Source organism: Novosphingobium sp. G106, assembly GCF_019075875.1.
Classification (GTDB): Bacteria; Pseudomonadota; Alphaproteobacteria; order Sphingomonadales; family Sphingomonadaceae; genus Novosphingobium.
On record NZ_JAHOOZ010000001.1, the window covers coordinates 3,075,101 to 3,132,771 of the forward strand.

At 60.3% G+C, this 57,671-nt stretch carries 50 protein-coding genes and 3 pseudogenes (2 of these 53 running past the window's edge); 21 read left to right on the forward strand and 32 right to left on the reverse strand.

Going from position 1 to position 57,671, the window contains the following annotated elements:
• From KRR38_RS14605 to KRR38_RS14640, 8 genes and pseudogenes are all read left to right on the forward strand, one after another.
• Positions 1–569, forward strand: the 3' portion of a protein-coding gene (locus KRR38_RS14605; RefSeq protein ID WP_217402674.1) for a 3-hydroxyacyl-CoA dehydrogenase NAD-binding domain-containing protein. 301 nt of this gene lie to the left of the window's left edge; only the last 569 of its 870 coding nucleotides appear in the window; its start codon lies beyond the left edge, outside the window; it ends in the stop codon at positions 567–569.
• 274 nt (positions 570–843) lie between these two features.
• Positions 844–1,632, forward strand: coding sequence for an enoyl-CoA hydratase/isomerase family protein (locus tag KRR38_RS14610; protein ID WP_217402676.1), 789 nt, complete (start codon positions 844–846; stop codon positions 1,630–1,632).
• A 451-nt stretch (positions 1,633–2,083) separates the two neighbouring features.
• Positions 2,084–2,854, forward strand: a complete 771-nt coding sequence (locus KRR38_RS14615) for an SDR family oxidoreductase (protein ID WP_217402678.1) — start codon at positions 2,084–2,086, stop codon at positions 2,852–2,854.
• A 137-nt stretch (positions 2,855–2,991) separates the two neighbouring features.
• Positions 2,992–4,519, forward strand: a pseudogene (locus tag KRR38_RS14620) (acyl-CoA carboxylase subunit beta).
• Positions 4,520–4,703: 184 nt separating this feature from the next.
• Complete coding sequence (locus KRR38_RS14625; RefSeq protein WP_217402680.1) at positions 4,704–5,534, forward strand: hypothetical protein; 831 nt, start codon at positions 4,704–4,706, stop codon at positions 5,532–5,534.
• Between the two features lie 507 nt (positions 5,535–6,041).
• A complete protein-coding gene (locus KRR38_RS14630; RefSeq protein ID WP_217402682.1) occupies positions 6,042–7,652 on the forward strand; it encodes a class I adenylate-forming enzyme family protein in 1,611 nt (536 codons plus the stop codon).
• A complete protein-coding gene (locus tag KRR38_RS14635) occupies positions 7,649–8,137 on the forward strand; it encodes a nuclear transport factor 2 family protein (protein ID WP_217402683.1) in 489 nt (162 codons plus the stop codon). Before KRR38_RS14630 ends, KRR38_RS14635 begins: the two co-directional genes overlap by 4 nt.
• A 588-nt stretch (positions 8,138–8,725) precedes the next feature.
• Positions 8,726–9,433, forward strand: coding sequence for a TetR/AcrR family transcriptional regulator (locus KRR38_RS14640; protein ID WP_217402694.1), 708 nt, complete (start codon positions 8,726–8,728; stop codon positions 9,431–9,433).
• A gap of 255 nt (positions 9,434–9,688) precedes the next feature.
• Here the strand turns inward: KRR38_RS14640 and KRR38_RS37030 are convergent, their stop codons facing one another.
• The 5 genes and pseudogenes from KRR38_RS37030 to KRR38_RS14660 form a co-directional block, all read right to left on the reverse strand.
• Complete coding sequence (locus KRR38_RS37030) at positions 9,689–9,817, reverse strand: hypothetical protein (RefSeq protein WP_256449460.1); 129 nt, start codon at positions 9,815–9,817, stop codon at positions 9,689–9,691.
• 6 nt (positions 9,818–9,823) lie between these two features.
• Positions 9,824–10,981, reverse strand: coding sequence for a serine hydrolase (locus tag KRR38_RS14645; protein WP_217402695.1), 1,158 nt, complete (start codon positions 10,979–10,981; stop codon positions 9,824–9,826).
• A gap of 456 nt (positions 10,982–11,437) precedes the next feature.
• The gene (locus KRR38_RS14650; protein WP_375293420.1) at positions 11,438–12,232 is read right to left on the reverse strand and encodes an enoyl-CoA hydratase/isomerase family protein; all 795 of its coding nucleotides are present in this window, start codon (positions 12,230–12,232) and stop codon (positions 11,438–11,440) included.
• Entirely contained in the window at positions 12,223–13,293 is a 1,071-nt protein-coding gene (locus KRR38_RS14655) for a phosphotransferase family protein (protein WP_217402699.1), read from the reverse strand. The genes KRR38_RS14650 and KRR38_RS14655 overlap by 10 nt, the downstream gene beginning before the upstream one ends.
• Positions 13,290–14,478 (reverse strand): annotated as a pseudogene (locus KRR38_RS14660) (acyl-CoA dehydrogenase family protein). The gene KRR38_RS14655 and the pseudogene KRR38_RS14660 overlap by 4 nt, the downstream one beginning before the upstream one ends.
• A gap of 267 nt (positions 14,479–14,745) precedes the next feature.
• Here KRR38_RS14660 and KRR38_RS14665 point away from each other — a divergent pair.
• From KRR38_RS14665 to KRR38_RS14690, 6 genes are all read left to right on the forward strand, one after another.
• Positions 14,746–15,387 carry a TetR/AcrR family transcriptional regulator gene (locus KRR38_RS14665; RefSeq protein ID WP_217402701.1) on the forward strand — a complete coding sequence of 214 codons (642 nt, stop codon included), beginning with the start codon at positions 14,746–14,748 and terminating at the stop codon, positions 15,385–15,387.
• 426 nt (positions 15,388–15,813) lie between these two features.
• Positions 15,814–16,617 carry a hypothetical protein gene (locus tag KRR38_RS14670; RefSeq protein ID WP_217402703.1) on the forward strand — a complete coding sequence of 268 codons (804 nt, stop codon included), beginning with the start codon at positions 15,814–15,816 and terminating at the stop codon, positions 16,615–16,617.
• A 92-nt stretch (positions 16,618–16,709) separates the two neighbouring features.
• The gene (locus tag KRR38_RS14675; protein WP_217402705.1) at positions 16,710–17,681 is read left to right on the forward strand and encodes a zinc-binding dehydrogenase; all 972 of its coding nucleotides are present in this window, start codon (positions 16,710–16,712) and stop codon (positions 17,679–17,681) included.
• Positions 17,678–18,796, forward strand: coding sequence for a sulfotransferase (locus KRR38_RS14680; RefSeq protein ID WP_217402707.1), 1,119 nt, complete (start codon positions 17,678–17,680; stop codon positions 18,794–18,796). The genes KRR38_RS14675 and KRR38_RS14680 overlap by 4 nt, the downstream gene beginning before the upstream one ends.
• The gene (locus KRR38_RS14685) at positions 18,766–19,287 is read left to right on the forward strand and encodes a VOC family protein (protein WP_217402709.1); all 522 of its coding nucleotides are present in this window, start codon (positions 18,766–18,768) and stop codon (positions 19,285–19,287) included. The genes KRR38_RS14680 and KRR38_RS14685 overlap by 31 nt, the downstream gene beginning before the upstream one ends.
• Before the next feature lie 24 nt (positions 19,288–19,311).
• Positions 19,312–20,502: a DUF1214 domain-containing protein gene (locus KRR38_RS14690; protein ID WP_217402710.1), complete on the forward strand. Its 1,191-nt coding sequence runs from the start codon at positions 19,312–19,314 to the stop codon at positions 20,500–20,502.
• 191 nt (positions 20,503–20,693) lie between these two features.
• On the opposite strand, the gene KRR38_RS37370 is transcribed toward KRR38_RS14690, so the two are convergent.
• On the reverse strand, positions 20,694–22,277 hold the full coding sequence (locus KRR38_RS37370) for a GMC family oxidoreductase (RefSeq protein WP_217402711.1): 1,584 nt from the start codon (positions 22,275–22,277) through the stop codon (positions 20,694–20,696).
• A 13-nt stretch (positions 22,278–22,290) separates the two neighbouring features.
• Complete coding sequence (locus KRR38_RS14700) at positions 22,291–23,496, reverse strand: cytochrome P450 (RefSeq protein ID WP_254514808.1); 1,206 nt, start codon at positions 23,494–23,496, stop codon at positions 22,291–22,293.
• Positions 23,497–23,695: 199 nt separating this feature from the next.
• Here KRR38_RS14700 and KRR38_RS14705 point away from each other — a divergent pair, with 199 nt between their 5' ends.
• Positions 23,696–24,517 carry an enoyl-CoA hydratase/isomerase family protein gene (locus KRR38_RS14705; protein WP_217402713.1) on the forward strand — a complete coding sequence of 274 codons (822 nt, stop codon included), beginning with the start codon at positions 23,696–23,698 and terminating at the stop codon, positions 24,515–24,517.
• A 210-nt stretch (positions 24,518–24,727) separates the two neighbouring features.
• Positions 24,728–26,482 (forward strand): amidohydrolase family protein, encoded by a 1,755-nt coding sequence (locus tag KRR38_RS14710; protein ID WP_254514809.1) that lies wholly within the window; start codon positions 24,728–24,730, stop codon positions 26,480–26,482.
• A 72-nt stretch (positions 26,483–26,554) separates the two neighbouring features.
• Here KRR38_RS14710 and KRR38_RS14715 read toward each other — a convergent pair whose 3' ends face one another.
• The 12 genes from KRR38_RS14715 to KRR38_RS14770 all read right to left on the reverse strand — a co-directional run bounded on the left by KRR38_RS14715 (position 26,555) and on the right by KRR38_RS14770 (position 38,476).
• Positions 26,555–28,162 carry a class I adenylate-forming enzyme family protein gene (locus KRR38_RS14715; protein WP_217402714.1) on the reverse strand — a complete coding sequence of 536 codons (1,608 nt, stop codon included), beginning with the start codon at positions 28,160–28,162 and terminating at the stop codon, positions 26,555–26,557.
• A gap of 2 nt (positions 28,163–28,164) precedes the next feature.
• Complete coding sequence (locus KRR38_RS14720; protein ID WP_217402715.1) at positions 28,165–28,998, reverse strand: acyl-CoA dehydrogenase; 834 nt, start codon at positions 28,996–28,998, stop codon at positions 28,165–28,167.
• A complete protein-coding gene (locus KRR38_RS14725; protein WP_217402717.1) occupies positions 28,980–29,273 on the reverse strand; it encodes an acyl-CoA dehydrogenase family protein in 294 nt (97 codons plus the stop codon). Before KRR38_RS14725 ends, KRR38_RS14720 begins: the two co-directional genes overlap by 19 nt.
• A gap of 6 nt (positions 29,274–29,279) precedes the next feature.
• Positions 29,280–30,467, reverse strand: a complete 1,188-nt coding sequence (locus tag KRR38_RS14730) for an acyl-CoA dehydrogenase family protein (protein WP_217402724.1) — start codon at positions 30,465–30,467, stop codon at positions 29,280–29,282.
• A gap of 51 nt (positions 30,468–30,518) precedes the next feature.
• The gene (locus KRR38_RS14735) at positions 30,519–31,340 is read right to left on the reverse strand and encodes a hypothetical protein (protein ID WP_217402726.1); all 822 of its coding nucleotides are present in this window, start codon (positions 31,338–31,340) and stop codon (positions 30,519–30,521) included.
• Between the two features lie 138 nt (positions 31,341–31,478).
• Positions 31,479–32,492, reverse strand: coding sequence for an alcohol dehydrogenase catalytic domain-containing protein (locus tag KRR38_RS14740; RefSeq protein WP_217402728.1), 1,014 nt, complete (start codon positions 32,490–32,492; stop codon positions 31,479–31,481).
• A 2-nt stretch (positions 32,493–32,494) separates the two neighbouring features.
• Positions 32,495–33,505, reverse strand: a complete 1,011-nt coding sequence (locus KRR38_RS14745; protein ID WP_217402730.1) for an iron-containing alcohol dehydrogenase — start codon at positions 33,503–33,505, stop codon at positions 32,495–32,497.
• A 57-nt stretch (positions 33,506–33,562) separates the two neighbouring features.
• The gene (locus KRR38_RS14750) at positions 33,563–34,366 is read right to left on the reverse strand and encodes an SDR family NAD(P)-dependent oxidoreductase (RefSeq protein WP_217402732.1); all 804 of its coding nucleotides are present in this window, start codon (positions 34,364–34,366) and stop codon (positions 33,563–33,565) included.
• 1 nt (position 34,367) lies between these two features.
• On the reverse strand, positions 34,368–35,342 hold the full coding sequence (locus tag KRR38_RS14755) for a transketolase family protein (protein ID WP_217402734.1): 975 nt from the start codon (positions 35,340–35,342) through the stop codon (positions 34,368–34,370).
• A complete protein-coding gene (locus KRR38_RS14760; RefSeq protein ID WP_254514810.1) occupies positions 35,339–36,190 on the reverse strand; it encodes a transketolase in 852 nt (283 codons plus the stop codon). The genes KRR38_RS14755 and KRR38_RS14760 overlap by 4 nt, the downstream gene beginning before the upstream one ends.
• 110 nt (positions 36,191–36,300) lie before the next feature.
• Positions 36,301–37,446, reverse strand: coding sequence for an epoxide hydrolase family protein (locus KRR38_RS14765; RefSeq protein WP_217402736.1), 1,146 nt, complete (start codon positions 37,444–37,446; stop codon positions 36,301–36,303).
• 196 nt (positions 37,447–37,642) lie between these two features.
• Positions 37,643–38,476: an aldo/keto reductase gene (locus tag KRR38_RS14770; protein WP_217402738.1), complete on the reverse strand. Its 834-nt coding sequence runs from the start codon at positions 38,474–38,476 to the stop codon at positions 37,643–37,645.
• A gap of 131 nt (positions 38,477–38,607) precedes the next feature.
• On the opposite strand from KRR38_RS14770, the gene KRR38_RS14775 reads away from it, so the two are divergent.
• Genes KRR38_RS14775 through KRR38_RS14785 form a run of 4 tightly spaced genes read left to right on the forward strand, consistent with a single transcriptional unit; the run spans position 38,608 to position 41,360 of the window.
• The gene (locus KRR38_RS14775) at positions 38,608–39,465 is read left to right on the forward strand and encodes a transketolase (protein ID WP_217402740.1); all 858 of its coding nucleotides are present in this window, start codon (positions 38,608–38,610) and stop codon (positions 39,463–39,465) included.
• 8 nt (positions 39,466–39,473) lie between these two features.
• Positions 39,474–40,439 (forward strand): transketolase family protein, encoded by a 966-nt coding sequence (locus tag KRR38_RS14780; protein ID WP_217402742.1) that lies wholly within the window; start codon positions 39,474–39,476, stop codon positions 40,437–40,439.
• An 11-nt stretch (positions 40,440–40,450) separates the two neighbouring features.
• Positions 40,451–40,588: a hypothetical protein gene (locus KRR38_RS36150; RefSeq protein ID WP_254514811.1), complete on the forward strand. Its 138-nt coding sequence runs from the start codon at positions 40,451–40,453 to the stop codon at positions 40,586–40,588.
• Positions 40,589–40,592: 4 nt separating this feature from the next.
• A complete protein-coding gene (locus KRR38_RS14785; RefSeq protein ID WP_254514812.1) occupies positions 40,593–41,360 on the forward strand; it encodes a crotonase/enoyl-CoA hydratase family protein in 768 nt (255 codons plus the stop codon).
• Between the two features lie 264 nt (positions 41,361–41,624).
• On the opposite strand, the gene KRR38_RS14790 is transcribed toward KRR38_RS14785, so the two are convergent.
• The 10 genes and pseudogenes from KRR38_RS14790 to KRR38_RS14835 all read right to left on the reverse strand — a co-directional run bounded on the left by KRR38_RS14790 (position 41,625) and on the right by KRR38_RS14835 (position 52,690).
• Positions 41,625–42,119, reverse strand: a complete 495-nt coding sequence (locus KRR38_RS14790) for a VOC family protein (RefSeq protein WP_217402744.1) — start codon at positions 42,117–42,119, stop codon at positions 41,625–41,627.
• Between the two features lie 107 nt (positions 42,120–42,226).
• The gene (locus KRR38_RS14795; protein WP_217402747.1) at positions 42,227–43,225 is read right to left on the reverse strand and encodes an aldehyde reductase; all 999 of its coding nucleotides are present in this window, start codon (positions 43,223–43,225) and stop codon (positions 42,227–42,229) included.
• Positions 43,226–43,237: 12 nt separating this feature from the next.
• Positions 43,238–43,828, reverse strand: coding sequence for a helix-turn-helix transcriptional regulator (locus tag KRR38_RS14800; RefSeq protein WP_217402751.1), 591 nt, complete (start codon positions 43,826–43,828; stop codon positions 43,238–43,240).
• Between the two features lie 713 nt (positions 43,829–44,541).
• On the reverse strand, positions 44,542–45,981 hold the full coding sequence (locus tag KRR38_RS14805) for an acyl-CoA reductase (RefSeq protein WP_217402752.1): 1,440 nt from the start codon (positions 45,979–45,981) through the stop codon (positions 44,542–44,544).
• Entirely contained in the window at positions 45,978–47,390 is a 1,413-nt protein-coding gene (locus tag KRR38_RS14810; RefSeq protein ID WP_217402754.1) for a hypothetical protein, read from the reverse strand. The genes KRR38_RS14805 and KRR38_RS14810 overlap by 4 nt, the downstream gene beginning before the upstream one ends.
• Before the next feature lie 99 nt (positions 47,391–47,489).
• The gene (locus KRR38_RS14815; RefSeq protein WP_217402760.1) at positions 47,490–48,296 is read right to left on the reverse strand and encodes a sugar phosphate isomerase/epimerase; all 807 of its coding nucleotides are present in this window, start codon (positions 48,294–48,296) and stop codon (positions 47,490–47,492) included.
• Positions 48,293–49,081: an SDR family NAD(P)-dependent oxidoreductase gene (locus tag KRR38_RS14820; RefSeq protein WP_217402761.1), complete on the reverse strand. Its 789-nt coding sequence runs from the start codon at positions 49,079–49,081 to the stop codon at positions 48,293–48,295. Before KRR38_RS14820 ends, KRR38_RS14815 begins: the two co-directional genes overlap by 4 nt.
• 96 nt (positions 49,082–49,177) lie before the next feature.
• Positions 49,178–50,356, reverse strand: coding sequence for an acyl-CoA dehydrogenase family protein (locus KRR38_RS37375; RefSeq protein WP_217402762.1), 1,179 nt, complete (start codon positions 50,354–50,356; stop codon positions 49,178–49,180).
• Positions 50,353–51,477 (reverse strand): acyl-CoA dehydrogenase family protein, encoded by a 1,125-nt coding sequence (locus KRR38_RS14830; protein WP_217402763.1) that lies wholly within the window; start codon positions 51,475–51,477, stop codon positions 50,353–50,355. Before KRR38_RS14830 ends, KRR38_RS37375 begins: the two co-directional genes overlap by 4 nt.
• A gap of 138 nt (positions 51,478–51,615) precedes the next feature.
• Positions 51,616–52,690, reverse strand: a pseudogene (locus KRR38_RS14835) (NAD(P)-dependent alcohol dehydrogenase).
• Between the two features lie 274 nt (positions 52,691–52,964).
• On the opposite strand from KRR38_RS14835, the gene KRR38_RS14840 reads away from it, so the two are divergent.
• The gene (locus tag KRR38_RS14840; protein ID WP_309141056.1) at positions 52,965–54,704 is read left to right on the forward strand and encodes an amidohydrolase family protein; all 1,740 of its coding nucleotides are present in this window, start codon (positions 52,965–52,967) and stop codon (positions 54,702–54,704) included.
• 25 nt (positions 54,705–54,729) lie between these two features.
• On the opposite strand, the gene KRR38_RS14845 is transcribed toward KRR38_RS14840, so the two are convergent.
• From KRR38_RS14845 to KRR38_RS14855, 3 genes are all read right to left on the reverse strand, one after another.
• A complete protein-coding gene (locus tag KRR38_RS14845; protein WP_217402766.1) occupies positions 54,730–55,839 on the reverse strand; it encodes a helix-turn-helix transcriptional regulator in 1,110 nt (369 codons plus the stop codon).
• Positions 55,840–56,450: 611 nt separating this feature from the next.
• Positions 56,451–57,239: an SDR family NAD(P)-dependent oxidoreductase gene (locus KRR38_RS14850; protein ID WP_217402768.1), complete on the reverse strand. Its 789-nt coding sequence runs from the start codon at positions 57,237–57,239 to the stop codon at positions 56,451–56,453.
• 1 nt (position 57,240) lies between these two features.
• Positions 57,241–57,671: the 3' portion of a TauD/TfdA family dioxygenase gene (locus KRR38_RS14855; protein ID WP_217402771.1), read on the reverse strand. The gene runs 424 nt beyond the window's last position; only the last 431 of its 855 coding nucleotides appear in the window; its start codon lies off the right edge, out of view — the gene reads right to left on this strand; the stop codon is at positions 57,241–57,243.

Sequence of the window (57,671 nt, forward strand, 5' to 3'; positions counted from 1 at the left end):
AGGCGGTTAAGGTCCTCAAGCCCGACGCGATCCTCGCCTCGAACACCAGCTCGATCCCGATAACCCGCATGGCCGCGCGCGTGCCCGATCCCTCGCGCTTCATCGGCATGCACTTCTTCAATCCGGTGCCGGTCATGGGCCTGATCGAGATCATTCCCGGCCTGCCCACTTCGGCCGAGACCACCGCCAAGGCACGTGCCTTCGCCGACAGCCTCAAGAAGGAAGTCGTGCTGGCCGGCGACGAGCCCGGCTTCGTCGTCAACCGCATCCTGTGCCCGATGTTGAACGAGGCAATCTTCGTGCTCGGCGCCGGCATGGGCTCGATCGAGGACATCGACACCGGTTGCCGCATCGGCCTCAACCACCCGATGGGCCCGCTGACCCTGGCCGACTTCATCGGGCTCGACACGCTCTTCGAGATCATCAAGGTGCTCCACAAGACCACCGGCGATTCCAAGTACCGCCCGGCCCCGCTTCTGGTAAAATACGTCGAAGCCGGCTGGATCGGCCGCAAGGTCGGCCGCGGGTTCTACGACTACACCGGCGAAAAGCCCGTCCCCACGCGCTGAAGCGATTGGCCTCCAATCCGTCCAGCGAAGACAACGAGATCGATGCCACGGCAGAGAGCAAGCTGCCCGGTGCGGCTGACATTCGGCACCTCGCCCTGGCGCCCTTTTAGCGGGTCGCGCCGCGCGAGTGACAAGTGCCGGTGCACGCCGATTTACGTCCCCGGACCCCCGCTTGTGACAGCGCGCTTTTTTTGAAGAAGAAATAAAAACGCTTGCTCTCGCTGGGCTTTCGTCTGAAAAGTGGGCTGCAATGGGATGCGCGAAAGGGAGCCGCATGTACGAAAATTATGAGAGCCTGAAATTTGAAAGGCGCGGAAAAGTCCTTACCATCACGATGGACAATCCGCCGATGAATTCGGCCAGTGTAAGTCTTCATACCGAACTCTCTTACGTTTTCTATGACGTAGCTCGCGATCCAGAGTGCTCGGTAGTTGTGTTGACTGGTGAAGGTCGTGCGTTTTCGGCCGGCGGCGACATCAACTTGATGCTGGAACGGGCAGAAGATCCGCACTGGCAGTCTAAATATTTTCGCCGCGGCAATTTTATCATCCACAGCATGCTGGGTCTAGAGAAGCCGATTATTGCACGCATCAATGGTCACGCCATGGGTTTGGGCGCAACGGTCGCCCTGCTCTGCGACCTCACGGTCGCGTCGGAGAAGGCCAAGATCGCCGATCCTCATGTCGCCATGGGGCTTTCGGCGGGAGACGGCGGCGCCTTCATCTGGCCGCAAATGGTCGGTTTCGCCCGGGCCAAATGGTTTTTGCTCACCGGTGAACATCTGACCGCGAGCGAAGCCGTAGAAATCGGCCTTATCAACAAGTGCGTTCCGCCCGAGCAGCTTGACGAGGTGGTTTATGCGCTTGCCGACAAGCTCGCCAATGGACCGACCCACGCACTGAACGCAACGAAGCGCAGCGTAAACATGCTGCTGCGTCGCCAGGTCGAAGGGGTGATCGAAGCGCACCTTGGGCTCGAGATGCTCACAGTATTCACGGAAGATCACAAGGAAGCCGCCCGCGCCTTTCTGGCAAAGGAGACGCCCGTATTCAAAGGTTGCTAGTCAATTGTCCGGAACCTCGCGAAGTATGGATCCGATCTGTAATTACAAGCGGCCCTGCCTATGCCGCTCCGCTGTTGCATATCTGATCCATTCGCTTGGCAATGGAAGGGTTCTCTTTGGTCAAGGAATCGTGAACCCGACTTGGCGGCAACCAAGAGAAAGCGCCGGACGGCGCTTTGGCGCTCTGTGCAGCATCGCGCGAAACAGTGCGTATCACATGAGGCGCTGAAGCATGGTCCCGCGGCCCGCACAATAGGCCTGCTTGGTGTCGCGCCGGCCCATTCGGCGTCATTTAAGATCTGTTCTGAAGGGCGCGCTTCGTACTGCAATTGAGCCTGGCGCCCCGCCGACAGACGCGTTGCGGCACAGGTCTTTTGCGGGGTTGGAGACGCGGGCGATCGGCGATGAATTGGCGGCGACAAAGTAAGCCCACCACACAGGAGAATGGCAAATGTCAGGGGCGCGCACAATTTTGATTACGGGCGCCGCGGCAGGAATAAATGCCGCAACGGCGGACCACTTGCGCGGTTTGGGCCACCGAGTAATCGGTGTCGATCTTCGCGATGCAGATATAATCGCAGACCTCGCGACGCCAGATGGTCGCGCAGCCATGGTCGAGCAAGCCAAAGCACTGGCGCCGGGCGGGCTTGACGGCATCGTCGCCGGGGCGGGCGTTTCACGGCCGGATCAACCCGGACTCGCCGTACAGGTCAATTATTTCGGCGCGGTCGCCACCTTGGAAGGGCTCCATCCGCTGCTGTCTATATCCAGATCGCCCCGCGCCGTTGCTGTCGTTTCGACCGCCAGCCTGCTTCCCGCTTCGGCCGGAACGGTTTCCGCATGCCTGGCCGGGGATGAACATCGCGCGATCGCGGCGGCACAGGCCCATCCTGCAACCGCTTATGCGGCAAGCAAGAAGGCTCTGGCGCAGTGGCTGCGCCGCAATGCCGTGACACCTCGGTGGGCCGGTAGCGGAGTCGCGTTAAACGGGGTCGCACCCGGCGGTGTCCATACGGCGATGATGGCGGAGATTGATCGCGATCCGAAGTTTCAGGCAATGATGACCAACACCACTCCAAAGGCGGTCGCCAGCTATGCCCAGCCCCAGGACTTGGGTGAAGTGATCGGTTGGCTTGTCACCTCAAAAACAAGTTATCTTTTGGGTCAAATAATATTCGTCGATGGCGGGAGCGACGCAATATTGCGCCCTGATACTTTCTAGATCGATCCAAGGGCTGGAACATCGGCAGGAGAACCCTGCACGTCAACCCGACGAGTTCGCCAAGCGATACGGCGAACGCGATCGCGTTCCGGCTCGGATGGATCTGGCGCATTTCCCACCCGGACAGGAGATTAGTATTGTCTGCAAATATCGCCGAAATGGAGCGACGACGAGCCGCGGCCCAGTTGGGAGGCGGCCAGCGACGCATTGACGCCCAGTATGCCAAGGGAAGGCTGACCGCTCGAGACAGGCTGCAAATCCTGCTCGACGAGGGAAGCTTCGAAGAGATCGACGCATATGTCGAGCATAATTGCGTCGACTTCGCCATGGCGGGGCAATCCATCCCTGGCGACGGTGCAGTCACCGGCTCGGGCACGATCAACGGTCGGCTCGTCTATGTTTTCAGCCAGGACTTTACCGTATTTGGGGGGTTCACTGTCCGAGCGCCAAGCGCAAAAGATCTGCAAGGTCATGGACATGGCAATGAAGGTCGGCGTTCCCTTTATCGGCCTCAACGACTCGGGCGGCGCGCGCATCCAGGAAGGGGTGTCCTCTCTCGCCGGCTATGGCGAAATATTCCGGCGTAACGTCAAGGCATCGGGTGTCATCCCTCAAATCTCTTTGATCATGGGACCTTGCGCCGGGGGTGCCGTTTACTCGCCGGCAATGACCGACTTCATCTTCATGGTGAAGGACTCCTCCTACATGTTCGTCACGGGCCCGGACGTCGTGAAGACTGTCACGGGCGAGCAGGTAAGCCAGGAAGAGCTCGGTGGCGCGATCACGCATTCGACCAAGACGTCGGTCGCCGACCTGGCGTTTGAAAATGACATCGAAGCCTTGCTTGGGGTTCGCGATTTCGTAGACTTCCTGCCCCAGTCGAGACGCGATGAGGGGCCTGTTCGTCCATCAGCCGACCCGTGGGATCGCGTCGAGGACAGCCTAGACACGGTCGTACCCAGCTCACCGACCCAGCCTTACGATATGCACGAAGTGATCGGCAAGGTCGTAGACGAGGGCGAGTTTTTCGAGATTCAGCCCGCTCACGCCGGCAACATTCTTTGCGGTTTCGGGCGTATCGAGGGGCGAACTGTCGGTGTGATCGCCAACCAACCTATGGTGCTGGCAGGCGTACTCGATATCAATGCCTCGAAAAAGGCGGCGCGCTTCGTCAGCTTCTGCGATGCCTTCAACATTCCGATCGTGAGTTTCGTGGACGTCCCTGGCTTTCTTCCTGGTACGGGCCAGGAGCATAACGGGATCATTAAGCACGGAGCGAAGCTCGCTTTCGCCTATGCCGAGGCAACGGTACCAAAAATCACGGTAATCACCCGCAAAGCCTATGGCGGTGCTTACATAGTCATGGCCTCCAAGCACCTGGGCGGCGATCTCAACTACGCCTGGCCCACCGCCGAGATCGCGGTCATGGGTGCCAAAGGCGCGGTCGAGATCATTTTCCGAGGTGAGGACAGCGAAGGGATCGCTGAGAGGACTAAGGAATATGAAGATCGTTTTGCCAATCCCTTCGTCGCCGCTTCCAAGGGGTTCATCGACGAAGTCATTTACCCCCATTCGACGCGGCGTCGCATCGCGCTGGGCCTGCGCAAGCTACGCAACAAGCAACTCGACAACCCTCTCAAGAAACACGGGAATATCCCGCTTTGACGACCAGGCTTTGAGGCGCTGGCATGTTTGAGCCTCGCGACGAAATGGTCGGTAGAATTGGCACTGTCACAGCCGGGATCGTTGACGGCGCTGGTTTTCAAGCGAGTGGACTGCGTCGAAGTTGGCCAAGAATGGGTCTATCCTCCGCATCACGGTCCGAAGCTTGTTTTCAGGAGATGGGAATATGGACGCAGTCCGTACCTTTTCGATCATACAGACCGCTGTAGTCACACACTCGCGCAGTGAAGGGGTAGCGCGGGTCGCGGATCTATTCGCCGCGGTTCCCGTCGATCTGGAGGGAGGTTCCGACGCCGGGAAGGTCAAGGGAACGGTCATCGCCTTTGCCAATGGGACCAACTTTGAGGTACTCGATCCCCTGGAAGAGAACCACACGCGTTACCGTTTTCTCCGCCGCAACGGACCGGGCGCATATATGCTGAGTTGTTCGCTTGAGAACGAGGATTGGAAGGCGGTTGGCGAGAGCTTCGCCGCGCACGGCGTCAGGGCCGTCGTCGAGGGGCCCTTCGGCCAAAAGCATCTATATCGTTGGCACCTGCATCCAAAAGATGCCGGCGGCCTGTTGATCTTGACCAGCGTGATGAAGGATCGGGACGACAACGCCGACTGGGCCGGAGAAAATTGGGCGAATGACATTCCGTTCAACACCCGCTTCGTCGAAGAGATACGTGGCTACGCCGCACGTACCCTCGACCCGGTCGCGGAGAGCGAGACATTCGGCAAGGTCGGCTTCACTATGCGGCCGTTGGCCGGCGGGGGCATGGGCTGGCGCGGGCCGACCGGAAACGTTCTCGAGCTCTGGCCCCAAGATAGCTGGGACGGCCCGGCGGTGGATCAACGGCGCGACTTCGCAGTCGTTTTGAAAGCCAGCAACCGTGAGGGATTGTTGCGCCGCATGAGCCATCTTGGCTTCACCTTCATGGACGGTGTCGCCGGAAGGCGGATACTGTCCAGCATTGACCCGGTACTGGGCGTACGTTTCGCGATCGAGACATGAAGCATGCCACGCATGCACTGTATTTGCTTCACCCCACCGAAGTCATTGTGCAATCGCGCAATTCTGGTCTAGCGAGCACTCTCGTGGCAGGCGACAAAGCGCTCTAGGGCTGCCCGCCTGAATTTGGCCGACACGGACATAACTTGGCTGCAATCCGCAGCGCCACCGGGGCGGGCCCCCTCGCCCGCACAAGCGTCCTGAAGGGCGTCAGCCACGCACCGACGGAAACCGAAAGCCAGCAGTTCCCTCAGCCTGGTCCCGCCCGAAAATCGGCTTCGGATTTTTGAATTTTGAATTGATTATCTCCGGTAACTGTGCGAGCGCGACGGCAGAGGTTGGACCAGGGGGGACCTCGCGCCACAGGAGAGAAGGCGGAACCTCAAGTTCGAACTCGGATGCATTGTCCGTTCACGAGCATTTCTTCCGCTCTGCATCCCGTTTCGGTTGTGCGCCCCTGATCGGAGGCGAAAATCGCGTCAAGCGCACCCGCTGTCGTCGGAGCCATCTATGCCGTCTAAGTCCGCCCCTGCCCTTGAGTTTACGCCCACGACCGTTGGCCTACTTCGCCACGCGCTCGACCATTTCCCTCATAATGACTTCATCGTCGAACCCGATCGGCGCTTGACCTATGCGGACGCCGAACGCCTTTCGCGCGCTTTCGCCAAGCGGCTTCTGCTTCTGGGAGTGACGAAGGGAACGCGCGTTGCGGCCAAGTATGGCAATAGCGTCCAGTGGGTGATCGCCTGGCTGGCAGTGACGCGGATCGGTGGCTTTTTCATGCCGTTGAGCTCAGCGTACAAGACGGGCGAGACGAAGAAATGCCTGCGGATCGGAGACGCGGAATTCTACTTGAGCCCGACTCACATTATCGGTCGCGAACAGCTGTCCGTCGTCGAGGAGTTGCTCACCCGCTCCCTACCGGGCGGAGAGGCTCCGCTTATGATCGCAGACTTGCCCTATCTGCGTAAGGTCGTTTTCACCAGTTACGGCGGCAGCGAGACGGCATGCGCAATTGATCTGGCGGCGCCCGACCCGGCGATCGATGCGCAAGTCTCGGATGCATTTCTGGCGGAAATCGAGAAGGAAGTGACGCCGGCGGACTGGATGCTGGCAATCTTCACGTCGGGAAGCACCAGCGACCCCAAGTGCGTCATCCACACACATGGGGCGCCGATCCGCCACGGCACCGCTATCATCGATATCAATGAATGGACCAGCACTGACCGCATTTTCGCGGGGATGCCGTTCTTTTGGGTCGGCGGAAACTGCTACACGGTGATCCCGGCGATGATGATCGGGGCGACCGTGGTCTGCCTGGAGCGATTTGAGGCCGGAGCGGCATTGGATCTCATGGAACGGGAGCAAGCAACGCGCGTCATCGGTTGGCCAGGCGTGATCAACCCTCTGCTGGAGCATCCCAGCCTGCCCACGCGGTCGATTCCCGGCATGCAGGATCCTGTCTGGAATCCGGCGATCGCCTGGGGGACCGGCCTCGGCATGTCGGAAACTGGTTCCAACCACACCGGAATGTATGTCGCAGAACGTCTCGCAGCGGCCGGCTCGGTGGGGCGCCCAATCCCCTTCCTCGAACACAAGATTGTCGACGACGACACGAAGCAGCCAGTTGCGCCCGGCGAGACGGGCAGCATTCATGTTCGGGGCTACAGCCTCATGGCGGGTTTCTACAAGCGGGAGCGCGAGGACACATTCGAACCCGATGGCTTCTATGACACGCAGGATCGGGGCTATTTCAAAGGAGATTTCCTCTGTTTCGCAGGCCGCGATGTCGGCCTTATCAAGACCGCTGGTAACAATGTGTCGGCGCTGGAGGTCGAGGCTGCCCTCAAGTCGTTTCCCGGGATTGCAAACGCCTATGTGGTCGGACTGGAGGATGCCGCCCTGGGCCAGATCGTCGGTGCCGCTGTGGTGCCGAGCGAATCGCAGGGCGTGGATGTCGAAGCGCTTCTCGCATCCCTCCGCAGCCAGCTCTCCAATTACAAGGTACCCAAGGTCGTTCGAGTGCTCGATGCCCAAGACGTTCCCGTTCTGAGTAACGGCAAGATGGACTTCCGCGCTCTTGTCAGTGCGATCGCCAAGGAAAGGACGTCCGCGGGATGACGACCGACGAATTCATGGCGATCGAGCAAATCCGGGCTACGATTACTCGCTATGCCTGGTCGGTCGATGCCGCGGACTATGTCGCCATGGCGCGCTGCTTCACCGTGGGTGGAAAGCTCCAAGTGACCAGCGAAATGACCCTTCATGGACGTCAAGACATTTCGGATACGCTTGGAGGCCGCGCTCTGGCACGCGGTCACGGCAATTCCGGAACAAGATTCCAGCGGCACAACGTCAGCAACATTCAAATCGAACTGGACGGTGACCGTGCGGCGGCACGCTGCTATTTTACGGTTTTTACTGAAATCGGACTGGATCACCTTGGCCGCTACGAAGATCGGTTCGTCAAACATGGAACAGAATGGCTTATGGAGGATCGGGTTTGCCGTCTGGACGCCGTCAGCGCGCGCTCGCGCTTTGCACCTGCCTTAATGGGCGAGGCGCCCTTCATACAAGAGACCGGAGAGGCTCAAGCGCCGCCCTAATCAGAAAATGCGCCTGCGTGGAACTGGCGCGGCCTACCGCCCTGCGCCGATCATCTCCGCCGCGCGATCCGCGATGGCTGGGATCGCAGCACGGGTGGTTCCGGTCTCACTTTCGGCACTCGAAATTCGTCGTTCCCACGCCACAGTGCGACATCTCGCACGTTGAGTTCCCGATCCAGGAGGCGGCCGCGCAGCTTCCCGTAAAGCCTCCGGTGAGATCTGTGTCGAACATTGCGTCAGTACGACCTGTGGAGTGATCGTCGGAAAGCTCGATCGCTGAACGATCGACGGATCAGCCCGCATCAACTATGGCGAAGGCCTTCACAGGTATCAGAGCCAGCTGAGCGGCGCTCGGAGAGGGTTAAGCCAAACACCCCTGATCGAGAAGACAAATCAACGGACTTCCAACCGATGGCTAGCGCTTTTGTGCCGCCTAACTGAGTACTGACTGGAGTCTTGTAGGTTGAGCACTCGATGACGAAGAATGATATTTTGCGTGCTTCCATACTTGTAAATTCCGACCGTTGACAAGGATGGCCCGAGGCGGCCATCAAGTCGGCAGCCGCGTTCGGCATGAGGGTTCTAGGCGTGAATAAGGCGATCAAAGTGGGCGAAAAAGGCGCTAGATCTAGTGACTTGAAGAAGTCCGAGATAACCCGTCAACGGTTACTGGACGCGGCGGCGCGGGTCTTCGCAACGCGGGGGTACGCACATACCCGCCTCAGCGATGTGGCCCGGGAAGCCAATTCCCACGCCGGCGGCATCTACTACTATTTCGCGTCTCGGGAAGAGCTGGTTTCGGAGGTGCTCGACATCTCCACCATCAAAGCTATCGCTGCGCTCGAAGCTGCACTGGATTCGCTGCCCCCGGATGCAGGCGTGCGTGAGCGACTGCTGACGGCCGCGACTACGCTGCTCGAAGGCATCATGGCTAATGATCTGTTCAACCTGGCCCATAATCGAATTTATTCGCAAGTTCCTGATGATGTGAGAGCCCGACACAGCCCCCTTCTCCGCCAATATTTCAACATCTGGAGGCAAATTATTATATCAGGCCAGAAGAGTGGCGAAATCTTTGACGATGTCGATCCAAACATCTTGCGATTGACGATAATCGGAAGCATTCAGTGGACCAGCGAGTGGGTTAATAGTTCTGACAGCAGCGCTGCAGTGCTCGCGGAAAAGATGATGCGGATCTTCTTTGACGCGACAATTGCCCCGGTAAAAACCACTGTCCCGCCGGAAAAAACCGCGCGCTTCAAAACACGGCGCGGCAGAGTGAGGAAGCGGCCGTGAAAGCGGGGCGGCGGTTGAAAGCTTCGCTGACCATTCGGGAACGCGGGCGCTTCCAACGAACTTGACGCGCGTTTCGCCCGACGCCGGGCCGGCAAACCGGCTTGGCCTGGTCGAAAGGACCTCGACGCTCGACCGATCGGCTTGGCTATCTCGATCTCAATCTCCATCCCGAATGGCCCGTAGACCTACTGGATGGAACGCCATGCTCCTGAGCCAAGCCAAAAGCATTGCACGGCCAGCCAAAAATCCTCGTCACTACGTATTCAGCGGGCGGCCGTGCTCGGGATCGAGCCTCTGGGCAAGCGCTGCCGCTTCCGTGAACGGGCGAAAGCCGAAATGGGCGGCGCTGAAAAGGTGGGAGACCACCAGGGCGCCTGTAGCCATACACATTCATTCGATTCCTAGCTGCCTGCGGACCGCGTCTACGACGATGAGAGCAGTGTCATCTTCTCGGGCCCCAGGTGCCTGCAGCCGATTATGCGTAAAGGCCACCGCGAGCTTTGTCTTGGGATCTGCAAAGCCGATCGAGTTGCCGGCTCCTGGATGACAGATAGCACGGCTGTGTTTGGCCGCTGCGCAGGGCGGCTGGTCCGAACCCAGCCAAAAACCCGCTATTCCCAGCGGGATCGGCGCCCCGAACATTACTGGATCGGGTTCATCACCGTGATGGCGCGGGGTGTTGAACGTGCGCACCAGGTCTTCCGACAGTATCCGGACACCGTCGAGTTCGCCGCCTTGCGCTAACATCGCCCAGAAGCGAGCGCAGTCCTTCGCCGTGAAAATCCCGCCAACTCCGGCAATTTCGGCGCGCCGCACCTCGGGCAGTTCGAAAACTGAGGGCTTGAGATCGACCTGCGGAGGCATCGAGGCGACGTAGAGCGGCGGCGCAAATTCCGGAGGTATCTCGGGGCGGCTTTCGATTTGCTTGGCGACCCGGTGGAACTGATCGTCGGGCAAGCCGATCCAGATGTCTCGGGCGCCCAGCGGCAGCGAAATTTCTTCGCGAATGAAAGTGCCGATGGAGCGCTTCGCGGGATCCGTGCGGCGTACAATTTCCCCGACTATCCAACCGAAGGTCATCGACAGGTACAGAGCCTTTTCGCCTGGCGGGGCAAGGGGTGTGAGTGCAGCAATCTGGCTTGTCATCCATTCCCAGTCGCACATCAAATGCGGATTCACACCCTCGGGCATCTGGGGAATTCCGGCCCGGTGCGTCAGCACGTCCCGAATGGTGGTCGCCTCCTTGCCGTTTGCCGCGTATTCGGGCCAATAGTCTCGGACCTCGGCATCATACGAAACGAGGCCGCGATCGACCTGGATGTGGAGCGCGGCCGCTGCGACGGCTTTCGTCACCGAATACATATTGAATAATGTGTCACTGCCGACCATTCGACCCGATTCCGGGTCGGCAAGGCCGCCGAAAGTGTCGATCACCAAGTCGCCATCGAGGTAAGCTGCCACCTGTACGCCGACCTCGCGCCCCTCGCCAATCAGGCGGGCAATCGTGTCGTCAACGAGTGTCGAGTTGGCGGGAATCGGAACGGTCATCCTGGTATCCTATGCGTGAGGAAAAGACTGGAAAGTCACATGGTTTCGAGATCGAGCACACCAAGTCGCGGCCAGAACCGTCCGACGCTTTCATCATTATGAGAATCGCTCGCCGGGCCGAGCGCAGAGGGTTCGCACTGACCGAACGGGGAGGAGCAGCGCGTCGCTCGAGACCGGCGAGGCCACCTTTACAATCGCGTTCGCGCCCGAACCAGCGAGCCCAGCCATCCTCAATCCTCTAAATCCCCGAGGTGTTAGCAAATGCTAACATCCGCACCCCAACGTCTCAAGGCAAATGCACGAAGGCAATCAATCGCACCGTCGCATCGCGTAGCGGAGCTGGATCGATCCTGGACCGGGGAGAGATGGATGGCCTCCATAACGATCACCGCGAAGGTTCGATCGGGCGCCGAGCCTTTACGGGAGGTCCCGCCGCTGAGGCCGGACGGTTGGCAATTACAGGGGCCCGAAATCTGGAGAGCGCTTCTCAAAATATGCTGCCAGTCCTTCGCGACAATCGCTCGATCCGCCGGCTCGGACAATCGACTGCAATTCATTGGCAAGTTGCGTTTCGTAGCTGGTTTCAAATGATGTGCGCAGGAGCGATCGCGCGGCGCCGAGGGCCGCCGTTGCGGCCTTGGCAAGATTGCAAGCTACCAGCTCTCCTTCGCTGGCCAGCGTGCCATCCGCGACGACACGCGTCACTAGCCCAATAGCCTCCGCCTCCGCGGATTTTATGCGGCGATCGGTAAGGATGATTTCCTGCGCTTTGCGCAGACCTACGAGGCGCGGGAGCCACCAACTCATTCCGCCATCCGGAGTCAGCCCGAGCCCGCCATAAGCTGCGGTAAAATGGGCGGAGGCTGAGGAGAGCACCACATCGCCCATGATCGCCAAGCTGAGCCCGGCACCGGCGGCAGGTCCGTTGACCAGGACAAGCAGCGGCTTGGGCATGCGCGCCAGCGCGGCCAAGGCAGCGTGTAAAGTACCCGCGAGATCGCTCAATAGCGCATCGACGTTGTCGCTCGAGCTTCGGAACAGATCGACGTCGCCACCGGCACAGAAAAGCCGGCCTGCGCCCGTAAGCACTACACAGCGAATGGATGCGTCGGTCAGGCAGCGAGTCGCTACCTCGAACAACGCCCGCGCCATCGACAAATCGATCGCGTTGCCGACCTCCGGGCGGTTTAACGTGATCCGCGCAAGATCGCCGGCGACATCGAACAGGACCGGCGCTTCGCTCACTTGCAAGCCTCCATGCTCTCCACAGCGAGTGAGATTAGCTTGGGCAGCTTGTTCGCGCGTTCCATAGCGTGGGCAGACGCCGCCGTCCCGCGGATTGCCCGGCCCTTGATGCCATGGAAGATCGCGGCCATCCGGAAGAAGCCAAACGCAATGAAAAAGGCATAGTCGCGGTCGGAGATCGGCGCCCGGCCGGCATTCCGAGCATAAGCAGCGCGATAGGCATCTTCGTTTGGAATATTGAGATCCGCAAGATCGGCGCCTGCCAGACCAGCAACTATGTCCGGCGGCATGCGATACATCATCGCATGGTTCGCGAAGTCGGCCAGCGGATGGCCAAGCGTCGACAGTTCCCAGTCTAGAACTGCCAGAACGCGGGGTTCGGACGGATGGAAGATCATGTTATCGCAGCGGTAGTCACCGTGGACGATCGCCGTCTCATCGCCAGCGGGGATTGCCGTCGGCAGCCAGGCGATAAGTCGGTCCATCCCGGGATCGCGGCCAGCGTCCTGGTCCTCAAGATACTGCTTCGACCAACGTGCTATCTGCCGATCGAAATAGTTGCCCGGCCTGCCATAGTCCCCGAGGCCGATCCCGGCCGGATCGATACTATGAAGTTGGGCGATGGTCTGGTTCATCGCCTCGAAGTAGGACGGGCGATCCTCCCGCGGTACGCCCGGAAAGGTTGCATCCCAAAAGTTGCGACCTTCCACCATCTCCATGACGTAGAACCAGCTGCCGATGATGCCATCGTCCGTACACAATCCATAGACATGTGCGACGGGAAACCCCGTCTTGCCTAAGGCCGCGATGACCCGCGCCTCCCGCTCGACCGCATGGGCCCCCTTCAGCACTGGACCCGGCGGCTTGCGGCGAAGCACATATGATCGATCAGGCGTGATCAACTTGTAGGTCGGGTTGGATTGCCCGCCCTTGAACTGCTCGACCTTGAGCGGCCCGGAGAAATCCAGGATATTTTCCGCCATCCAGCAGGCCAGCGAGCCCTCGTTGAAGGCATAGCCTTCGCGCACAGCCGTGGTGCCGGAATTCGCCTCTTCGCTCGAGCTCATGACTGGGCCGCCTTCCAATCGCGCTTGATCTTCTTTGCCAGGCTCCATTTATGAACTTCTGTTGGACCGTCATAAATGCGGAAGGCGCGGATCTCGCGGAAGACCCGCTCAACGATGGTCTTGTCGGTGACCCCGGTTCCGCCCATTATCTGGACGCAGCGGTCGGCGACGCGCATGAGCGCCTCCGACACCGCAACCTTGGCCATCGAGCTTTCCACCGTACCCAGCGCTCCGCTGTCCAGCACATCGGCGCACCAGAAGGTCATCAGTTCGGCTTGCCTCAAGTCGATCATGTTCTCGGCAAGCATGAAGCCGACGCCTTCATGATCGATCAGCGGCTTGCCGAAGGCCTGGCGGCGGTTTGCATAGTCGGTGGCGATCTCATTCGCCCGAATGCAAGCGCCCAACCAACGCATGCAATGAGAAAGCCTCGCGGGGCTGAGACGGATCTGAGCATATTTGAAGCCATCGCCTGCATTGCCGAGCATCTGGTCGGCGGGCACCCGAAGATCATGGATCTCGACGGTGCAATGCCCGCCCGGCATCGAATTGTCGATGGTATTGGGAACGTGGACGATCCTGATGGCTGGATCGGGAAGATCGACGAGGAACATGCAAGCCCCCCTCTTCCGCCTTGGCCATTACGATGCCGACCTTGGCGCCGTCTGCACCCGTGATGAAGGCCTTACGTCCGTTGATCACCCAATGGTTGCCGTCGAGCCGACAGGTCGTCAACATCATCGAGGGGTCCGAGCCGGCGCCATTGTCTTCGGCAGGCTCGGTCATGAAAAAGGCGGAACGGGCGCGCCCTTCGACCAGCGGCTTCAGGAATCGTTCTTTGATCGCCGGACTGCCCACGATGCCGAGGAGATACATGTTGCCCTCATCGGGCGCCTGAGTGTTGCATGCGTGAGGCCCGAGCGGGGACAATCCGGATGCAATAAGCACCTGCGCGGTTTCGCGCTGGGTCAAATGGCCGCCGCCGGGGAGGACGTGCGGGGTAAGCAGGCCGGCTTCTCGCGCCTTGTCCTTGAGCGCCATGACCAGATCGTCCGTCGGGGCGCCATGATGGTCGCGGCGGGGATCCTGCTCGTAGGGCACGACGACGGTGCGGACGAATGCCTCGACACGCGCCGCGAGCTCCGTTGTACGTTCGGCACCCAGGCCGTTGCTGACCGCACTCATCGTGCCGTCGCCCACTCGCTACTGACGACGATCGCCAACAGGTTTCCCTGCATTTTCCTCAATCCCATCCTGCGCTCCTAGCTTCACCTTGTGACGACGACTTTCCCGCGGCGCCGAGACTTGCAGAATCGGTCCGTTCGGGAGGACCCAACCGACCCATGATGACTACCACCATCATTTCTCGAACGCATGTCGGTTTTTTTATACTCGTGAGTAGATTGCTTATCCTGGAGTTTCTTGTCAAGGTGCGAGTGTTAGGAGTTTCACTTGCCCTCGAAGTCCGCGGCCGCCCCCGACTCCCCGTTCCGCAGCCGGGAAGGACGTCTCGATGATCGCGCCCGCAAGCGCGAGGCGGTGCTGCGCGCAGCCGTACGCATGTTCAACGAGCGCGGGTTTCACTCGGCTTCGCTCGACGAGGTGGCAGCGAGCCTCGGGATCAGCAAACCGACGATCTATCATTATCTCGGCAACAAGGAGCAGGTGCTGATCGAGTGCGTGACGCGGGGGCTCGAGCAGCTCAGTACCGCCGCGGAGCAGTCCCGCAAGGCACCGGGAACCGGCCTGGACCGGCTGATGACTTTCCTGCGGCGCTATGCCCAGGTCAACATGGACGATTTTGGCCGTTGCGTCATTCGAACCGGCGACGAAAGTCTTTCTCCCGTGGGCGCCGAGCAGTTTCGTGCGCGAAAGCGCGAAATCGACAGGTCTTTGCGGAAACTGATCGAGGACGCGGTCGCGGACGGATCCGCCGCGGACTGCGACGTCAGATTGACAGCCTTCGCCCTCGCCGGCGCGCTTAACGGGCCGGCGCGGTGGTACGATCCCGACGGCCCCATGTCGCCCGAAGAAGTAGCGCGCCGTCTGGTGGAACAGCTCGTGACTGGAATTGCGCCGCGTCCAGCCGCGTGATTTGAGCGGTTTGCGATGCGGGTCAGGCTCGACTCGATTTCTTGGGGCTAACGTGGCTTGCGGACTGGGATTGGCGAACCCTACGCGAGCGTTATCACGCTCTTTTAGGATACGCTGGATCAGATCCCCTTGCCGGCTCGTACCGGTCTTGGAATAGATCTGTTTCGAGTAGGATCGCGCAGTGTGCTCGGTGATGCCGAGCTCTCTGGCTGCATCCATTAGGGACAGGCCGTTGACCAGCAAGGCAGCGAGCTTGGCTTGCTTCGGTGAAAGATCGAATGCCGCCGCAATGTGCGTCGACGAAATTCTGACGTCGTGTTTTCCGCCGGAGATATAAACACGCAGCCGTGTTGGGTCTGCATCCGCGGAAGCTCCCCCATTCACGGGTACGATCAGCAAATCGAAACCCGGATCACCTCTGATGTAATGGTATTGCGTGCGTTGGGATTGCAAAGCGATATCCAGGGCTTTCTGGAACGATGCATTGTCGGCTCGCGCACGCACCCGGCCATGTTCGACAAATATATCCGGCGATTGCTTTATGCTGCGCTCGGCAGTTCGGTCCACGCGGAGAACCTGCTGGCGTTCGTCAAGAGCCATGACGCCGAACGAGAGCATTTCCGCAGCGCGCTGATACTCCGCCTTTTCTGCGTTGGCACGAATCAGCGCGCTCCGGCAAGCCAGCGCGGGCGTCAGATGCGCGGCGAGAAGTTCGCAGAGCGCCCGCTCTGCCGCACCGAACGGTTCTGCTTGCTCGTTGCGCGTCACCGTGACCCAGACATTGCAGCCGCCGGACTCGACTACCCGGAAAATCATGAAATGGGCAAAACCGGCAGGGAGCAGGAAATCGCGACGAAAAGGATCGTCGGCCAGCTCGCGCCCGCCGGCGAGCTCTTCATACTGATAAGCCCGTCCCGGCTCCATGCAGAAATAATGGATGGGATCAAGCGCCGAGAATTCGCCCAAATAGCGGCTGGTGATCCAGTCGGGCGCCTCGCCGCTGGAAATCTCCACTTCTTCGGACGGATGCCCTTCGACCCGTCGGAAGATCAGATTAGCGTAACTCGCGCGAACGGCTTCCCGAAGAAGTGGAACGAAGGTCCCCCAGGGCCGATCCTCGATTGCGCCCTGCTGGGCAGCCAGCAGCAGCGGTTGGAGTTCGCGATCCGACACCATCGAAATTCTAGCCACCATATGGGTGTATCAATCGCCATGCCCCCATGCACCTAATGCCGCCAACGGAGCCGCGAGTCCATGAGACTGCGCGGCATGCCTGGAGAGGTTCAATGAAAGCTGCGGTATTCGATCGACCTGGCATGCCGATGCAAATTCTCGGCGTCGCCGATCCAGAACCCGGCGAGGGGGAAGTCATTATCAAAGTGGCGCGTTGCGGCGTTTGCGGCACGGATCTGCACTTCACCAGCGGGCACGGGTACACTTTCGACGCCGGAACTATCATGGGCCACGAATATGCAGGCGAGATAATAGCGCTCGGCAAAGGCGTCGATGCGTTGGCGGTTGGCGATCACATTGCAGGCATGCCGGTCATCGGATGTGGCCACTGCGATAACTGCAAGACCGGCATCGACGTACTCTGCACCACCTACTCTTCCTATGCTGAGGGAATGGCGCAGTTCGCCCGCGTGAGCGCGCGAGGTGCGACGCTGCTGCCGAAGACCCTATCGCTCGCTGACGGGGCCCTGGTCGAACCGCTCGCTGTCGGTCGCAGGGGCGTTCGCTTGGCAGCCCCTGCCCCGGGAACGAAGGCACTGGTGATTGGTCCCGGTCCGATCGGCCTCGCCAGCATTTTCTGGCTGTGGCAGGCTGGCGTCCGCAAGATCGCTGTCTTGGCGTCGAGCACGCGGCGTCAGGCGCTGGCCGAAAAAATGGGAGCCTCGCGCTATATCCTCGAAGGCGACCAAGCCGGGGAGGAAATCGTCCGGGCTCTCGGCGGAACGCCGGACCTGGTCATCGAGTCTGCAGGTGTTCCCGGCGTCCTTGGCCGCGCGGTGGAGCTTGTGCGGCCGCAGGGCACCATCATCGCGCTCGGACTTTGCGCAACGCCAGAGACCTTTTCATCGGGGGTAGCGCTGATGAAGGACATCACACTGCGCTTTTCGACGACCTACACGCGCGAGGACTTCGAAGCCTGTGCGGACGCGCTGGCCCGCGACGGCGATCGGGCGACGGCCATGGTGACGGACCGCGTGTCGCTGGATGACTTCCCGCAAGCCTTCGAGGATTTTCGTGCCGGCAAGATCGTCGGCAAGCTGGTGGTCGATCCATGGGCATGAGTATTGACGATAAGATCCACGCATTGCACGAGGCGGCGGTCAAGAAGACCGGCTACACCGATTTCGGTGACGACGATTATTGCGAGGGACTGCAACGCTTCCTGGCGGCGATTTCAAAAGTTTCGACGAATGCGGAACTACAAGGAGCGGTTGCTGAGCAAAATGCCACTGCCTTGCTGGCCAGCAGGCTGATCACGCAAAAAAGCTGGAACGACAATCCAGCCTGGCGCGACCGCTCGGTCGTCCGGCCTATGATCGTGATGGGCATTCCGCGCAGCGGCACGACGGCGCTTCATCACCTGCTGAGTCTCGACCCTCAGTTTCAGGGGATCGAACACTGGCTGATCTGGGGCCCGATGGCACGCCCCCCGCGCGAGCAATGGGCGCTGGAGCCGCTTTACAAGTCGACCGTCCAAAGGATCGCCGACTGGCGCGCAGCGTCGCCGGAGACGGTAGACGCACATGCCATGGAAGCGGACGATTACGACGAATGTTTGACGCTGATGGCGCAGACGTTCCAATCCAACTTTCTGACATCGACACACGACATCCCGGATTACGACGCCTGGTTCCGCAGCCAGGATGAGACAGGGTCCTATTCGCGTTTCCGGGATATCCTGAAGCTCGTGGGCATTCGGGATGAACGTCCCTGGTTGCTGAAGAATCCCAGTCATACCTTTGGCATCGACGCGATGCTGCGTGTGTTCCCCGATGCCTGCGTGGTCCAGACCCATAGGCATCCGGTTCAGTCAATTGCGTCATTGGTGAACCTGCTTTGCGGCTATCGCGGCCTGATGGGCATGGAAGGGGTCGACCGCTCGCTCGTCGAGCGCCGTGAGACCTCATTCTGGTCCCAGGCGATGCGCCGCACGATGGCAGTCGAAGACCGAGAGCCCGGCCGCATCATCAATGTCCTGCAGCACGAAATTCGCGACGATCCGCTGGGCGTCGTCCGACGTATCTACGAGCGTTCCGGACGAGAACTTTCGGCGGAAGCAGAATCCCGAATGCGCGAATGGGCGATGAAAAATCCCCCCCCACGCGACATCAAGCCATGTTTACCAACCGGTCGAAAGCGAGCGACATGTCGCCGAAGTCTTCGCTCCCTACATTGAACGCTACGGCCTTTAGGGAAATGCCTCACAATATCTTTTCCAACCATTTCCAGGTTGCCTACGTCGTCGACGACATCGAGCGGGGGATGAACTTCTTTCGCGACAATTTCGCAATTGCGAAATGGCATTTCATCGATTCGTCAGGCCCGGATTCGCCCGTCAACGCGATGGCTACGGCATATATCGACAATATCATGGTCGAATTGCTTCAACCGTCGGCTTTACCCTCAATCTATAGGAACTGGTTGCAACCCGGCGGGCCTGGCATCCGCTTCCATCATCTGGGCTACCTGGTAAAGACGGAAGAGGATTGGCAAGCCACGCTAAACACCTTGCGCAATAACGGCTTCGCAGATGCTTATAGCGACGATGTTCCCGACGTTCTGAATTTTATTTATGCCGATACCACGAAAGAACTTGGTCATTACTGCGAATACATTTTTCTGAAGCCCGGTGGGCTCGAAATGTTCGCTCCCGTCCCCCGTAACTGAAATATTCCGCACAGGAGAGTCACTATGCCAGGTTCATCAGCGCAAATGGAATGGTCGCAATTCGTTGAATCGCTCAAGCCAATCGAGAATACCCTGGCTTACGTCCTCGGCGTCGAAGACAGTTGGCTGCGGCAGGAAGCCATCCAGCAGATGGCGATGAGCCTCAGCCAAGCCTACGCTCTGCATTTTAGCGATGACCCGCAGCGCCCGCATTTCGCACCCTTGCTGAATCCGATCATCAAGTCGGCGGCGCCCAACCCCGACTACATGTATCGGATCGCCTTTATCGACGATTTGGGAACCTATCGAATATCCGGCCAGCGAGGGACGAACTTGTTCACGCAGGTCGGCGTGGGATCCGGTTTGGTGGGTGTCGATGACATCCCTGGGCCGCCGTTGGTCAGCCTCGAGCTGGACGAGGACCTCACCCTTGCTCCCGATGGCAAGTTTTCATTCATTGTGAGCCCGGAACGGCCGGAAGGCTATGAGGGCGACTGGGTCAAGCTCGAAAAGGGCGCACGCACGGTGAACATTCGCGAGGCCAGTTACGATTGGCTGAACGAGCGCGATGGCGTGTTCTCAATCGTCCGGCTGGATGCAGCCCTACAATATCGTCGCTGGAGCGAGGCGGAGATTGCCCATGCGCTTGAGCGTATCGCTGGATTCCCGGAACGCTACGCCAAGATTTTCGTCCAATTCGTCAGGACTCTCGAGAAAAATCCGGTCAACGCCGTTTCCCTGCATGACTGGTCCGGCATTGGCGGGCTCAAGGGGCAAACCTATTACGAGGGTCTGTTCGAAATCGCCGAGGACGAGGCGCTCATCCTGGAGACCGAAATTCCCCAAACGGTCCAATATTGGTCGGTACTCCTAGCCGACCGTATATTCAATACGATCGAGTGGGAGAAATGCCAGTCCAGCATCAACGGCCATCAGGCGACGCTCGACAGCGATGGCAAGTTCCGGGCGGTCATTTCCATTCGCGACCCCGGTGTGCCCAATTGGCTGGAAACCGCCGGCCGAACGCAAGGCGTTGTCCAGGGGCGCTGGCTCAAGGCCGACACGGCGCCGGTGCCCACGTTGAAACGCGTCAAGGTTGCTGACGTACGAGCTCACCTGCCGGCCGGGACACCTGTGTTCGGCGAAAACGAACGACGTGAACAATTGCTCAAGCGTTGGGAGGGGGGCACAACTTCGCCGGAAATGGTAGGGTGATAGCCACACCTTTCAGCGCATAGGCCCGATGTTCGACCTCGGGCCAAATGCCGCAGCAATGTCACGACCTACAACGTACTGGTACTTCTGAACTCTTCCGGCAAGATGTATGGATTCCGACCCGGCCCACGCCTGAATAGGCGGCAAGCCATGCAGCAGCGATCAGGACCAGAGTTTGGTACTTCCAAGGCTCAGTTTAAGCGTCGGATGATATTCGCCGCGCGTTCCGCGATAGCGATGGTCGCGGCGTTGGTATTGCCGGAAACGATCGTGGGCATGACTGAGGCATCCACCACCCGCAGTCGTTCGACACCGCGCACCTTGAGCTCGGGGTCGACTACGGCGTCCTCGCCGCCCATCCGGCAAGTGCCCACGGGATGATAGCCGTGACTTGCATGGTCGCGGATATACCGATCCCAGCTCGCCGCGTCCTTTGGCGCCGGGTCTGGCGAGATGTTCCCCGTGATGTGACCTGCGAGCGGTTGAGCCGCGAATAGCCGCTCGATAAATAGCGCGGCCTTGCGAAGGCGCGCGACGTCGCGAGGGTCGCCCAAGTGCCGATGATTGATTACCGGCTTGTCGACCGGATCCGAGCTGCGCAAGCGGATTATGCCACGACTGTCAGGCCTCATGCTGCTGCCGCCGATCGTGATACCAGCCCGTTTTGCCATGACGGCTTTGCCCCCGGCAAACTCGATCGCCAGAGGAAGGAAGCTGAATGTGAGGTCTGGCTCACTCATGTCGCAGGAAGACCGGGTACCTGCCATAACCTGAACCGCTGCCGCTGCCATCGGGCCTTTGAGAGTCAGGGCCCAGCGGGTCAGATCGCGGGCTAAGGTCCAGGCGTTGAAAGGGCTGTTGTAGGTCGGCACATCGACATATTTGCTGATGCTTACGCCGCAATGCTCCTGCAGATTTTGGCCGACTGGCCGGTCCGATAACACCTCGATCCCGAGCGATCGCAGATGCTCGGCCGGACCGATTCCCGATCGCATCAGGATCGCGGGCGATCCGATGGCGCCCGCGCTGACGATGACTTCATTGGCGTGGAAATCTCTCGGGGTTCCATTTTCGAGAATTCGCACACCCACCGCCAGACGGCCCGTGAACAAAATCTTGTCGACGAGCGTGCCGGTCCGAACTTCAAGATTTTTCCGCTTGGCGGCCGCAGCCAGGTAGGTTCGGGCCGTGCTCCTGCGCAGGCCACCCGCTGCAGTTGTGAATATCTCATAGACGCCTTCCTGATAGCCCTGCGTATAGTCGTCTAGGTGCGGCGAGCCCAGGTTAGCGAAGGTCTGGATGACGGCATCCGTCAGCGAATGGCGCGCGTTGGCCCGTCCGACGGGCATCGGCCCGTGACTCCCGTGAAACTGCGACGGCGTCCCCTGAAAATCCTCCGATTTTCGAAAAGCCGCCAGCATGGCTTCCCACGTCCAGCCAGCGGCGCCCGCGGCTACCCAACGGGCATAATCCTCCCGCTGCCCGCGAACGTATATCATCCCGTTCATCGAGCTGGAGCCACCGAGCATCCGCCCGCCCGACCAAGTGGCCGAGCGCCCTCCAAGAGAGGGATCGGGTTCCACCGGGTAGCTCCAGTCGCGGCTCTTGTGGCCCATCAGGGCGAATGAACCGGCAGGCATCCGGACAAAGAGAGACCGATCCGATCCTCCCGCTTCCAACAGGAGGACCCTGCAGTGCGGATCTTCCGTCAGCCGCGCGGCAAGGACTGCGCCGGCACTGCCTGCTCCAATTATGACGAAATCCCAGCTGTTCACGGCTCCTGGTCCATCATTCCAATATCAAATCCAGCCGGTCGATACCCGGCACGGACCCCATGTGGATTGGAACCGTGCCGTCGGGATCGACGTGAAAATCGGGAATCAGCTTGAGCCACTCTTCGAGGAACACCCGGATCTCTGCCCGAGCCAATGACGCCCCCACGCATTTATGCGGCCCGTTCCCGAAAGTGTTGTGCACCGGAGCATTGTTGATGAAATTTTCCGGTCGGTCGAAGTCGACGGCAAAGGCGTCCTTGTAGAGACGTTCGTCGATGCTGGAGCATCCGATCGGGACGAGCACCATTTCGTCCGCCTTCATCAGCGCTCCCTTGCGCTCGACGTCCTGGAGGATGAGGCGGCCTGTATTGGAAAGCCCGTGACGCCGCAGGTACTCTTCGGCAGCCTTGGGTATAACCGCCGGATCCTCGATGATCCGGCGCCTGTGCTCGGGATGCTGTGCGAGATGGCGCGCCGTGAAAGTCAGCACTGACGCGACCGTATCGAGCCCGCCGAAGAACACGAGCAGGGCCATGCCGATGACTTCTTGCTCGCCGCCAAAGCGCGGATTGTCGCGCCAGCCCGCAATTGCGCTGAGCAGGTCGCCGCCGGGCTTGGCATGCCGCTCGTCGATCTTGGCCTGGATGTACCGCAAAGCGGGCCCGATTGCCCGATCCTTGTCCTCGATGGTCGTGGCACGAAGGTAACCTTCGCCCCAGGCGATGAATTCCAGCCGCCGCTCGACCGGAAGATCGACGATGCCAAGGAACATGACCACGGGCAGGATCCGGGAGAAGTCCGCGACGAAATCGCAACGGCCTTTCGCCTTGATCGTTTGGATGAGCTCGATCGCGATACCGCGCGCCTGTTCGGTCATCGCAGCCACTCGCGATGGCGTGAAGAATGGATTCATGACGGCGCGATACCGCGCGTGGAGTGGCGGATCGACGGTCAGCGGCGGCATCTTGACCCGCTCCATGCCACGCGGAATCTGGAAGACTTCGTGGCTGAATATCTGGAAGTTTTCTTGCACCCATTTGATGTCTTCGGCCCTTGTCACGATCCAGTGGCCGCCGTTGCGACCAGTCCACAGGATGTCATGGCCGTGATCCTGCAACTTTCGCAGGACCGTATAGTTATCCTCGCCCTCCGGAATGGGCCCGTTGTAGTCGAAGTCCACGACCAGCTCCGCGGGAACGTGGTCCGGCTTGTCGATCATCATCGCAGTTCCCTCTCGCCCGCGCCCTCAGGCACCTGCCTTCACGCACCTGCCGTAAGGCGCCAGCAGGCTCGACCCGAGTCGAAGCTCACCATGACGCTTTTCAATCCGAATTCAAAAAAAGTAATGTGTTCCTTTCAAACAGGACAGCCGCTGTTGGCGCGAGGCCGCATGCCCCGGGTGTGCACAGGAGAATGGAATGAGTGTTAGCTACGCAACGGAAGCGGTCTTGCTCGATGTATCTGACGGTATCGCCACCATAACTTTGAACCGCCCAAGCGAGGGCAATGCGATCACACGAGACCTGACCTTGGGCATGCAGGCGATCTGGGCGGAGGTGAAACGCAATCCGGATATCCGGGTGGCAATCGTAACGGGTGCGGGCGAACGCCACTTCTGCACGGGCGCTTCAGCCGGCGGTCTAAAAGGCGGCGATGAGGGATTAGGCCTGGCTAATGGCCCGCTTAATGAGGTGGTCAGGCTCAGTCCCCATCATAATGACGTCTGGAAGCCTGTCATCTGCATCGTCAACGGCCTGTGCAACGGGGGCGGACTGCACTTTGTTGTGGATTCAGACATCGTAGTCGCGCCGCAAACGGCAGCATTCATGGATACCCATGTCAACCTGGGTCAAGTCGGCGCGCTGGAGAACATCGGACTTGCGCGCCGGATGACCTTGGGAAGCGCACTGCTCCTGACGCTGGTCGGTCGCGATTACAGGATGTCGGCCGAGCGCGCGCATCAACTCGGGCTCGTCGATATCCTTGAGCCGACGCTGGCGGAGGCAGTGGCTACTGGCCGCAAGTTGGCTGCCTCGATCGCACGGAACAGCCCGCAGGCCGTCACACTCTCAAAACAAGCACTCTGGGCGTCGATGGAGCTCGGCTACAAACAGGCCCAGGAGCTCGGGTGGCAGTTCGTCAAGCAGCAGTGGAACCATCCCGATTTCGATGAAGGTCCGCGCGCGTTCATGGAAAAGCGCCAGCCCGAATGGAACCCGGATCCCAACGCACGCCGCTAGAACGTCAGGCGGCGAGATTTATTCCCCAACGATGGCCCGCGTAAAAAAAACCCGTGAATTTGCGCCGACATAGGTGCGGATGCAGGCGTAGCAACTGCGTAACTGCCGTAGTCCTCAAATGGGTAATATGATCGCGTAAAGGTCCGTATTATCGGTCTTGCTTGGCCTACGTGCGACAAGCAAGACCCGCGATGCCATTGGAGAGACAGCATGTCTGAATATGATCTTGTCATCCGCAAGGGCACGGTGGTTGACGGGCTTGGAAACGCGCCGGTTCAGGCAGACGTAGCCGTGAAAGATGGTGTGATCGTCGATGTCGGATCATTCAAGGGCCGTGGCGGCAAGGAAATCGACGCAACGGGCTGTGTCGTAACCCCCGGGTTTATCGATGTTCACACGCATTATGACGGCCAGATCACATGGGACACCCGCATGGTCCCCTCCTCCAATCATGGCGTGACGACAGTCGTGATGGGGAATTGCGGAGTGGGCTTCGCTCCGGCCCGCGCGACGGACCATGAACTGGTGATCAAACTGATGGAGGGCGTCGAGGATATTCCCGAAGTTGTGATGGCCGAGGGTGTGCCGTGGAACTGGACGAGCTTCCCCGATTATCTCGATGCATTGGAGCAGCGCAGATCCGACGTCGATTTCGCCACGCAGCTTCCGCACAGCCCGCTTCGGGTCTTTGTCATGGGTCAGCGAGGCGTGGACCTGGAGCCGGCAACGGACGAGGATCTTCGCGAAATGAGGCGCCTGACCACGGAAGCCATCCGAGCCGGAGCGCTCGGCGTGTCGACCTCGCGACACCTGTTCCATCGCTTTCGCAGCGGCGAATTCGCGCCGTCGATCGGGACCGATGACAAGGAACTGGAAACGCTCGCGCTCGGGCTTAAAGACGCAGGATCGGGCGTATTTCAGTGCATTCCCCGTCTGGACAGTCCCGTGGAAGTCGAAATGGGAACCCTCAAGCACGTCGCCCGCACGTCAGGACGTCCGGTCAATTTCAGCCTCATCACGTCCAACATCGAATATATGCCCGAAGTAGAGGCCGCCGGTAAGGAGGGCCTGACCCTGCGCGCCCATTTCGCACCTCGACCAACAGGGGTCCTGTTCGGACTCGACCTGAGCTACCACCCTTTCTCTTTGCGCCCCAGCTACCGCGCCATCGCCGACTTGCCGCTGGACGAAAAAGTCGCGATCCTGAGCAACCCGGAATTCCGGCAACGTCTGCTGGCCGAGGAGGAGGAGGATTCTAACCCCGCCTTCGTGCAAATCGTAAACATGCGCAACTACCTGTTCAAACTCGAAAATCCGATCGATTACCACGCCACGCTCGGCGACAGCCTGAACGCGAAGGCCGAGAGCACCAGCAGGCCGCTCGACGAACTGATTTACGATGCGCTGCTCGAAGATGGAGGCCACTGCGTCCTTGCTTTGTTCTCGAAGGACCCGCGGGACTACATAGAGACCATGCACGCCCTGGTTGAGAGCGATAATGCGGTGATGAGTCTGGGCGATGGCGGCGCGCACTACGGGATGATCTGCGACGCCGGCTACACCACCTACATGCTCGCGCAGCGCTTGCATGGCCCACTCCAGCACAGCCTGCCGCAGCTTATCATGGCAATGACAAGCCGCCCTGCGACCTCTGTCGGCTTAGGCGATCGAGGGGTTCTGGCAGCGGGCTACAAGGCCGACCTAAACGTCATAGACCTGGACAGAATCGCAATCCACCGCCCCGAAGTCGTTCGCGACCTGCCTGCGGGTGGCAAGCGATTGTTCCAGCGCTCGGAAGGTTACCGCGCAACCATCGTCGGCGGAGTGCTGACCCAGGCCAACGATCAGCCGACGGGGGGAGTTGCCTGGTCGGCTGATCCGGGGAACGCGTGCAATTCCGAGCGCCCCTCGCCTCGTTGCCTGAGAACCCGGCACACAAACGCGGGTAGATGGCCCAAGTATTAGATCATCCGAACTGGTCCGTAAAACGTGACCGGGCGCTTCCTGCAAAAGGTCCGCCTCGCCGAGCCGGCACGTTCAGGCTTCGGCGATCTCCTGCAGAAGCTTGTCTCGCATCTCGCGTTTCAGCAATTTGCCGTTAGCGTTACGTGGCAGCGGATCTGCAAGAATGGTATAGGTTTCGGGTCGCTTGTAGTCGGCAAGCCGCGCCGTGCAATGCGCCTTCAGATCCGCTTCGCTGACCATCTCGCCGCGCAGAGACACGAAGGCATGGACACGCTCGCCAAGAATCGGACAGGGTTTGGCGACGACCGCGCTTTCCAGTACGCCGGGATGCTCCATCAGCGCACTTTCCACTTCGGCCGTATAGATCTTGTAGCCGCCTCGGTTGATCATATCCTTGATGCGATCGAGCACGCGGATGAATCCCTCCTCATCCATGCTGCCAAGGTCGCCCGATCGCCAGAAACCGGCGACGATGTGTTCTCGCGTGGCCTCGGGATTGTTCCAGTACCCCCGCACCACGGAAGCGTTACGGAGCCACAACTCCCCGGCCTGGCCTCGCGGACACTCCCGCCCTTGCTCATCCATGACGAGCACCTCGCCGCCAGGCGCAGGCAACCCTACGTCCATCCTGCGCTCATAAGCATATTGCGGCGGCATGATGCCTTGGGCCGCGCCGGTCTCGGTCGATCCGTAAAGATTCAACAGCTGCAGCTGAGGAAGCGTTTCCTTCAGTTGCTCGATGACGGGAGCGGGCATCGGTGCGCCGCCATAACAGCCGACGCGCCAATTCGACAATTCGTAGGCCTCGAAGTTGGCCCGGGCGAGACACAGGGCGTACATGGCCGGCACGAGCACCGTCGCAGTCATTTTTTCACGGCTGGCAAGCTCGAGGAACGCCGGCGCCTTGAACTCCTCCATCACGATCAACGTGCCCGCACAGCGCAGCATCGTCCCGATCAGGCAAGTGATACCGGTCACGTGCGACATCGGAACCGCGACGATGGCGCGTTCTGCGTCCTGCAGCTTCATCGCCGTCTCATAGATCATGACGGCATGGACGATATTGACCTCGGCCAACATCGCGCCTTTCGGCTTACCGGTAGTTCCCGAAGTGTAGAGGATCATGTTGATCTCTTGCTCGCCCTTCACCGCGGCTGGCACGATGTCGTGACCGCGCAGCGACCGCAGCATCTCGCCGGTCGAAGGATCGTCCAACGGCAATATTGTGCTGCCGTTTTCAAGATCGCTCGGGGTGGGCACCCTGTCCGCCAGCATTGGATCGTAGATCAGCAGCCTGGCGCCGCTATGATTGACGGCATAGGCAATCCCGGGCCGGGCTTCGCGATAACTGATCGGCACCGAAATCGCGCCGGCCCGCGACAAGGCGTAAAGCAGGATGACGAATTCGGCCCGGTTGCCGATTAGCAACGCCACTCTGTCGCCATGCTCCACGCCGCGCGCACTCAGTCCCGCGGCCACTTCTGCGACGATGTGGTCGAGCTGCGAATAGTTCAGTCGCACATCGCCGGCGACCAACGCTTCGCGGTCGGGAGCACGCGCCACGGCCTGCTGAAACATCTCGAAGACACTGCCCGGCCGGTCGGCACGGCAGTTGACCACCCGGTCTCCAAACAGGACTTCCTTACGATAGGGGAGGTCCGAGATATCCCAGTGCGCCATATTCAGTTGTCCGCGAATGCCAGACCTTCGTAGCGGCTGATGTGATACTCTGTATCGCCAAACGCCCGGGTCAGTTGAACTAGCCGGCGATAGTGGTGTCCGACGGGGTATTCCATCGTCATGCCCATACCGCCATGCAGATAAATCCCCATGTTCCCCACGGTCAGCGCCGCGCGATCACAGCGCACACGCGCAGCGGATATTGCCTTTTGTCGTTCTTCCGCCGAGCGAAGAGTTCCGGCTAACCCGCTATGTACCGACGAACGCGCCATTTCGGTATTGATGAACAGATCGGACATGATGTGCTGCAACGCCTGAAACGATGCGAGCGGCTGCCCGAACTGCTTGCGAATATGTATGTAATCCGAGGTTACTTCCAGCACTCGGTCGAGAACGCCGACTTCGAGAGCGGCTACGCCGATTGCGCCTGAATCAAGTCCGCGCGTCAAGGCTTCGATTCCGCCGACCAGAGCATCGCCTTCGACACGAACCCCGTCGAGCGCGATGTCCGCTGCCCAGCTTCCATCAAGCTGGCGATATGTCGTGCGGATCAAATTATCGTCGCCGGCAGAAACGAGGAACAATGCCGGTCGCCCGTCGAGGCTCGCAGTCACGATGAATTCATCGGCCGCGTCGCCGCCCGTCACCAGTATCTTCTTACCGCTGAGCCGATAGCCGTCGCCGTCGATGGTGGCTTGCGTATTCGGCTTTTCGAACGCGTAACGCGATCCGCCCTCCAACAGCGCCGGCACGACCAAGACCGACCCGTCGACGATCGCTTCCAGTGCGGCGATGGCCTTGGGCGATTGCGAGCCCGTCAGCATGCTGACGGCCACGATGCCCCCTCGAGAAAAGGCTCTGAAACGAGCACCTTGCCGCATTCGCCCAGAATTACAGCCGCGTCGATGGTCGTCCAACCAAGCCCACCCTGTTCTTCCGGCACCATGATGCCAAGCCAGCCCATCTCGGCAAACTGGCTCCACATCGCGCGATCGGTGCCCGACTGCGCGGCCAAACGCTTGCGCCGGCTGTCGAAGTCATAGCGTTCCCTGAAGAATCGCTCCGCCCCATCCTTGAGGAACGCCTGATTTTCATTGAGTGAGAAGTCCATAAGTTACTACTTCTGGAAGACAGCGCGCCAGATAATGCCGCGCTGGATTTCATTGGCACCGCCATAGATCGGCGCGGCGCGGCGGAATAAGGCTTTGGTCATTGCGCCGGGTACGTCTTCCGGTGCGTCGCCAAAACGAGCTTCGATCCATGGCCCTTCATCGGGCTCGGGGAAATCTGGCGCGACCCAAGGTCCGATGATCTCGAGTTGCATGTCTGCCACCCGCTGCTGGAGATATGAGGCTTCGACCTTCAGTCCAGATGCGAAGGCCATATCACGGCCAGCCATCTGGCCGTGCGCAGTCGCAGAGCGCAGAACCGCCCATTCGAGCGCGGCCACGTCGATCTCCAGCTCGGAAAGTTTCCGTTTGAAGGTCGGCTTTTCGATGAACCTTTCCCCGAATTCACCATTTTGTGCCAACTCGCGCAGCTTGCGGATCTCGCGCTTGATGCGTTGAACCAGCGCATTGGAGTGGCGCTCGTTGCCCAACAGGAACTTGGCATAGGTCCAGCCCATGTTAGCCTCACCAACCAGATTGGCGGCAGGCACACGAACATTCTCGAAAAAAACCTCGTTGACGTGAACGGCATTGTCGATCGTCTCGATGGGACGCACCGTTAGCCCCGGAGTCTTCATGTCGATGATGATGCAGGATAGGCCCCGCTGAGCTTTTACTGCGGGATCCGTTCGCACCAGTGCGAACATGAGATCGGCATATTGCGCCTCAGAGGTCCAGATTTTCTGGCCGTTGATGACGTATTCGTCGCCGTCCAGCACCGCGCTCGTCTTGAGCGATGCGAGATCGGAGCCGGCGTCAGGCTCCGAAAAGCCCTGGCACCACAGCTCGCGTCCATCGCGGATGGTGGGCAGGTAGCGCGCTTTCTGGGCATCGGTGCCGAAGTTGCAGATGACCGGTCCAACCAGGCTGTAGCCCGCACGCCATTGGACGTGGGGGGCATCGGCGGCCGCGCATTCGTCCTCGAAGATATAGGCCTTCAGCGGTGACCAGCCGGCGCCGCCGTATTCCACCGGCCATTCGGGCAGCGACCAGCCATTTTCAGCAAGGATCCGCATCCATTCGCGATTATCGCGTTCGGTGGGATGCCACCCCCTCCCTCTGGCGACGGGCAATGTCGGCAGGCAGCGCGCGCTTGAAATAGGCCCGGACTTCCTGCCGGAAAACTTCAAGCTCATCGGGTATCTGTAGGTCCACGGATCAATTGTCCTTGAAATTAGCGCGCAGGTTCAATCGACGAGCCGCACGCTCATGCCGCACAAAGTGAGAGTGTCTCCATCAACCGCTATGCCCGCCTTGCGCGCACCGTCGTCGATACGAGCACGATCGGAGACCCGAAGATCGATGCCGTAAAACCCTTCCTTCTGACCTTCGGCTGCCGCTCCAAAGCGCAGCACGCCGTCATCGAGACGAATGATCCATTTGCCGTCCGCCTGCGCTACGGGCAGGTCGAGCAAGCGGCCCCACCGCTCCGCCAAAGCCTGCGGATCGGGGCTGAGCATTTCAGCGCCGACGACGGCCGACACTGCGCTCGAGCCCGAGGATGTCTTCCATGCGGTACCGGCGGGATACCACGGACCGTCCGGCACGTTCTCCGGAAGCTCCCGCGCCATCGACAGAAGTGCGCCGCCGCAATCACGAGGATGGAGGTGAATGTCGAGGTACTTGGGAAATTCCGCCTTGTGCGCGATCCGTACGCCGTGTTGGCCGGCCAAGACCTCGTAACGCTCGACATCGTCGGTTTGCAGGACCAGCATGTAGCCGGTGTCACCGCCGCGCCGCGCCATGAACGATATCGTGGAACCGTCTGGCCTGGTCGGGAACATCACCTCGATGAAATCAGCGCCCATGGCGAAGATCAGGTTTTCGACCCCGAGGTCGGCAAGCACCTTGCGGCCACCTTCGGACATCGGCCCCATCGCGGGCAAACCATAGGGCGACAGATCGCCGCTGCCATGAACGGGCGTGGCACCGAGCACGGTCTTCATCGCCTCAACCGTTTCAGCCTTGTGTTGAGCAACCAGAACGACCTGGCGCAATCGCAGATTCATCAGGTTCCACCCCTTTTACATTTCCAATTCAAACCGCCGCTTTCTGGCAGCCTGAGACCACTTTTTTTAATTTGAATTCAAGTGCAACAAATACTGCTGGAACGCCCTCGTCGCAGTGACGGCGAAAAACATGATTGGTCAGGCCCAAGGATCGATCTGAATCTTGCAATCGGGCAACCCACGGCGCATCGCTTCCATCAGTCCCGGCAGTTGCGCGAGCGGCTCGACGCGCGAGATCATCGCGGCCGGACCTTCGGCGCCCGCTTCGAGCGCGCGGACAACTGTCACGTAATCGTCAAGCCCGTACGTCTTCGAATAGGCGATGGTCACCTCTTTCAGGATGCAGGCGGCACCGTCGATCGCGTCGGGATGAGTGCAGAAGCCGAGCACGACGACCTGCGAACGCGGCCCCGCAATCTTGATAGCCTTGTCCAGCATGCCCGGTATCCCGACACATTCGAACACCACATGAGGTGCGCCGCCCAGGGCGTCGGCAACCTCGTCGGTGTTGGTCAGGAACGCGTCGGCTCCGACTTCCATGGCGAGCCCTGAATTGCGCTGCGACCGGGCGATCACGGCGATCCGTCCTGCGCCAAGCCTGCGCGCCCAAAAGGCTGCGCCCAGCCCGATCGGTCCAGCACCGAGCACCGCAACCCTGGTCTCGCTATTGATCACCGCGCGGCGGGTACCGTGCAGCGCGACAGCCATCGGCTCGACCAATGCACCGAGATCGTCGCTGATCCCACCGGGCAAGATCACCGAGGACCGCGCTGCGACTGCTACAAACTGGGCGTAGCCGCCCGGCGCCGAGCCGAAGCCTGCCGCACGGCCGGTGACGCTGCACCAGCCCGGTTCTCCCCCGCGGCAGGAATCGCATGTTCCGCATCCGAAGAACGGCAACGCCGTCACCCTGTCTCCAAGGCGAACGGATTCAACGGCTTTGCCCAGCGCGACCACTTCACCGCAAAATTCGTGCCCGAGCACCGATCCTCTCGGGAAGCCGTAGCCATCTTTCGCAGTCATGTGCACATCGCTGCCGCAGATCCCGCATCGGTTCACGCGCAGCACGATCTCGCCTTCGCCCGGGCTAGGATCGGGGACTTCGGCGATCTGGAGCGGTTCGCCCGGTTCCAAGAATATTGCGGCGCGCATGGTCAGGCCCTGGCCTCCACTCGCCCGATCGCTTGCCGGATTCGCGCCGCATCGAGCGGCGACGACCAATTTCGAACGTGGGGTACGGCTGTCATGGCACTCTCAGCCAGAAAAAGCATTTCGTCCATGCTCACCGCCCCGCCGCCAAAGTCGCCGAGCGATGCCGGAAGGCCAAGTCCGCGCACGAATGCCATTTCCGCGGCCAGTGCCACATCTTCCGCGTGGAGGGCCGACTGAACGATCATGCCATAAGCCACCTGCTCGCCATGGGCGTGAGCCCCCGTCCGCGGAGCAAGGATGAGGCCGCGGGTCATGGCGTGCGCCAGGCCCAGGCCGCCATTTTCAAAGCCCAGCCCGCTCATCAGGATCACCGCCTCAACGACCGCCTCGAAAGCGGTGTCGGGCTTGCCGCTCCCGGCAATCGCTAGCGCTGCCGCCGCGTGCCGGCGCAGTGTCTCATAGGCAGCTTCGGCGAGCGCGAGGCCAGAAAGTGTCGGCCGCGTACCAAGCGGCGTCAGCCCTTCGGCCGACACCGCGCACCCTCTTGCCTCGCCAGCCTTGGCTAGTGCATCGCCGATACCGCACCGAAGAAATTGCGCCGGCGCAGATGCAAGCACCCGCGTATCGGCAACGACGGCGTCCGGATTGCGGCCGAGGCTCTCCACCATGAAGCGATGGTCTTCATCGGCATAAAGGGCGATCGCCCGGCTCGTCGGCGCGTCGTTGGAAGCTATGGTCGGTACGCTGACGAAGGCGGCGCCGCGGTCGCGGGCCAAGGACTTGCCCGCATCGAGGGCCTTTCCTCCGCCAACCCCAATAACAACGTCGCAGATCTTCGCGCGCTCATTCATCGACCGGATGGACGAAGGCGTGATCTCGCCTTCGAGCGCCAGGCGCGGCGCAGCCGGCATCAGCGCGGCAAGGCGCTTGCCGAGCACGGCTTCGACTCCACCATCGTTCACGATGAGGGGGTGTGCTGCCCAGCGCGCCGACGATTTCCGGCAGGCGATCAAGTGCGTCCGGCCCCTGGACATAGAGCGGTGGCGCAGCGAACTGGCGAAGCGAGCTTGTCACGCCCCGTCGTCCTCTATCGCGCAGGCATCGCTTGGGGCGCCGAAAGCCATGTAACCGCCATCGACCGGGAGCGTCACGCCGGTGATGAATGCAGCCTGGTCGGACGCAAGGAAGGTGATGGCGTCGGCGATGTGATCGGCGGTGCCGAACTTGCCCATGGGCGTGCGCCGCCGGATCCGGCCGCCATCGACTTTGCCTTGGTCGAGCAGGCCCTGGAGCAAGGGTGTCAGCATGTATCCCGGCGCAACAGCGTTCACGCGGATTGCGTGGACACCCCATTCGCAGCCCAGCACGCGTGTGAGCATACCGATGCCCGCCTTGGCAGCGCTGTAGGCAGTTCGCACCGGCAAACCCAGAACGCCGGCAATCGAGTTGAGATTGACGACTGCACCGCCCCTGCCGGCGGCGATCATGTGCGGTGCTACGGTTTTGGAGACCAGGTAGGTTCCGGTCAGATGTATGTCGATCAGCCGCCGCCAGTGGGAGAGTTCCTGATCGACAGTGGCAGTGAAACTGTCGGGGACCCCGGCGTTATTGACCAGAACGTCAAGTCGACCTTTGAACGCCACGGCTTCCGCGACGAATGCGTTGACCTCCTCTTCTTTGGAGACATCCCCGCCGACGCCAAGGTGATGCGGCCCCAGATCGGCCGCGGCCTGCCTCGCGGCTTCCTCGCGCAGGTCATTGATAACGACCGTCGCGCCGCCCTCGGCAAACCGGCGCGCGGTGGCCAGGCCGAGACCACTGCCTCCGCCCGTTACAAGAACCGTCCTGCCGGAAAAGTCGAAAGGGGTAGCCAAGTTATCTGCCCTCTACGATTGCTTCGAGCAGCCGCTGCCGATCGAAGCCGTATTTTGTTTCCAGGTAATCCTGCGGGCCGCATTCGTGAAACCGGTCTTCGAGCGCGACATGCGCGAGCGGCTTCACGGCCCCGCGGCCATAAAGCGCCTCGATCACCAGGGTACCCAGCCCGCCCGAGCGAATGTGGTTTTCCATCACCACGATCCGAGGGAAACTGGCGCAGAAATCCGCCACGGCCTTCGCGTCGAACGGCTTGATCGTAGCGACATGGAGGATAGCGGCATCGACCCCTTTCGCAGCCGCTTCCTCCGCCACATCGAGCGCACGTCCGCTCATCGTTCCGGTACTGACGATCCCGACGTCGGCGCCCTCACGAAGGTGGCGAGCCGTCCCCAATTCAAAACGATGGGTGTCCGGATCCAGAAGCACGGGCACATTACCGCGGATATTGCGGACATAGACCGTGCCGGGAATGTCGGCGACGGCGCGGACAACCTGGCGCAGTTCGACCGCATCGCACGGATCGATGATCGTCAGGTCGGGAACCGATCGCATGATCGCCAGATCTTCGGTAGACTGGTGCGTGCCGCCCAATCCGTTCACCAGTCCGGGCATGTTGGAAAAGATCTTCACGGGCAGATTGCTGTGGGCGCAGGCGATGGCGATAAAGTCCAGCGCGCGGCGCGTCAGAAACACGCCATAAGTCGTGATGTAGGGAATCTTGTCCATGCGGGCCATCCCCGCGGCGACGGCAACCAGGTTCTGTTCAGCCATTCCGACGTTGATGTACCGATCGGGATGACGGTCCGCGAAGGGCAGCAGGTCGGTATACTTGGCCATATCCGCCGTCAGTCCGACGATTTCGGGCCGCTCGTCCGCTAGGTCTGCGAGCGCGTGGCCGAAAGGCGCGGCCTCATACGGCCCGGCCTGCGCCGCAATCTCGCCCATGCCGGGAGTGAATGCCGGACGGCTCACCAACTGCGCTCCAGTTCTGCTGACAATTTATCCCACTCCCCGGCCTCGGTGCGCACGAAATGCGCGCGTTCGCGTGCCTCCAGCGTGGGAATGCCTTTGCCCGGCACTGTCCGCATAACGATTGCCTTTGGGAGGCCGTTGAACTCACGCAGTGCATCGAAAGCAGCGCACAATTTGGAAATATCGTTTCCATCGACTTCCACAGTATCGAAGCCGAAGGCGCGCCACTTGTCGGCGACGGGCTCGATGCGCGTGGTCACCGGGCCATCCGCCTGGATTCCGTTGCAGTCGATCGCCACCACCAGCTGGTCCAGGTTGAAGGTAGCTGCCGACATCGCAGCCTCCCAGGTCGATCCCTCCTGGAGTTCGCCATCCGAGATTTCGACGATCACGCGAAGGTCACGCCCGTCCAGCTTTGCCGCCAATGCCATGCCGACACCTTGCCCCAGGCCGTGTCCGAGCGACCCGCCCACCATCTCGATCCCGGGGACATCGTCGAACGTGCTCATCGGCAGACGGCTACCGGCCATGCCATAGGTGTTCAGCTCATCTACCGGAATATAACCATATTCCGCGAGAACGGCGTACATGGCGATCGAATAATGGCCGGTACTCAAGACGAACCGGTCGCGCGCGGTCCAATCGGCATTATCCGGATCAAGTCTCAGTTCGCGAAAATAGAGCACCGCCAGCAAGTCCGCGACGCCCAGTCCCTGGGCAACATAGCCCTGCCCCTTGCCACGCGCTTCGGTCACGATGTGACGCCGGATATTCAGCGCCCGCCGCGACAATTCGGTCACATCTGCCGGCTCTGGCGCATTGCGCCGGGCCGCCATCTCGGTTGCCATGTCGATCCTCTCTGGCCCTGGTATCGAATCTGCTTAAGTCGATCGACCGAGGTTGTCGAACGTTTTTTATTTTTGGTTCAAAACTGTCGTGTTAAGGCTGATCTTGGTCGCTACGACGCGATTGCCTTGAAGAAGCTCCTCACTTCGTCGGCGAACAACGCGGGCTCTTCCATGGCGGCGAAATGCCCGCCTGAGGGCATCGGACTCCACCTTTGAAGATTGAGGGCCCGCTCGACAGCGGCGCGCGGCGGAATTGGCAGGAACTCGCCGGGAAAGAGCGCGACGCCTACAGGAACCTCGACTCGGCTGGTATAGCGGGGCATTTCCGTGTCGGCGCCGGTGTACATCCACAGCGAGGATATGACGGCCTCGTTGACAAGGTAGATCATGATATTGCCGATCAGCAGATCCTTGCTGAACCTGCTTTCGATGTCGCCTCGCGTATCTCCCCATCGCTGAAACTTTTCCAGAACCCACGCAGCAAAGCCCAGTGGCGAATCGTGGAGCGCCAAGCCGATGGTCTGAGGGCGGGTCGCCTGTTCATGTGCGTAGCCTGATTCAAGGGCACGCACTTCGTTCAGACGCTCGCGCCACTCGCACATCTCCGGGGAATCGTCGGGCGGAGTGCCCAGCAAAAGATTGAGATGGATGGCGACGGTTACGTCGGGATGATCACTTCCCAGCCAATGCGTAATGGCCGCGCCCCAGTCTCCGCCTTGCGCATAGAAACGCGAATAGCCCAACACATCGATCATCAGGCGGCGCCACAGCTGAGCGGTCCGACGTGGCCCGATCGGTGCACGGGGCCGGCTAGAAAAACCATATCCCGGCAGTGATGGAATCACGAGGTCGAAACCTTCGCACGCCTCGCCGCCGAACCGCTCGGGGTGAGCAAGCCGCTCGATAACCCCCAAGAATTCCATCACGGAGCCGGGCCAACCATGGGTGAGCAGGATGACGCGCCCTTCCGGACCGGAGCCACGGACGTGATAGAAATGCACGTCGATATCCTCAACCCGCGCCTTGAACTGGGGAAAGCGATTGAGTTCACGTTCGGTCGCGCGCCAATCGTAGGATTCGCGCCAGTATTCGAGGAACTCCGCGAGATAGGCGGCAGACGTTCCGTAGTGCCAGGCATCGGCGGTATCGGGCGCATAGCCAATTTCCGACAGCGCAAGCCTGACAGAGATCTTATCGAGCACGTTCTGCGACACCGACACCTCGAAGGGCAAGGCACTGCCTACATCGTCAGTCATGCTAATCTCCTAGCGCAACAATGGGGCCGTTCGATCGGCTGAAAAGCGGCAGGTGCGCGAACCAAAGTGCGATTCTGTCAATTGGGATTTTAATATTCGTGCGGTCCGAGGCAAAGCCCACGAAATAATTAATCCCCTCCACATTATCGCATAACCCTAAATATAGAGGCCGTATATCACGCCGCGTAGTCCAGGATCATCCTGGAATGGTCTCAAATTTGAGGGGATCGGGCCCGAAACGTCCGTAGGCGCTGTCGAGCGCTCTTATCGCGCTTGTCGATGATTGGTCCAGCGTGATGCCGATCGCGTCGATATTCTCTTTAATATGACCCGCGGACGACGATCTGGGGATCACGACGATCCCTTCCCCTGCCAGGTAGGCAAGAATGAGCTGTGCAGGGGTGCATCCAGCGCGCGATGCTATGGCAACTATCTCGGGCGTGTGCAGGGCCTTGCCCCGGCCGAGCGGACTCCAGGCTTCGGCCACGATCCCGTGTTTTGCATGATAGGCGCGGAGTTCTGTCTGCTGCCATTCCGGATGGAGTTCGATCTGGTTCAAGGCTGGCGCCACGCCGGTTTCGCCGATAATTCTTTCCAGATGCTCGGGCAGGAAATTCGAGACGCCGATAGACTTCACCCGCCCCTCTTCCTTGATTCGCACCAAGGCGCGCCAACTGTCTGCGTAGCGATCATTCGCCGGGACGGGCCAATGAATAAGATAGACGTCAACATAGTCTAGGCCGAGTGTGGCTAAACTTTCATCGAAGGCACGAAGTGCCTCGTCATAGCCTTGCCGGTTGTTCCAGAGCTTGGTTGTTACGGAAATATCCTCGCGAGGCACGCCGCATTCGCGTATCCCGCGACCGGTTCCTTTTTCGTTGCCGTAAACAGGAGCAGTGTCGAACGAACGATACCCGAGACCCGCAGCGCTGCGGATCACCGCAGGCAGATCTGCGTCCGGGATGGTCATGACGCCAAGCCCGATCAGCGGAAAAATCGTTCCGTCGTTCAGCTTCGTCGATTTCGTCATAGATCCTCCAACGCGGGTGGCGGCAGATCTCAGGCAACCCGACCTTGCATGCAAGCATTTTTTTGATCTAAAAATCAAAACGGCTTGCGTCGGATCGGAAAACGATGGAAACGCTGTGTGGGATGGGGATGATGACGAGGAACACAATTCTTTCGCGTAACCGCAGCGTCGATCCAGTTCGGCTCAGCGAGCGTGCCGACTGGATTCGGCTCGAGACGATACGCCTGATCGAAATCGCCAAGAGTGGGCACTATTCAAGCGTCTATTCTTGCGCAGAAATGTTTTCCGTTCTCTATTATCGCACTCTTCGTCTCGATCCCGCGAACCCCCGATGGGCAGATCGAGATCGCTTCCTTCTGGGCAAGGGGCATGCCGCCATTGGCCAGTATCCGATCCTTGCCGATCTGGGCTTTTTCCCGGAGGATTGGCTGGACAGCTACACGCGGCTGGGCAGCCCTCTTGGCGACCACCCTGACATGAACAAGGTGCCGGGCTGCGACTTCAGCTCAGGCTCGATCGGCCACAATCTGTCGGTCGGTGTCGGCATGGCCTTGGCTGCGCGGATGCAGAAGCGGGACTACCTGACCTGGGTGATGTTGGGCGACGGTGAACTAAACGAGGGCCAGGTGTGGGAAGCCGCCATGGCGGCCGGCCACTATCGACTATCGAATATCATCGCGATCGTCGATGCCAATGGCATGGGGCTCGATGGCGATATCGAGGATGTGATGGGAATCGAGCCAATCGCGTCGAAGTTCGAAGCGTTCGGCTGGACCGCAACTGAGATCGACGGGCATGATGTCGGCAGCGTCGTCGAGGCATTCGATGCCGCGCAAGAGGCAACGGGTCCCCATGTAATCATCGCTCGCACCAAGAAGGGCAAAGGCGTGCGGTTCATGGAAGTTTCGCCGCACTGGCATCTTGGCTACCTCGGCCCGAAGGACAAGGATGTCGCGATCGCGGAAATCGGCTCGAGGATTGCCAAATGATCGAACCTTTGGATCCCGCAAGCTGGAACATTGAGACGTCGCTCGCCAAGCTTCCGGGACTTACGATGGGGGATGAGCTCTGCGCGATGGCCGCCGAGCGCGAAGATATTGTCGTGCTGACCGCTGATCTCGCCTCGTCGAACGGCACATCGGTTTTTCGCGACCGCTTTCCCGAGCGATTTATCAATACCGGTATCGCTGAACAGAACATGATGTCGGTTGCAGCGGGCCTCGCTGCCTCAGGTTTTACCCCCTACGTGTCGACATTCGCCGCCTTCGCGTCGCTGCTTTGCGCGGAGCAGTTGCGGACCGATATGGCCTATACCAAGCTGCCGGTGCGCATCCTGGCGCATCATGCCGGCGTCTCGATGGGTTTTTACGGTACCTCTCATCACGCGGTCGAGGACCTTGCGATCATGCGAGCCATGGCTAACATGACCGTCGTCAGCGCCGCGGACGGCAACGCCACGCGGGGCCTTCTGCGGGCTACCGCGGACATCCCGGGGCCGGTCTATATCCGCATTGGTCGCGGAGCCGAAAAGCCCGTTTACGGCACGATCCCGACATTCGAATCCGGGCGTTTCGTCAAGATCCGCGAAGGCGCCGACCTCACGGTGATAGCCACTGGCATTGGGACCAAGATTGCCATCGATGCAGCCGATGCGCTGGTCCAAGACGGCATAGCCTTGCGCGTCCTTGACGCCGCATGGATCAAACCGATCGATCGCGACGCTGTCCTCGCCGCAGCCGCTGAGACCGGCGGGATACTGACCGTTGAAGAGCATAACCCCAACGGCGGACTCGGCGGCGCGGTCGCCGAGATCCTGGCCGAAGGCGGAATTGCGACACGATTCCGGCGTCATGCGCTTCCCGACGATTACGTGTTGGTTGCGCCGCCGTCGCACCTTTACCGCCATTACGGGCTGAGCGCGGACGGTATCGCCGCCGCCGTGCGCGAGATGGTAGCCAACTGAGGAGAGTCTGAATGGAATACAACGGAAAATGGTTGGCTAACCCAGAGCTGGTTCTCTTCGAAGTGTCCGAGGGCATCGCTACGATCACGCTCAATCGTCCAGAAAAAACGCAATGCCCTGAGCCCGGAACTGCTCAAGGAAATGCATGATGCGATGATCGAGGCGGACGACCGAAGCGACGTCAACGTCATCCTGCTTCAAGGTGCGGGCAAGGATTTCTGCTCAGGCTACGATCTCGCGGGCACCTATGCCGGCCGCCTTTCCGACGGCAGGACCAAAGGCGAGGACTTCAGCTATCGCACGAAGATCGCAACCTTCGATGACGATGCGTGGAATGTCGAGAGCCAGCAGAAGCTTACGACCATCATGTTCGATCTGCACAAGCCGGTCATTGCCAAGGTTCACGGCAATTGTCTCGCAGGCGGCACGGATATCGCATTCCATTGCGATCTGGTATTCGCTTCCGACGAAGCTCGCATCGGATTTCCGGCAACGCGGGCCAATGGCTGCCCGCCTAACCAGATGTGGCTCTACCACATCGGCCCGCAATGGACGAAGCGCATGCTGTTCACCGGCGATACGTTGTCAGGGAAAGATGCGTCTAAAATCGGATTGGTTCTCGATTCCGTACCTGCTGAAGAACTCGATGAGTATGTCAGGGATCAGGCCAGACGAATTGCCGCGGTCGACGCGGAGCTTCTCTCCAGTTTCAAGCGGGTCGTCAACATGGGCCTCGAACTCATGGGCGCCAAGACCCTGCAGCGGGTTTCTGCAGAATCCGATGCGCGTGCACACCTTGCGGCAGGCCCCCGGCGCACCCAGTTCAAGGCCGACATGAAGAACCACGACTTGAAGACGGCACTGACCAACCGCGACGCGCCTTTCGGTGACGGCCGCATCAAACTGCGCGGAAGGGCTTGATTGGCCTGAGCTTGAGCATGCTGTGGATGGCTGAGATGGGTCGATCGGAAAATCCTGAAGCGGTTTCCCGACTCCTCCGAGACGGCCTGGCTGGGCAGGCGCGTTCAGATGCGGATCGACGACAAAATTAAGGCAACCTTGCCGCCATCAAGATCGACCGCAACGACGCGGCCTTCCTCGCGCTGGCCAGCCTGCGCATGACGGCCTTGCCGATGCCCGATGCCGCGCCAGTCACGATGGCGACCTTGCCTAGGAACCTTGCGCTCATTCCACCGCCGTGGACTGCGCCGACGCCATGAAATCGTCGATCCTAGCGTTCAGATTTCGCACCATGGCGCGGTCGGACAATTCGACAAAATAGCCGAGCTCGTCGACGGTATCCAGATGGACCACGGCGGCATCGCCGTTGGCCAGCCGCGAGCTCCAGGATTCGAAAACGCACTCTACGCCCTCAGGTCGCCGCCGCATGTCGTCGACCGCATAGCCGAGATGGAAGATGCCTTCGCCGCGCGTCGTCAGCCACTCCTTGGCATTGCCCTCGCCGAGCCCAGGTTCCACCATTTCCAGATAGACGTCGCCCCACTTGGTGAATGCATTTCGGTTTGCGAATGTCCCTGTCCAGTCGCGGTAACGCCCTTCATAATGCGTATCGAGGCGCCAGAACGGGCCGAGGCCCAGCATATTGCGATAAAGCGCCATGCCTGCGTCGATATCCTTCACGACTATGCCGATTTGATAGAAATCGCCTTCGATATGCATCGTTCACTCCCTACGTTTTGACCGGTCTAAGTCACCCCGCCGACAAATGTCCGCCGCCCTAAGACTTCCAACCAGTCCTGCTTACGGTGCAAAGCTGCCCTGGCCCTCTATTGAACCAATCCTAGGGCAAGGATGCTCTCCGCCGTGCTGATGATTGCCTGTTCCGTGCTGCGTGGGTGCCAGCCGAGCAGTCGCGAAGCCTTTTCCGACGTGCAATCCCGCCGAATACCGATTTGCGCCGCAATCGCCTCGGGCGCGTCTCGATCGGCGATCTCGACCTGAGGTAACCTGTCGCGATAGGCCGGGAATGCCTCCCCCACGATTGCGGCGAGTTCCAGCATCGAACGATCCGTCCCCGCTGTCGCGATGAGGCGCTGTCCGGCGGCCTCGGTTGCCAGCATCGCCTTTACATGCAGCTCTGCGACGTCGCGAACATCTACAACCCCGAAATATATTCGCGGCACGGCGGGAATGTGGCCCATCATCATATGCCGGATCAGAGTGGTAGACGTGGAGAGCGGCTCTCCGAGCACAGGTCCGAAAATGCCAACCGGTGCGATCACAGATAATTCGGTTCCGCCGCGCACTTCCGCCATCCTGTCCCATGCCGCTTGTTCCGCGAGTGTTTTTGACTGGGTGTAGGCGTCGACGTCGGACCCGGTGAGGTCGGTCCAGTCCCGTTCATCATAGAGACGACCTTCCACCTTATGCCCATAGCTGACCGCGGCAACCGAGGAGGTAAGCACGACCCGCTTTGCGCCTGCAGCGATGGCCGCGTTGACTACACGCAAGGTACCTTCGCGGGCTGGGTGGATCAATTCATCGGGGTCGTCCGGCTTGCTCGCCGGGAATGGGGAAGCAACGTGCAGCACGTATTCGCAACCTTCGACCGCCTTGTCCCAACCAGCGTCGGCGTTGAGGTCGGCCTCGAACAGCTGCAGGGCCCCCCGGTGAGCGATTCCGGAGCGCGCGATCAGTGCTTCCACGTCCGCCGATCGCGCAAGTGAACGCATCGTGGCGCGGACATTGTATCCTTCGGCCAGCAAGCGGACGATGCAATGGATACCGACGAACCCGGTCGCCCCAGTTACAGTTACTGTTTTCATCGCCAACTCCCGTCAATGCTCAAGTGCAGCGTCTTCGGCGAAGATCGCGATGCTTTGGTGGATCTGCCGCACTATGTCTGCCTGCCTGCCAACTCCGGTCTTTTGAAAGATGCTCTTGCAATAGGTCCGAACACTGTTCTCGGTGATGCCCATGCGGCTCGCGGCCTCCCGCAGCGTCAGTCCCTCGCCGAGCAGAATTGCCAGCCGCGCTTCGGCGGGCGCGAGGCCGAACAGAGTGCCCACCAGGGCTACAGACGCTCGCGGGCGCGCGCGCAGATCGTGAAGATAGATCATCAGGCTTGCAGGCATCGCCGTGTCGAAAACGTCACGTGGTCCGATCGGCACTAGGAGCGCGCCGATTGTCGGCCCATCGCGGCCAATTCTCAGCACCCGTTCCTCGATCGGCAGGGATTGCGCTCGACGAGGCTGCGCCGCCAGTTCGGCAACCATTTTCGCCTGGACCGTATCGCGCAGTATCAGGCGACCGTTCCGGATTGAAAGCACATTACTGCGTCCGATCAGGTTATTCGCAAGCTCATTGGAAAACAGCACGCGCATGTCGTGGCCAATGGCCAGCGCGCCGAACGACAGGCGGTCGAACATCTCCGCAAGCAGCTCGGGTACCCGTTGGCTCTGCCGGAAGCGTGAGAAGATCGCGACGGCGCGATTGGCGTGAGGGAGCAGACTTGCAAGCCATTCCCGATCCGCCCCCGAAAGCGCGCCGGACTTCTCCTCGCGGATCCAGGCGAGGTAAGCCCACGGCCCCCCCCGCGAGCCCAAGCTTGACGACCTCGACCGTAGCAAGTCCTTCGGGCTTCAAGTGGTCGCGATAGACAACGCTATCGGCAAGATTTCCGCCCGGAATGAAGTTTTCCAGCCGATAGATCTCATTTGGGGTCATGGACGCGTAGTCGAAAGGATTTTCTGCCGCGAAGCGTGCAAAGTAGCGCTCGGTGAAAGCGCCGATATCCGCTTTGGATGCTTGGATCTGGACCGAATCCCAAGTTTCGTCATGAAGCCGAAAGGCGAGGAATACAGAATGGGCATCCAATCGCGCACGCAGGATTTCCAGAAATTCCTGCCACGCATCGTCCCTGAGCGGCGCATCATACAGCGCGTCGACAGCGAGCGCCCCGTCCCCATCGAGTGCAGGTCTCTGCGACGGTACCGCCATGGCTCTCCCCGGTGGTTGTCGGGTTGCGGATCGGTAGCGAGAAGCGGCACTCAATCCATTTTCCGACCACTCCAACGAAATTAGCAGCGTATGGGACATGGCGACAGGCCCCGGCTGGCGCTGTCGGCCAGGCTTATACCGATCATAGGACGCCTTCCGCCTGCTCCGGCGCATCCTCCTCCGTAATCCAGCGCATGCAGCGATTGAACGCCCAGAAACCGTCATGCGGCGTACCGAATCCCGCCGCCATCGCCTGTCCGAGATCGACGATCCGCTGTACGCCGGCCGAAGCCAGGCCGTCGCGGAGCGCTGACTTTCGGGAAAATGGATGAACTCCGACGGTCGCCGTCGCCACCGTCGCAAAACGCGCGGCTTCATCGAGCGTGGCCACAGGGACGACATTGACGATCTTGCCTTCGGGATGAAATTCCACCGGCTCCTGCGAACGGATGACAAGCCCCGCGCCATCATTCGTGCCCCAGACCCGATAGTCGGGCTCCATTTCCCGCAGCACGGCAATCTCCTCGCGGATATCACCGCCGAGCTTGCTACAGAGCGCCGAGGTCGTCCGGCGCTCACGCATGAGGTTCTGCTGGAGAACTGAGCAGAACCTGTCGACCTCGTCCAAAGTGCCTTCCACAAACTGGAATCGGGAGCAAATGCAGCCTTCCTGATTGTAGTGCGTGGCATCGATGGCCGCGAGTTCCGCTGCCTCGGCCAAGGTGGCCGGGCTGGAAAATGCATCGCGCCCGATCAGAGATATCGAGGTCTTCGGATCGAAGCTTACCAATTCCAGTCCGGGGCCCGTATAGGTCTTGATGCCGCGGATCGCAGCCTCACCGCCCCAGGCAACGACTTTGTCAAAAAACTGGGGGCGGCAGATGGCGCCTTCGACGGTTGCGTCCCCGCCGCGCCAATAGACCGCGGAAAATGAGCGAACGACAGGGTGGCCGGGGGCGACGGTGTCCATGGTCCGCAGGATGGCAGGGGCGGTATAAAGATCATTCGACGGCATCTTGAGCAGGTGGACACCCTTGGTCAGGGCCATCTGTGCGATCGTGCCCGCGGCGACGCTAGGTACGTTGCCCGCCAGGACATGCATCAGACGCGGCGGATAGGCGCGCAGGCGCAACCGTTGGCCGTTCGGCCGCTCCACTTGACGCCAGCCATCGAGCACGTCGGTACCGCCGACTTCCTGATCGATCATGAACTGCAGCGCTGCACGATCGGTGAAGACGGGAATGATATCCTGATAGCAGTTTTCGACGATGCGGCGTTCGAGCGAGCAGGTCCGCGCCATGTTGTCCAGCGCCTCGGCCATGAAGCCGCGGGTGTCCCGGCGCATTTCCTCGCCCGTTGCAACCAGCAGGTCGAGTATTTCTGTCGTCGGTATGTCGAATGCCGGTCCCGGCTCGCGCCGCGACCAGACCAGCTCGTCGATGTCGAGGCGAGGGGCGGTGAAGGCCGCCGCACCGCTGCCAAAAGCGGTCTCGGCGCCGTCAACCACCCTGCCCTTGACGACATGGATAACTCGGGCTGTTTCAACCGCACCACGCGGTCCGATCGCGACGTCTGCGTTCATTCCGCGATGGCTCCCCTAATGTATGTTTCGATCGTGCCGGCACAACCGATCTTATCGTCCTCGCCGGGCCCGGTGAAACGCGAGATCTGTGGCAGGATTACGGGCCCGGGCCGGCCGCAGCTGCAAGTTTCGGCGTGATCCATGATGACCTTGTCGCCTGAAATCATCCCGCCCCAGCGCGAGCCGTAGGACAAGTCGAGGAACGCGAAGCGACCCTCTGAAATCTCGCCGACGGGATCCACGATATTTTCGCCTGTCGCGTCGAGGATGAACGGCATGATCCAAGGAACGATGTGGTATTTGCCGTGCTCGCATGCCGGATAACAAGTCGACATCTCGCTCATGCCATAGACATTGAGTACATAGTGGACGGGCCCAAGGAACTTCCACGTCTGTTCCTGATAATCGCTTGGCAGGCTTAATCCCTTGGTACCGCCGCCCGTTGCGATGACCGATCCGGGATGCATGGCCCCTTCAGGTAGGCCGCGCTCGCGTGCGCGTTCAACCAACCGCCAGAGCATCCCCCACTGTGCAGATAGCATTATCGGCTTGTCGAAATTGTCGATGATCTCATCGGCGATCGAGTCAAACTCGGCGATGGCCTTGGCCTGTTGCGCCGCGGCCTCCGCCTCGTGCTCCGCAATCTCGCTCGGGCTGGCGTCACCCTCGCCGATCTTGCGCCGCATTTCGGCAGATCGCATGAGTGAGGCGACACGCAGCCGGTCCTCAGACAGGTACTTTTCGGTGCCGGGAATGCCGAACCGCCGGATCATCCGCTCCGAGGTGCACATGATAATGTAGTAACCGAACCTTGGCGTCATCTGGTAGTAAGGCATCGGCTCTGGCGGCATCGTTTTGGGCCAACAGAAATTATCCTTGATGACGCTTTCGTACACCTCGTAATCAGCATCGGCTCTCGCCAGGATCGATACTTTCCCCGATGTTCCGCTGCTGGTGAACACCTTGTGTCCCGCGTCCCAAAGGCGCGCGAGAAAATCATCGATGTCGGCGACTCCCTCAAGATCAACCATATCGACTGGCAGCGCCGTTATAGTCGAGTACCACTTGAGCAGCCGTTCCCATTGCCCCTTGGCGATGAAGCTTGCAGGGTACGATTTATAAACCGAATGAGCTAACAGCAGCGGGACGATGTCCGCTTTCGTCCGGATTTGATCAATGCCCATGTCCTCGGCCCGCCGCTTGAGGACTTGGACGCGGGAGCGCTGGACGGCAAACACCTCTCTCGCAGCCTCGAGCTGCATCTGCGCGATTTGTTCGGCGGGCGTAGCCAGGAAATCGGGCTCGTCGAGCTTGTCCAGCAGACGCTGGAGCGCCGGGCTGGAGTTGAAGATCGCCGCGGGATGAGAAAGGGACGAATCCGCCTCCGTCCGCTCGATGCTGGCAACCATGACCCTCTCCTATCTGCTTCGAGAGGAGATGCTATCACCTGCCCAAATGCTGCCTAGCTGCCAAATGGTGAGGATGCCGACTGGAGTGCGGCGCAACGCCTACAAGCCTTCGGCCGCAAGCAGTGAGCGCGTTACATTCATTAGGAGCAAAGCTCGCTCCATAGCACTCGCGCCCGCAAGCGCGCGGCTGCGCATCGGCACTTCTAGGCCGAAGACCAGTGCTTCCGGCAGACTCCTCAGGAACTCTCGGACAGGAAGCTCACCCTCACCGGGCACGCCGCGTTCATAGATCGCATTGTAGAGATAGGTTTCCATGTCGCTCCGAAGGGGGCCGTCGCACAGCTGGCCCCCACCGATTACGTCCATGCCCAGGCAGGCGATGTCTGCGGGAGACCCGCCCGACTGGTTCAAGTGAAGCAAGTCCACGAGCACCCCGACTCCGTCCGCCCCAGCGCGGCCACGAAATGCGAGAGCATCGGCAAGCGATGCGATCTGCGATAGCGGAGTGAACTCGATGAGCAGCGGCAGGTTCGCGGCCTGGCACCATTCGCGCAAGGTGCAGAAGCTGTCGAACGAGCGCGCCGGATCGGGATCGAAATTGAGCGTGACGATCTTGCGTGCGCCCATTTCGGCCATCAAATCCACGCCCTCGCGCAGGCGTTCCATAGAGACCACAGGCGAAAGCGGAAAACCGTCGGCAACATTGATGAAAACGCCCGTGTCCCTGAGCCGCTTTCGCATGGCAGTCGTGTCGGGATCCCCGGCATGCAGCGATACCGCCGGGACCTCGGCATTGCCGTCGAGCATGCAACTGATGGCACCGTATCCCGCGCTCGCTGCGATTTCCACAAGCTCTGCCGGTCGCTCACCGCACACCGTGAGCTGGTCGAGGGATATGGTCCTCATCGGGCAGCCGCCTCGATCGACGCCGCGATTTCAACCGCGCTGGGCAACTTTCGCAGGTCGATCCCGCCGGTGGTATGAAACGTTTGCCCGGTCATGAAGCACTCATCGGACACGGCAAAAAGCGTCACGGCAGCAATGTCGTCAATGGTGTTAAGCCGGCCCAGCGGCGTTTCGCGAGCGAAGGCCTCTGCCATACCCGGCACCATCACCCCCTCGGTCATGGGCGTGATGGTCAGTCCGGGCGCGACATTGTTGGCGCGGATGTTGTACTGGCCGAACTCGTTGGCGACCGTCCGGGTCACATGCTCCAGGCCCGCCTTTGCTCCCATGTAGGCGGCATGATTTTCGAACATCATGGTCGCAACTTGCGAGGTCAGATCTGCAATTGAGCCGCCGCCGGCCCTCTTCATTGCGCCTACGGCAGCCTGCATGAAGAAAAAGCCACCCTTAAAGATGATCGCGAGCATCTCGTCGATTTCGGCCTCGCTGGTTTCCTCGAAGGCACCATACTGGCCAGTCGCGGCGGCGTTGACGGCGACGTGGAGAGGCCCGATTTCCTTTTCGAACCGGGCCATCATCGAAAAGACAGATGCTTTGGAAGAAACGTCGCACTCTATTGCAACGGCTCCGTATTCGTCTGCAAATGCCTCGATCCCATCCTGGCCGCGGCCCGATACCGCGACCTTGGCCCCCTCGGCGATAAATCTGCGGGCAATTGCCTGCCCCATGTTGCCCGCCCTCGAGGCGCCGAGGACCAACGCGTTCTTGCCTTCCAGACGACCCATGGTTCTCTCCTCCTTACAGGAGCTGGACGCCGCGCACTTCGGCTCGATCCAAGGTGCGAGCGCTCCGCGTTTTTTCTTCGATCGTCAGCGAGCAGGTCAGCCTTTGGGTAGCCCAAGCCCGCGTTCGGCGATGATGTTGTGCATGATCTCGGTGGTGCCTCCAGAAATAGTAGCACCGTAGGCAGACATGAAATCGTACATGCCGTGGAGTACGGTCTCGTTTCGGATGCTGAGAAATTCCTGGCCACCGAGCTGGTCGATCCGGACAAGCAGGTCCGCAATTCGCTGACGCAGCGTGGTATCGTGCAGCTTGACAAAGGCCGACGTCATGGCGGCACCGCCTCCATGGCCGTCGTTCTCCCGAAGCAGTTGTCGGATCATTCGGCGCCCGGCCTGATGCTCGGCGAACAACGTCATGAATTCACGCCGAAGTTGATCGTCCTCCAGCCATGCAGCGCCGTTTTCCAGCGCTTCACGATAAAAGCGCTCTATGCTGTAGCGACGACGTTCTGCCCAATCGAACCACAGCACCCCGCGCTCCGAAGCGAGCGTCGCCTGCGTCACCTTCCATCCCGCATTTTCCTCACCGACGCGGTTTTCAACGGGGATGCGAACGTCGGTCAGGAACAGTTCACCAAATTCGGACTGGCCGTTGAGCTGCTTGATGGGCCTGACTTCCAGACCCGGCGTGTCCATATCCATGACGAGGAAGGTAATACCAGCCTGCTTTACGGCCTCGAAATCGGTGCGCACGAGCAGGATGCAATGCTTGGCGAACATCGAGAACGACGACCAGATCTTCTGCCCATTCACGACATAGTGGTCGCCATCCCGCTCAGCCTTGCAGCGCAGGGACGCAAGATCAGAACCCGCACCGGGCTCCGAAAATCCCTGACACCAGATCGTGCCTTTCGGGATTTCCGGGAGGTATTGCTGCTTCTGTTTGGGAGTTCCGAAGGGAATGAGGGTTCCGGGGATATGATTGAGCGAAACAACGAACAGATCGAGCCTAGGCGCGGCGTTGCGCGCCATTTCGTCGGCAAGGACAACCTGCCCGGTGAGGCTGAGTCCCGCTCCGCCATATTCGGTTGGCCAGTGCGGAACTGCAAGACCCTGCTTGTGACATTCCGCCATCCACCATTTCTGGTGCTCGAGATAGTCTTCTTCCGAGCCCTGATCGACAGCATCGCTCCAACCTGCTGGCAGGGTTTCGGCCAGCCAATCGCGCAAAGCTTGCCGGAAGGCCGGTAGGTCGTCCTTGAGGTCAATGATCACAGCGTTGCCAACTCCAGTGTGCTAGCGCCAGCCTCCGTGACAGCTGCGAGGTCCGCGGCCGCAGCGTCTCGAAGAGCCAGATTGCTGGTAACCAGCATCTCGTTGAGACGGGCGCGCTTCAGATAAAGATGCACATCGAATTCCCAGGTGAAGCCGACGCCACCATGCAGCTGGACACAGTCACCCGCGACAAACACCGCCGCCTCGCTGGCCGCAGCCTTTGCGAGCCTGGCCCACATGTCGGCTGTCCGATCGGCAGCTGGCGCAGCTTCTATTGCCTGAGCCAGGGTGAATTCAGCGATGTTGGTCACAGCTACAAGATCGACAGCACGGTGCTTCAACGCCTGGAAAGAACCGATCACCCGGCCAAACTGGGACCGCTCTTTCATATAGGCGATCGTCTTGTCGGTGATCCCGCGCGCCACGCCTATGCAATCGCTGGCAACGGCCAGTGCGAATGCCCGCATCAAGGCACGGTGCGCCGCGCCGTCCTTGCCAAGCCAGGTTACAGGCACATGTCCGTCGAGTTCCAGCATCGCGAGATTGCGTGTACGATCCCAGAAATCGAGCGGCGTGAGTACCAGTCCCGCGAGTTCGATCAGGGCTACCTCATCCTGACCCACCGCGACCAGTGCGATCGCCGCGCCAGGCGAACCGATCAGTGTCGTTCGCCCGCTGATCGTGCCGTTGGCAGCACGGATCAGGCCTTCATCCAGTACGGCGGGTATTGCGGCCTGGACTTCACCCGAGGACAGCCGGGTCAGCCACTCAGACGTAGCCCCGCCGGAGGTTCCGTGTTCGGCAAGCACGTGGGCGGCCGCGCCGCTGGCTAGGAAGCCGCCCGGAGCCGCAACTAAACCGAGTTGATGATGCAGCAACTGAATCCCGTGCGCGCCAAGACCGAAGCCGCCCAGTTCCTCGGAAAGCCCTATCGCCGCCCAGCCCAGCTCGCGGCCTTGCGCTTCAAGAGCCTGATCGAGGTCGAGTTTCCCGTCGACATGCGCATGCAGCGCCAAGCTACCGCATTGTTCGGCAAGGACGGATGCAAGGCTTTCGCGGATTGCCTCGAGATCGGATTCATCAAAACCGTGAATGGCCGGATCCGCACTGATGTCACCCATCGAAAGGCGCTCCCAAACGAGATGCGGATCGCTTTTTTCGCGATCCTGCAGCAGAGCCCTGCCCATTCCGCACAGCAGGCCCGCTGTCAAGGAAACGCAGACATATTTTGAAGATTAATTCAAATTATTTGCTCCCGGTCAGCCGGAATGGCGCTCCAGTGCGGGGGCCAGGGTCATCATGTCGATCACGGCGCGGTATTTGACCTGGCCGCGAAGTATGCGTTCATAGGCCTGTTCGATATCTTCCATCCCGATCATCTCGATATCGGCGACGATGTCGTGCTTGGCGCAGAACTCCAGCATTTCCTGGGTCTCCTTGATTCCCCCGATCATCGACCCGGCAATGGACCGCCGCTTGTAGGACAGCATCATCGACGGCGGCCACGTGTGTAGTTCCGGGCCGGCGCCAAGCATGACGAGCGTGCCTTCGCGCTTCAGCAAGTTGGCATACATCACCAGGTTCTGCGAAGCCGAGACGGTATTTACAATCACGTCGAAGCGCCCTGCCCAAGCTGCCAGAGATTCGGGATCGGTTGAGATTATCACCTCGTCGGCGCCCAGCGACTTCGCCTCTTCCACCTTGCCGGCCGAAGTCGTGAAGGCAACCGTGTGCGCTCCCATGGCATGCAACAGTTTCAATCCGATGTGACCGAGCCCCCCCGATGCCGACTACGCCAACCGTCTTTCCGGGTCCGGCGTTCCAGTGGCGCAGCGGAGAATAAAGAGTGATCCCCGCGCATAGCAGTGGCGCAACCGCGGCGAGCCGCGAGGAGTCGTGATCGATGCGCAGAACATATTTCTCGTCGACGACGATGTGATCCGAATAACCGCCAAAGGTGGCCATACCCGTGGTCGGATCGATGCTGCCATAGGTGCTGATCATACCCTTGTCGCAATATTGCTCCAAGTCCTCGTGGCAGGATGCGCATGTGCGGCAACTGTCGACGATGCAACCGACACCCGCGAAGTCACCTACGCGAAATTTCGTCACATTGAAGCCGACTTCCGTTACCTTTCCAACAATCTCGTGCCCGGGGACGCAAGGGTAGACGGTACTTCCCCATTCATTTCGCGCGAAGTGAACGTCAGTGTGGCAGACGCCGCAGAAGAGAATCTCGATCCGGACATCGTTTTCGCCGGTATTTCGGCGCTCAAAATCAAGCGGAGCGAAATTCTCGGGCGACTGGGCGGCATAGGCGATTGCTTTCGGCATCCGGGTCTCCTGAGACATCTCATTTTAGGCCAGCGAACAGGACCACGATGCGCCTCTTACATCCTCCGGCTTTTTGCATGGTAGTTACCAAACGGGGAATAACCGGGAGCTTTGCAGCGCACTATTCGTAGGCAGGCGGCGATACAGGCTCCCGTACAGGCACACCCTGCTACCGCGATGGCATGGGTAGAGCGGTACGGGTCAGGGCCGGGCGCGAACAGCCGGCGATTCAGACAATCGGATGCGCCGAGTGATGGAGAGAAGGATGGCCCCGATGTATGACCTCGTAATTCGCAATGGAACGGTCGTCGATGGAACTGGTGGCAAACCTTATATTGCCGATCTTGCCGTCAGCAGCGGTATCATAGCGGCGATCGGCACGATCTCGGAAACGGGCACCGAGGAAATCGATGCCGCGGGCTGCATCGTCACTCCGGGCTTCGTCGACGTACACACGCATTACGACGGCCAGGTCACCTGGGAAAATCGCTTGGCTCCGTCTTCCGATCACGGCACCACGACGGTGGTAATGGGCAACTGCGGTGTGGGTTTCGCGCCGTGCCGGCCCACCGACCGCGACGGAATGGTCAGCCTGCTCGAGGGCGTGGAAGACATTCCAGGTGTCGTCATGACCGAGGGTCTTCCCTGGAACTGGGAGACTTTTCCTCAGTACATGGATGCGATCGAGGAGCGGCACGCCGATATCGACTTTGCCGCACAGCTTCCGCATAGCCCCTTGCGTGTTTTCGTCATGGGTGAGCGCGGCATCAATCTTGAAACACCGACCGATAAGGATCTGGCCGAGATGCGGCGCCTTACCACGGAGGCAGTACGGGCTGGCGCGCTCGGCGTTTCAACGTCACTAAATGTCGCGCACCGTTATCCCGACGGAGCCTTCGCGCCGACCGTGAAGTCAAAACCCAGGGAATTGATCGCTCTGGCGGAAGGTCTGCGAGACGCGAATATGGGCGTCTTCCAGTTGCTGGGCGACTACAACCTGCCGGCGGACGCACAGTTCGACATCACTCGCCAAGTGGCGGAAGCAGCCGGGCGACCACTCTCCTTCACATTCGCCCAGGCTCCGAACGACCCCGACGGTTGGCGCTGTGCCCTTCGCGGAATGGAAGAAGCGAATGCACGCGGCGTTGTCATACGCGGACAGGTACTGCCGCGTCCGACCGGCGCTTTGCTTGGGCTGGAGCTCTCGTTCCATCCTTTCTATTTTTATCCCAGCTATCAGGCCATCGCCGATCTACCGATAGCGGAGCGCGTAGCAGCAATGCGCAACCCCGAACTGCGCGCCAAAATTCTGTCAGAAGAAGCCGGCAAGCATTCCAATGACTTCTTCAACTTCATCATCACCGAAAAGGACATGTTGTTCGTGCTGGGAGATCCGCCGAACTACAACCCTCTGCCGGAGGAAAGCCTGGGCGCGATAGCGCGGTCGCAAGGTCGGGACGTCATGGAAGTGATCTACGATGTGCTGCTGCAGCGCGACGGGCACGAGATAATCTACCGCCCATTGGGGAACCTCCAGAACGAACCTCGCTTCGAAAGCGCCGGCCGTGACTTGCTACGCCACGAACACACGATCATCGGTTTGGGCGACGGCGGAGCGCACTACGGCATGATCTGCGACGCGGCATTCACGACCTATCTGCTGACCTATTGGCTCAACGATGCAACCCCGGCTTACCGGCTACCGCTCGCTGAAGCGATCAAGATCCTAACCCACGAACCCGCGGTGGCAGTCGGTCTATGCGATCGTGGCCAGCTTAAAACTGGTTACAAGGCCGATATTAATGTCATCGACCTCGCTCGCCTGAAACTCCATGCTCCACGTCCCGCCTACGATCTGCCCGCCGGTGGACGCCGGCTCACGCAAAAAGCGGACGGCTACGTCGCGACGATCGTCTCGGGCGAGGTGACCTACCGAAATGGAGAATGGACGGGCGCCCTAGCGGGAAGGCTACAGAGGTACGCCCGCGAGGTTCCTGAAACCATTGCGACCTGATCGGGTCTTCTGACGGCTGTCGTGGTCATAGTCCAAGCATGGCGACGCTGCTCAGGATCAGCCGGACCAGATCGGCTTGGCGGCGCACGCCTGTCTTGACGAAGATACGCTTGCTATAGGTACGCGCGCTGTTCTCCGTTATCCCGAGCTGCTCGGCCGCTTCGCGCAGGGTCGTGCCCTCGCTGAGCAGGATTGCTAGCGCCGCTTCGGACGGAGCAAGCCCGAAAAGCTTGGATAGCAATGCCGCCGATGGACGCACCTCATGGGTCAGGGCGTGAAGATAGATGATGACACGCGCCGTGGTAAACGACTTGTCCAATGCCAGTGGGGTTATTGATCGGGCGAGCATACCCAGCATCTCGTCACCATTGCGCAACCGCAAGACGACCTCTTTTTCTTGGGCATCGGGATCGATGCTCAATGAAAGCTGACGCATTGTCTGTGCATGTTCGCGGCGCCGGAAAATTAAACGGCCCTTCTGCTGGCTGAGATCTTCGCTTTTGGCGATCAGCGCTTCGGCCACACGGTTGCAAAACAGCACCCGCCCGTCCTTATCGAGCGCGATTGCACCGAAAGCTAGCTGGTCAAGCGCCTCTGTCGAAATTCCACTGGCGAGCCGCAGCAGTTTCGATTGGCCGAAGATCGCCATGCCTCGTTCCAAGTGCGGAATCAGCCTCTGCATCCACGCCCGTTCATCGGCATCGAGCGGCCCCATGGCATCGTCGCGTACCCAGAGAAAGTGGGCGCGAAATCCCTCAGCAGGGCCGATTGCCACCAGTTCCAGGTGGCTCTTCCCGGCCGGTTGCAAATGATCGGTGAAAAACCGGGAAGCCCATAGGTCGCCGTTCGGTAGGAATTCCTGCAGTGAATAGATTCGACCGGTTTCCATTCCCTCGTAGTCTATGGGATTGGCCGTCTCGACCCTGGCGTAGGACTGGCGGAACGCCTGATCTCCCTCCTCCTCGGCCCGGGTCAGAAGTACCAGCGATCCGAGGGGCCTGTGCCTGAATACTATGACCGTCAGGTAGGCATGCAGTTTGAGGTGGAAGGCGCTGAGGAATGGTTCCCAGCCTTCGGGATTCAACGATGCATCGTAGATCAGGGAAATCATCCCATCGAAATCAGAGGCAGTCATGGGCAGCGATTTTCCCAATATGAATCACTTCGCCAGATCGAACAGGTCATGGCTCCACGGGCAGAAATATGCCTTATGACATGATCGTCAAATTTGGGCCGATGAATACTATGACAACAGTAGCGCTCGCAATGCGTCAAGTGAGCGCGGACTCAGGGGCCCACATAATTCCCCGTCCTCCGAATTGATAAGGCCGATCATAATGGCTGCTTGAGATTGCGGGAACGGCTGCGTCAAGGGCGATTCCCCGGGCGGCCGCCTGCTGGACCGTAAGGCGTTGCTGGTTTGGACATGCGCCTCGCCGCCGAATACAAACTGACGTACCGGCGAGTTGAGGGCCGCTCCGCTGAATAAGTCATTCGGCAGCAGAAGCTGAGGCAGAACCCATACAGCATCTGTGAATAACCACTCGACGCAGAAAGAGCAAAGATGTCTCTCCACTCGGAGCGCATGGAAAGCAGACTAAGATCCAACTAAACGACAAACCGGACCTTCAATCCAACTGTCGCCACGCCTCCACCTACCATCGGAGAAATACCTTCAGCGGTCGAGACCAAACAGCTTGATCGCGGTTCCGCCCAGGATTTTTTCAGCGTTCGAAAGCTTCATTTTCAGAGCTGCGCCATCGATCCGCCGTCGACCGTAAGGGTGATCCCATTCACGAACGATGACGCATCAGACGCCAGGAAGAGCGCGGTTCCGGCAAGTTCCGTCGGTTCGGCGAAACCTCCGAGCGGCACTTTCTGCGCGATGACGCCGCCCATTTCCTCCGCGGCTTTTCTGTTCACCTCTGTTCTGAAGGGGCCTGGTGCGATGGCATTGCAGGTGATCCCCATCCGGCCAGCTTCCACCGCCAGTGCCCGCATCAGGCCTTCGAGGCCGGCCTTGGTAGTCGAATAGGCGGCGTCGTGCGGTGGTGCTCGCCTGGCGCTGATGGAGCTGACGAGAACTATCCGACCTCTTCCCGCCGCCTTGAGCAATGGCAACGCGTGCCAGCAGAGACTGTAGACCGACGACAGGTTGGTCTCCACCAACGCGCGGAAGTCAGCGGGCGGAATGGCCGCAAGATCGCGTCGCATCCGAGCGGCCGCATTCGCAAGCAGAACGTCTAAGTGGCCGTGACGCTTTTCGATCAGCGCCATAGCGGCAACGACAGCGGCTTCGTCCGCTGGATCGAAAGGGAGACTTTCTCCCTTCAACCCGGCATCGCATAATTCGGCGGCGATCCGCTTCGCCTGAGCTTCGTCGCGACTGTTGACCAGCACCGTCGCTCCTGCCGAGGCTAGCGCCACGGCCATCTCGAGCCCCAGCCCCCGCGAAGCGCCGGTGACCAGCGCGACTCGTTCATCCAGCCGAAACAATGTGCTTGCGGCATCGGGCGGCGTTTGCGCAGACCACATCCTACGCCGGCTTCCTGCTCTGGATGCTGGAGGGCATGCCTCTGGTGCTGATCCGGTATAACAAGCGTCGCTTGCCTGGCTCATCGGAATACTCGATCGGCGTCGCCCTGTGCATTGTGGAGAAATTGTCCCACAGGAACAGGTCACCGGGCATAACCTTGTAGGCGATGCGGAATTCCGGCCGAGTTGCATGCGCGCGGAGTTCCGCGATAAGCGCACGTGCTTCGGACTTGTCCATGCCCTGGATTCCGAACGCCGATCCTGAAAGGAACAGCGCTTTGGCACCGTTGACCGGGTGTCGCATCACAAAAGGGTGCTGGTGTACCCCCAGACGCGCTATCTCTTCGGGAATATATGCAAACGTCTCGCCTTCGAGTGGCGGAGCTCCGCTCAGGCAATGGAGGCCGACCAGATTTTCTATGCGCGATTTCA

What these genes read in the sequence shown, in the direction of transcription:
- KRR38_RS14630 (WP_217402682.1), top strand. Translation starts at nt 6,042, where the DNA reads ATGCCGTCTAAGTCCGCCCCTGCCCTTGAGTTTACGCCCACGACCGTT.
- KRR38_RS14805 (WP_217402752.1), bottom strand. Translation starts at nt 45,981, where the DNA reads ATGAACGCAGACGTCGCGATCGGACCGCGTGGTGCGGTTGAAACAGCC.
- KRR38_RS14705 (WP_217402713.1), top strand. Translation starts at nt 23,696, where the DNA reads ATGAGTGTTAGCTACGCAACGGAAGCGGTCTTGCTCGATGTATCTGAC.
- KRR38_RS14785 (WP_254514812.1), top strand. Translation starts at nt 40,593, where the DNA reads ATGATCGAGGCGGACGACCGAAGCGACGTCAACGTCATCCTGCTTCAA.
- KRR38_RS14790 (WP_217402744.1), bottom strand. Translation starts at nt 42,119, where the DNA reads ATGCATATCGAAGGCGATTTCTATCAAATCGGCATAGTCGTGAAGGAT.
- KRR38_RS14850 (WP_217402768.1), bottom strand. Translation starts at nt 57,239, where the DNA reads ATGTGGTCTGCGCAAACGCCGCCCGATGCCGCAAGCACATTGTTTCGG.
- KRR38_RS14655 (WP_217402699.1), bottom strand. Translation starts at nt 13,293, where the DNA reads ATGAGCTCGAGCGAAGAGGCGAATTCCGGCACCACGGCTGTGCGCGAA.
- KRR38_RS14775 (WP_217402740.1), top strand. Translation starts at nt 38,608, where the DNA reads ATGACGAGGAACACAATTCTTTCGCGTAACCGCAGCGTCGATCCAGTT.
- KRR38_RS14795 (WP_217402747.1), bottom strand. Translation starts at nt 43,225, where the DNA reads ATGAAAACAGTAACTGTAACTGGGGCGACCGGGTTCGTCGGTATCCAT.
- KRR38_RS14700 (WP_254514808.1), bottom strand. Translation starts at nt 23,496, where the DNA reads ATGATCGACAAGCCGGACCACGTTCCCGCGGAGCTGGTCGTGGACTTC.
- KRR38_RS14800 (WP_217402751.1), bottom strand. Translation starts at nt 43,828, where the DNA reads ATGTTCGACCGCCTGTCGTTCGGCGCGCTGGCCATTGGCCACGACATG.
- KRR38_RS14760 (WP_254514810.1), bottom strand. Translation starts at nt 36,190, where the DNA reads ATGGCAACCGAGATGGCGGCCCGGCGCAATGCGCCAGAGCCGGCAGAT.
- KRR38_RS14820 (WP_217402761.1), bottom strand. Translation starts at nt 49,081, where the DNA reads ATGGGTCGTCTGGAAGGCAAGAACGCGTTGGTCCTCGGCGCCTCGAGG.
- KRR38_RS14840 (WP_309141056.1), top strand. Translation starts at nt 52,965, where the DNA reads ATGTATGACCTCGTAATTCGCAATGGAACGGTCGTCGATGGAACTGGT.
- KRR38_RS14685 (WP_217402709.1), top strand. Translation starts at nt 18,766, where the DNA reads ATGTCGCCGAAGTCTTCGCTCCCTACATTGAACGCTACGGCCTTTAGG.
- KRR38_RS14675 (WP_217402705.1), top strand. Translation starts at nt 16,710, where the DNA reads ATGCAAATTCTCGGCGTCGCCGATCCAGAACCCGGCGAGGGGGAAGTC.
- KRR38_RS14715 (WP_217402714.1), bottom strand. Translation starts at nt 28,162, where the DNA reads ATGGCGCACTGGGATATCTCGGACCTCCCCTATCGTAAGGAAGTCCTG.
- KRR38_RS14690 (WP_217402710.1), top strand. Translation starts at nt 19,312, where the DNA reads ATGCCAGGTTCATCAGCGCAAATGGAATGGTCGCAATTCGTTGAATCG.
- KRR38_RS14610 (WP_217402676.1), top strand. Translation starts at nt 844, where the DNA reads ATGTACGAAAATTATGAGAGCCTGAAATTTGAAAGGCGCGGAAAAGTC.
- KRR38_RS14680 (WP_217402707.1), top strand. Translation starts at nt 17,678, where the DNA reads ATGAGTATTGACGATAAGATCCACGCATTGCACGAGGCGGCGGTCAAG.
- KRR38_RS37030 (WP_256449460.1), bottom strand. Translation starts at nt 9,817, where the DNA reads ATGGCTACAGGCGCCCTGGTGGTCTCCCACCTTTTCAGCGCCGCCCAT.
- KRR38_RS14770 (WP_217402738.1), bottom strand. Translation starts at nt 38,476, where the DNA reads ATGACGAAATCGACGAAGCTGAACGACGGAACGATTTTTCCGCTGATC.
- KRR38_RS14740 (WP_217402728.1), bottom strand. Translation starts at nt 32,492, where the DNA reads ATGCGCGCCGCAATATTCTTGGAACCGGGCGAACCGCTCCAGATCGCC.
- KRR38_RS14615 (WP_217402678.1), top strand. Translation starts at nt 2,084, where the DNA reads ATGTCAGGGGCGCGCACAATTTTGATTACGGGCGCCGCGGCAGGAATA.
- KRR38_RS14730 (WP_217402724.1), bottom strand. Translation starts at nt 30,467, where the DNA reads ATGAGCTTGAAGTTTTCCGGCAGGAAGTCCGGGCCTATTTCAAGCGCG.
- KRR38_RS14810 (WP_217402754.1), bottom strand. Translation starts at nt 47,390, where the DNA reads ATGGTTGCCAGCATCGAGCGGACGGAGGCGGATTCGTCCCTTTCTCAT.
- KRR38_RS14845 (WP_217402766.1), bottom strand. Translation starts at nt 55,839, where the DNA reads ATGACTGCCTCTGATTTCGATGGGATGATTTCCCTGATCTACGATGCA.
- KRR38_RS14765 (WP_217402736.1), bottom strand. Translation starts at nt 37,446, where the DNA reads ATGACTGACGATGTAGGCAGTGCCTTGCCCTTCGAGGTGTCGGTGTCG.
- KRR38_RS14670 (WP_217402703.1), top strand. Translation starts at nt 15,814, where the DNA reads ATGGTATTGCGTGCGTTGGGATTGCAAAGCGATATCCAGGGCTTTCTG.
- KRR38_RS14735 (WP_217402726.1), bottom strand. Translation starts at nt 31,340, where the DNA reads ATGAATCTGCGATTGCGCCAGGTCGTTCTGGTTGCTCAACACAAGGCT.
- KRR38_RS14815 (WP_217402760.1), bottom strand. Translation starts at nt 48,296, where the DNA reads ATGAGGACCATATCCCTCGACCAGCTCACGGTGTGCGGTGAGCGACCG.
- KRR38_RS14635 (WP_217402683.1), top strand. Translation starts at nt 7,649, where the DNA reads ATGACGACCGACGAATTCATGGCGATCGAGCAAATCCGGGCTACGATT.
- KRR38_RS14645 (WP_217402695.1), bottom strand. Translation starts at nt 10,981, where the DNA reads ATGACCGTTCCGATTCCCGCCAACTCGACACTCGTTGACGACACGATT.
- KRR38_RS36150 (WP_254514811.1), top strand. Translation starts at nt 40,451, where the DNA reads ATGGAATACAACGGAAAATGGTTGGCTAACCCAGAGCTGGTTCTCTTC.
- KRR38_RS14625 (WP_217402680.1), top strand. Translation starts at nt 4,704, where the DNA reads ATGGACGCAGTCCGTACCTTTTCGATCATACAGACCGCTGTAGTCACA.
- KRR38_RS14710 (WP_254514809.1), top strand. Translation starts at nt 24,728, where the DNA reads ATGTCTGAATATGATCTTGTCATCCGCAAGGGCACGGTGGTTGACGGG.
- KRR38_RS14725 (WP_217402717.1), bottom strand. Translation starts at nt 29,273, where the DNA reads ATGGACTTCTCACTCAATGAAAATCAGGCGTTCCTCAAGGATGGGGCG.
- KRR38_RS14830 (WP_217402763.1), bottom strand. Translation starts at nt 51,477, where the DNA reads ATGGGTGACATCAGTGCGGATCCGGCCATTCACGGTTTTGATGAATCC.